This is a genomic window from Aeromonas sp. R7-4, from assembly GCF_040908055.1.
GTDB classification, from domain to species: domain Bacteria; phylum Pseudomonadota; class Gammaproteobacteria; order Enterobacterales; family Aeromonadaceae; genus Aeromonas; species Aeromonas sanarellii.
The window spans coordinates 1-57,671 of sequence record NZ_JBFODA010000027.1 but is presented as its reverse complement, the minus strand read 5'-3'; the positions used below and the strand labels follow the sequence as shown (position 1 = coordinate 57,671).

Here is a 57,671-nt window from a genome sequence, read left to right as displayed (position 1 = left end):
GGCGCACCAGCACTATGCCCACCCCCAGCATGCCGCCGAGCAGGGTGGCCAGCACCACGACCAAGGGGCGCTTTGGCTTGTCGCGAGTCAGAGGCTCATCGGGGGCATCCAGATAAGAGAAGGGACGGAAGCTTATTCCTTCTAAAGAAATTTGTTTCAAACGTGCCATCTGTACCTTTAACTTTGGTAACTCAGGCTTATAGAGTTCAATATCAAGAGATTTGAGCAAAGCGAGTCTTTCATCCAATCCCTTAGTTCCCAGCGAGATTGAGAAACGTTCACGACTGTCGTAGTTTTCTAACGGAGCACTGACTCCTGCTGCCTTAGCAATGCTGTTGGCTAATGCCGTCTCAGAAACATCCTGTTTCAGAGCGCGCTTGGCATCTTCCTGCATCAGTACATATCGGGTAGAGATCCCCTCCAGTTGGAGCACACGCTCTTCACTGAGTCGGTGAACCACCCTCTGTTGCTGTAACTTGATGATGTAATCGATATAACCTTCTAACATTACCAAGGAGCCCTCAGCTGTAGGGGCAGAGAAGCTGATCTCAATACCCGGAACCTCCCCCTTCTTGTCTACAGGTGCGGCTGACACCAATTTGGCCCAGTCACGCAGCCAGCGCCGACGAGCCTTATCATCAAGCCCCAACTCTTCTACCTGCTCGGCAAACAGTGGGCTTGCTTTCAAATATTCCCGACGATTTTCGTAAGCATTAAATTCCTGAATAAACTCTTGGTAAAGAACCTTACCACTAGGGAACCCCTTAAGTCCCAAGGCTTCGGCTTTCATCGCAACCTTGCGCATTGGCAACAAATCTTCCGGCTTGGGAGCTGTGATCACTGCCTTGGTAGACCACTGTTCGGAGGCGAGCAATGCATAACCAACACCAACAACAGCAAACAGCACTGTGATGATAAGAATCAGCAACTTCTGCTGCCATAGTACCAGCACTAGGTCGCGTAGATCGACTTCATCACTGGAGGAAGCTTGCCAGCCTTGTGGCAGGCTGGCACCAGATTTGGGGGTTATCTCTTTATTGGTCATAACAGCTGTCATTTCCTAATCAGTTTGGAGAGTTAATAAAAGGGGCCTGACGATCCTTGTCAGACAAGATCAAGGGGATATGTTCCATAAGCGGCCACACAATAGCCAACTCGGGGTCAGCCCAATGGAGCGTCCGCTCATATTCAGGACTGTAATAATCAGTGCACTTGTAAAGCACTGTCGCCATCTCGCTCAACACATAGAAACCGTGCGCAAAGCCGGGGGGGATCCAGAGCGACATGGGCGAATCGGCATTGAGGTGTAGCCCCACCCATTGACCATAGGTAGGACTGCTCCGACGCAAATCCACCGCCACATCGAAGATGGTGCCAGAAATGACCTGCACCAACTTGCCCTGTGGTCGTTCAATCTGGTAGTGCAGACCTCGCAGTGTACCTTGGCGGGAGCAGCTCAAGTTATCCTGCACGAAATTCACATCACCACGATCACCTCGATTCCGACAACAATGAGCGACAAACTCCTGCTGACGAAATAGCTCCATAAAGCTGCCACGCTCGTCGGCATATTGCCGATGCTTGATTAACACCACATCGGGAATGGCCAGAGAAATAAATTCCATCGAACTGACTCTGTTTATTGACTCATCTGGTTGCCGTATCGCCCTGTCACGCCCAGAAGCTGATGCAGCGTCTCTTCAACCCCCTCACGCCAGTGAGGCAGATCGAGACCGAAAGTACTCCGAAACCTGGCCGTATCGAGGCGTGAGTTCAGTGGTCGCCTGGCTGCGGTGGGATAGGCGTGAGTCGGCACGGCATTGAGTTCCCTTATCTTGAGCTCTCCCCCCCCTTTTCTCGCCTCGGCAAAGATAAAGCGGGCATAGTCGTACCAACTGGTCTCCCCTATCGCCGTCACATGATAGAGCCCGCATGACACCGGATTGGCCAGCGTTTGCTCAATTGCACTCAAAGTAACTCTAGCCAGCATGGCAGCCGAAGTGGGCGCTCCGATCTGATCGCAGACCACGGAGAGAGAAGCCCGCTCCTGCCCCAAGTGCAGCATGGTTTTCACAAAATTGTGTCGATAGGGGCTGTGCAACCAGCTGGTACGCAGGATCAGATGGTGGCAACCGCTGGCCTGAATGGCCTGTTCTCCTTGCCACTTGCTCAATCCATAGACATTAAGAGGATTCGGTCTGTCTTCTTCCCGCCAAGGCCTGTCGCCGCCGCCATCGAAGACATAATCGGTGGAAAAATGGACCAACAGGGCTCCAAGCCGCCTTGAGACTTCAGCCAATGCCGCCAGCGCTTGCGTATTGATTTGATAGGCCAGCGCAGGCTCAGTTTCCGCCTGATCGACCTGGGTATAAGCAGCGGCGTTGATGATCACCCGTGGTCGTAGTCGCTCAACCAAAGCAACCAATCGCTCAGGTTGTAAATAATCACCCTCTGTCCGCAAAGGTACTGACAATGGAACGGATCCTAATTGCTGGCGTATTGCCCATCCGAGCTGACCATTACCTCCCAACAACACCAAGGGTTGCGGTTTGACAATAAAATGGGCACGTAATTCAACGAGACCCATTGATAGTCTTAGGCCTTAGTTTTGCCAGAATACGCCATATATTATTCAGCAACTGGTAATAGAAGAAAAATACCAGAATAAATATCATCAAGCTAATCCATTCAGGCACGCCACCATATTCAAGCATAATGCCCGTAATAGCCAGTAAGGCCGCAATGCCACAGATCACCGCCAGCGCCTGATGGGATGAGAGCCCCGCTCGCAGGCAAATATGATGCAGATGCTCGCGGTCAGGTTTAAAGGGGGAAACACCCTTGCGAATACGCCGCACCATAATACACGTCATATCCATTAGAGGGATGGCAATCAGCCAAAGCGCAGTAACAGGGTTCATTTGTGCCTTTGGTCCTTGGGTTCCTTGCAACAATACCCAGATCACGGTAAAGCCGATCAGCATGCTGCCCGCATCACCCATAAAGACCTTCTTGCGTCCCCCAAAGGGGAAGCCTAGGTTCAGACAGATATAGGGAACTACCACGATCATCATCAACAGACAGAAACGAGCCAACGGTAGTTGCCCATCAGCATAGTGAATATAAGATAGACCGCCGAAGGTAACCATTGTCAATCCCCCTAGTAGCCCATCAATACCGTCTACCATATTAAAGGCATTAATAGCCCCAAGAACAGCAAATACAGTAACGATGTAACCCAGTGGCCCTAAGGTCAGTTCATAGCCTAATAGCAGTTGTCCAAGATTTTTTAGCGAGAGTCCCGCCCCAAAAATCATTGCACAAGAGATCAATATCTGCACAACCAAGCGTATCCGATAATCAACATCATATTTATCGTCGATAGCCCCCATAATGACCAACACCGATGAGCACAACACATAAATATCAGGACTGACTATCAAATTAGGCTTAACCCATAATACTAACATCAGACTCAAATAAATAGAAACTCCCCCCACAAGCGGAACTAGTCCCTGATGATGCTTACGTTCATTTGGACGATCAACCAGATTTATTTTTTTGGCTACTTTTCTTGCAAAAAACAAAATGAAGAAGGCCACTATAAAAAAGCTAATATACTCCATTGAATACACCAATGCATAGTTTAAGAGTAAAAAACATAAATATATACTAATCGCTACCGAACAAATCGCGAGTATATATCTTATCTATTACATCTGATAATTCTGCGACCATGCGATTGGTCAGAATCACATCGCAACTTGCTTTGAATTCTGACAAATCAGTTATTACCTTAGAATGGAAAAATTCTTTCTCGGCAAGTGTAGGTTCATAGATCACGACTTCGATTCCTTTTGCCTTAATCCGCTTCATTACCCCCTGAATAGCTGAGGCACGGAAATTATCGGAGCCCGCTTTCATTACCAGACGGTAAATGCCAACACATTTTGGTTTTTTACGGATAACGGAATCGGCAATAAAATCCTTGCGTGTGGTGTTGGAGTCCACAATGGCGCGGATCAGGTTATTGGGGACATTATTGTAGTTGGCCAGCAATTGCTTGGTGTCTTTCGGCAAGCAATAGCCACCATAACCGAAGGAGGGGTTATTATAGTGACTGCCAATACGCGGATCGAGGCCGATGCCATCAATCACCTGCCGACTGTCCAGCCCGTGCAGTTGTGCATAGGTATCGAGCTCGTTGAAAAATGCCACCCGCATCGCAAGATAGGTATTGGCAAACAGCTTGATCGCCTCTGCTTCTGTGCTGTCAGTGAAAAGCACCGGCACATCTTGCTTGATGGCGCCTTCCAGTAGCAGGTTGGCAAACAGCTGTGCCCGCTCGGACCGCTCACCCACCACAATACGAGACGGGTGCAGGTTGTCGTAAAGGGCACGACCTTCACGCAAAAACTCCGGCGAGAAAATAAGATTGTCACACCCCAACTCTTCACGCAGCCGAGCAGTAAAGCCCACCGGAATCGTCGATTTGATCACCATGACTGCATCAGGATTGATGGCCATCACGTCCTTGACCACAGACTCCACGGTACTGGTATCAAAATAGTTGGTCTCAGTATCGTAATCGGTGGGGGTAGCGATAATGACAAACTCTGCCCCCTGATAAGCCTCGGCTTTATCCAGGGTTGCCCGCAGATTCAGATCGTGACTGGCCAGATAGCTTTCAATCTCTTTATCGACGATGGGGGAGCGGCTCTGATTGATCAGCTCGACCTTGCTGGCAATCACATCGACTGCCACCACCTCATGGTGTTGCGCCAGCAATACCGCATTGGAAAGACCCACATATCCCGTACCACAAATAGCAATTTTCACAACTGACCTCGCTTACTACTGCACTTTATAATACTGCTTGTACCAGTCGACAAAGGCTTGCACACCCTGCTCAACCGACATAGCTGGTCGATACCCGGTTGTTTTGAACAGAGCGTCAGTATCGGCCCAGGTTGCATATACATCACCGTTCTGCATCGGCATCATATTCTTTATCGCTTCTATGTCGAGTGCTTTTTCAAGCGCATCAATAAAATCCATCAATTTTACCGGGCTGCCATTACCGATATTGTAGATACGATAAGGGGCACTGCTGTCTGCGGGTGAACCTTGCTCTGATTGCCAGTCAGGATTGGCAACCGGTACCACATCGGCAATGCGCAAGATACCCTCAACAATATCGTCGATATAGGTAAAGTCACGGCTCAGCTGGCCATTGTTATACACATCGATAGGCTGCCCAGCTAACATGGCCTTGGTGAATTTGAACAGCGCCATGTCTGGGCGTCCCCATGGTCCATAGACGGTGAAAAAGCGCAGACCTGTGGTTGGAATGCCGTACAGATGGGAATAAGTGTGTGCCATCAGCTCATTGGCCTTTTTCGAGGCGGCATAGAGTGAGACTGGATGATCGACGGCATCTTGGGTGGCAAACGGCATTTTGCCGTTCATGCCATACACAGAACTGGAAGAAGCATAAACCAGATGTTTGACACCGTTATGACGACACCCTTCGAGAATGGCAAGGTGACCCACCAGATTGCTGTCTGCATAGGCAAACGGATTCTCAAGGGAGTAACGCACACCGGCCTGCGCAGCCAGATGAATAACCCGTTCAAATTGCTCCTTGGCAAACAATTCGGCCATGCCTGCCCGATCGGCCAGATCAAGTTTGCGAAAATCAAAATTGGCTTCACCCGCCAGCCGGGCGAGACGGCTCTCTTTTAACGAGACTTCGTAATAATCATTAAGATTATCGATACCGATAACAGTATGACCTTGCTGACAAAGATGCTGACTAACAGCACTACCAATAAATCCAGCGGCACCCGTGACTAAATATTTCATGTTACGACTCCGATAACACATGTTGATACTGCTCAAGAACCAAAGACTCACTAAAATGACGTACCATAAAGTTACGACTAGCGAGCCCCATTTCCTGACGTTCTCTAATGTCAAGTTCAACTATTTTTTTCATCGCATCAAACAGTGCAACACTACTACGTGGTGAAATCAAATATCCATTCACCCCATCAATGACAGTTTCACGACAACCAACAGAATCGGTAGTGATCAGTGGCAAACCACAACTACCAGCTTCCAACAATGAGCGCGGTACACCTTCACGATAATAGCTTGGCAAGATAAAGCAATCGGCATTATGCAAAGCGGCCACTACATTATCTGTGGTACCTAAATACTCAATAGTACCATTGTGACACGCTTCATCAAGTTCAACTTTTGGTAACTCTGCTGCTGTACCTCCATATTTACCCAACACTTGAAAGATACAATACGGGTAGATGGCTTTGAGTTGACTGGCTGCGCTAATATATTCCCGAATGCCCTTTTCGAGTAAAAGTCTGGCAGAGAACAAAAATACAAAGGACAGCTGGGTAGAACTTGCAACTTCAAGTGACTTTGCTTGTTGGTAGGTAAAACGATGAACATTAACACCAGAGCCAGGCAGCACACTATTGCGTGTTTTTTTTAACAGACCTTTTTCAATAAAAAGGGCCTGATCATCTTTATTTTGAAAAAAAACATGTTGGGATTGACTTAAACAAACTCGATAAAGTAATTGCATTAAGTTTTGCAGTAAACCAGAACTGGAAAAGGTACGACCGAGCCCAGCAATATTGTTGATCACTTTGCAACCCAGAAGACCTGCAATAAAACCGCCATAGATATTCGGTTTGGCAGTAAAACCTAAATAGTAATCAGGTTTTATTCTATTAATAAGCTTACGATAGGCTAACAGTGTAACAATATCTTTAAATGGCGCAATGGAGCTAGAAGCCATTCTGATATCATGCACTACGAAACCTAATTTACGCAGTTTTTCACTATATTGATCTTTTGGGGCGATAATTTCGACTTGATAATTTTTAGCCAGAAAACGAACAAGTTCAAGACGAAAATTAAATATACTCCAACTGGTGTTGGACGAAATGACTATTTTTTTCAAAATAAACTCTTAAAATATAAAGTTATAAATGTGGCGAGAATTAATTGACGTACAATTCAAGCCATTTGTTAGTAACAGCTTCTATTGAAAACTTTTGTAATACACGTTCACGAGCTAGTTTACCCTGGGACTTAGCGGTTACAGTAGAGAAGGCGAGCCCATTGCATAATCCACGTGACAACGCAGCACTATCTTTAGGCGGAACAAGGATGCCGCATTCTCCCAGCACTTCTTTTACGCCGCCGCAATCCGTGGCCACCACAATACGTTCACAGGCCATGGCTTCGGCAACTACCAAACCAAAACCCTCCCATGCTGATGACAGAACAAATAAATCAGCAGCACACATCCACTCATGTACATTCCGTTGCAGCCCTAAAAAATGCACCCTAGATGCAAGGTCTAATTCTGCTACCAAGGCTTCAATCTTGGCTTGCTGTTCACCGGTACCAATAATGGCCAATTGTGCATGATTTAAATCCATAGGTAACAGACTAAAGGCATTTAACAAGTTGGGGTAATCTTTAGCATCTGTCAAACGACCAACAGCAAAAATTAGTGGAGTATCATCAGCTATTTTTAACTGCTTGCGCTTAGTGATACGACATTTTGAATTGAAAGTGAAACGAGTAGTGTCGATACCATTATGCATAGAGATTATTCGTTCTGCGGGTGCGGCACCACGTTTTACCGATATATCTACTGCATCTTGACTCACATTGGTGCTGATATCGCATAAACGATCAGTCAAACGATAAGCCAGCATTCGCAACCAGCCACCTTCATTAGAACTATGCGCTGTACAAATGAGTTTTTTAATCGGTGCAGTTAAACGTAGCAAACGGGCGAATATATTGGCATGCACCATATGGCTATGTACCACATCGGGCTTAAATTGCTTTATTAACTGCCGAGCTTGCCAATAGGCTTTAATAAATCCAAACGGGGTTTTAGCCATATTAAGCTCTACGACGTCAATCTTGGCAGATAGCGGGCGGTTAACCGTTTCACCAGTCATCGAGATTAAAAATACTTCATGGCCTTTAGCGACAAATTGATCGGATAAATCACACACTTGCCGTTCCGCCCCGCCCATACCAAGTCCGGTGATGATTAATGAAACTTTCATTTTATACCTTAATAACCGCCGAATAAATATTGAACACCCTGTACCGAGAGGCTATTGCTTTCTACAGCGCCCTTAAATATTAAAGAATTAACAAGAACAAATCCAGCTAATAAAAAAATTGCCCTTGCATTACCAAACATGCACATCAAACATATTATCAGAGGAAGAAATGAAGTAATTAATCGGCCTGCGAATGGGCTAAAAAAGTACATACCAACATATACAGAAATGCCAACTAATGCTACTACATAAAAACCATCCTCTGTATGTACTTTTTTTCTTTGCGAAAGTGTCACCAATAGTACAGACACATACAGAATAAAATTACCACCACCACCACCACCACCTACAGTATCCTGATACTCTGTCGCTTGTCTCAATGCAAGGACTTCAGCGAGTGGCATAATCAAAAAACTAACCACAGCGGAAATAAAAATAAAAAAACAGACTCGGTGTATAATATTTTTACTGATGATAGATGAGAATAATTTATCTATGGATAAAAAAGCAAACAAAATAAACGCAGATGAATGGATAAAGCCTAGTAAAAAAACCAGCAATAAAAACCATTTAGACTGCCAAAAATAAAAAATAACCCACATTAATAGTGTTGCAGTAAATGCTTGCCGAAGCACGACTAACAACATATGAAATGACTGCGGCACCAAAACCAAAGCCATAAAACCCAATGCCATTAGCAGTAAATTCCTGCTTCTAATAAAGATGAAAAAACTTACAGTGAACGCAGTAAAAGCTACAAAAAATAGCGGAACCACTTCTGCAGTAAATACAAACGTCAGCGCATTATTTAATAACAAAAACAAAGGCTCATTAGTAAATAAAGCAATGCCATCATAACGCTCCATTATGTTTAGCGAATCTTTAGCGTAAATAATGTAATTGCCTCTATCTCTAAAATATTCATTGGGCAATAATGTTAATAAAAATGCAAATGACGCTGAACAAAAAGCAAAGAAAAACATTTTTAGTATTTTAGAGGAAAAATGTGTTAAATTGATAGCACTCATAATAAATTAGACCATTTATCGATTATCACATCGACTGAAAATTCATTTCTATTTCCTTTAGAGTGTTGAGAAAATGATTTATATGTTACCTCCTCGTTAAAGCAACTTACTGCATTGCTTATTTTATCTGATAGGTCTGCCACATCCCCCGCTTCACACAACCACCCTGTTTCACCGTGTTTAATAATTTCAGCAGGTCCTGTATCACAATTAAAAGAAACAATCGGCAAGCCATAAGCTTGTGCTTCGATCAGTACCAGCGGCAATCCTTCAAAGCGCGAACTCATCACAAAAAAAGCTGCCTGTTGATAGTGGGCAGCGATATTGTTGGTTTTTGGCAACAACTCCGTGCTCGCTTCAATATTTAAATCACGGCGCAGTTGTTCGAGCATGGCTTTATCTTCACCATCACCCACGATGCGCAAGCGCCAATCGGGGTGTAACGGGGCAACCTGCGCCCAGGCTTGCAGCAATAGATCAAAGCCCTTCTGATAAGTTAGGCGACCCACAGCTAAAAATAGTTTTTCTTTTTCTGGATTAATGTTGTTAGGGAGTGCAATAGTGACCGGATTAGGAATAGCGGTAATATGTGCCTTGCAGGTGGTATTGGCAAGCCAGAGCTGTTTATCTCGCTCGGTTAAGGTAATCACATCATCAGCAAACCGTGCAGCCAATTTACGGGCTAACCGGCGGCTGGCCTTACCCAAATCGACGTGATAATTAAAATGCTCCCAGCAGATATGGCGCACGTTTAAGCCCACCACAGCAGGCAAGGCATACAGCGCCAGCATCGACTCGACATCAATTAAAATATCAATTTGGTGTTGCTGCAAATAACGGCGTAATTTTACGATCGCCTGCGGTAAACGCAGCATGCCACGGCCCGCCGTGGTAAACAGTTGACTAATATGAATGCCATCAGCTAATTCAAAAAAAGGCTCATCACCACATTGCAAACTCAACATATGTATTTGATAACCACGGCACTGTAACTCGCTGGCTATCACCGATGAAACGCGTTCGGTACCACCAGCGTTGTTTAGATTACCGATAAAAAAACAAATTCTTTTCATTTATCCCTGCCAGTCAACAAAAGAGCAAACAAGTTTAATCGTGCGTGTTTCGCATTAGCGTAAATTTAAGTCTTACTATGTAACGCATAACGATGCTAGCCAAACGGTATAGCTTTAAGTTCGCAATCATCATGCATAATTTAAAATGCAGGGGAATTTCTGCAGAAAAAACATAAGGGTTCGTATCAGGGAATAGCTGCCAAGTGTCTATTTTTACAGACTGCCACTCACCATAAATTAAGAATGTTTTTTGTTTAATTTTGAACGTAATCAAATCATTGGCAAAACAAATATCTCTATTTGACTTTAACAAGAAATCACTGACATAGCTTACAGTAGATAAAATGTCATTTCTCTTCGAACTACTCATTCCTTTCGTAATAGAGTTAGTATTCTGTTGATTATAGTTATATAAGCACCGTTCAAGATAACTGACTGTATTGGAAGCATAAAAACATTTCATTACATAAATAAAATCTTCCAAATAATTAATACTAACGATAAATGGATGATCAATTTCACCTAGCACTTTACGACTGATTAATTTATTCCATGTATAACCACGCTGCTTATCACACAATTGCTGCTTCAAACATAAACCACCTGATTTTTCAGCAGGCATATGAATATATTCAATGTTGTCTTCATATACCGCCAAATAATCACACACCACTACATCCGCATTATCTTCAATTGCCTTGGTGTACAGCGCTTCAAGCCAGTTGGGTTCGGCCCAGTCGTCGCTATCAAGGTGGATGACATAATCACCCGTCGCTAACTCCATGCCTTGAGCGCGGGTTGCAGCAACCCCCCGATTCTCGCGGCTAATTAAGGTCACCTGCCCTTGCCGCGCGGTGTAACGCGCTATCACTTGCTTGATGATATTCAGGGAGTTATCTTTCGAGCCATCGTCAATAATAATAAATTGCACATCATCAAGGGTTTGTTCCATCAAGCTGATAATGGCGCGCTCGACATATAGTTCGGTATTATACACTGGTACGATTACAGATACTTTTGGCATATTATTTAACACAATCCAAATGATAATTAACTATTTAAAAATGGAGTTCATGTTTATTTACAGAAGAATCCTTTGTGCAAACCTTTACTATACGTAAGATAAACCAATATACACATACTAACAGCTTCTACGGAGGTCACTGAAATCGCCCCCCCAATAGCACCAAACTTTGTAGCCAAGAAGAAACATAATCCAGCGTGTAAGATGCAAGTAAATATTGGCAATAACATATATTCACGACGATAGCCAAAAGGTAATAATAAATAATTAGCCATTGTAACTGACATCAACACAGTAAAAAACTGTGGGGACATTACTTTTAACACGTCAGCAGCCACAATAAATTCCTCACCCAATATAAAAGCTACAAGTTGTGGGGCAAACAGCCAAATCCCGACAATTATTGTTAGTGCGAAAAAACACTTAGCTAGAACAATCTTACGCAATAGCTGATACATCTGCACCTTGTCTACTGTGAACAAGTTATTAACCCTAGGATAAATTGCACTCCCAACAACCAAGAAAAGCCCGATGAGCGCCCCTCTTAATCTGTCAGCACTTCCATATAAACCGACTTCATAGCTATTGCTTACTAATTTTAAAATTACAGGTGTACTCATCGTATAAAGACTGATTGCCACAGTTGAAATAAACAATGGAAACGAGTCTTTTAACTGAACAATTGTGGCTGCAAAGCTAAAATTAATTTTTATAATAATACCAGAACGGTATACCAACACTTGTGATATTGTAGCCGCTAGTATGGCAACAGCCCCTTGTACAAGCATTGCTAAGTTTGCATCATCAGTTGACGTCACCAACCACAAAATCAAGGGAATCGCCATCGCCCTTGAAGTAATATTGGTTAGTGTCAACGCTGATATTTTTTCAATCCCCTGAAAAAACCATATTGGTGTAAATACTGAACCAACTATTGTAAATAAAATAAAAACCACACCATTATAATCAGGATTATTGACATTGAAAAAATAAATCACCAATACTACTGAACCACACAGGATACCAATTAAACACTTAGCCGATATTGTTGCCCAATATATTTCACTGATTGTCTTTTTATTGCCATTTGCCTGAGCTATCCGCTTAGATGCGCTGAGGTTAAAGCCAAAATCCGTTACTAATACAAAATATTGTGACAACGTCAAAATAAAGGCATAGACGCCAAATTGACTAACACCAAGTACACGGGTCAAGTAAGGGAATGTCATCAAGGGGATAAGGTAATTCGCACCTTGCATAAATAACAAAAGCAGAATATTTTTTCTTAAGAGAGACATTGATTTTTAGCACCAACCTATATTAAAAACAGCAATATAATTTTAGCTAGGTCTATATTTTCACATTAAACATCATTCCATTCCGTTAATTAAAAGTATCCATTACGTCAAAATCAGGATATCTAAGCAATAACTATTCCTATTTTGATGATACGCACCACTTTGTAAGTTCCCTAAAAATCTTGATTATCTACATATAACTTTACAGTTTTACACACACCGGATTGGCACCTTTTATTCGTCCGCTAATCCAGCATATGGTTCATCTTAAAAAACATCAAAGTGTTGTTAGCGAGAGTATTAACTTCTTTTTACTCGGCCAGAATCAGAGGATGGCGCCTTTATCCCTTTCACCCACCGCCCCAACTTCCATGCATGTGACAAGCAGAAGGAATAAGCAACAAACAGCAACAGATAAAGTGCAATCATCAGCCATTCAGGCAGTTGGACTTGTTCGGAAAAATACCGAAGAAGACGATGCCCAGATTGGCCACCACGATCAATAGCAGGGCCTCGCGGGAGGTAAAGCAGGCATGAAGCTGAATATGGTGCAGGTGATTGCGATCGGGGCACAAGGGATCGTGCCTTTACAAGAGCCTCCCCACCATTCCCATCAGAGGCAAACCGATTAGCCAGAGCATCTTGTTAAATCGCGCAAAGTTCCCTAATCGATTAGCTATGTGCAACAACGGCATCCCTTTGAGTTCCGTTGATGAAAGAGCTTAATTGACCAAAATCTCGCTCAACATCCGCGCCACCCCCACTTGCCAGCTCGGCAACACCAAATTGAAGGTCTGCTGAAACTTAGTAGTATCCAGGCGTGAATTGTGGGGCCGCCGGGCCAGGGTCGGAAAAGCGCTGGTCGGCACCGCATTGAGTTGGGTGACCGCCAGTTCAACCCCGGCCTCTCTGGCTTTGGCAAACACCAGTTGGGCATAGTCGAACCAGGTCGTGGTTCCCGAGGCAATCAAGTGATAGAGCCCCGCAACTTCTGGCTGGTTCTGCGCCACGCGGATCGCATGGGCGGTGCAATCAGCCAACAACTCGGCCCCCGTCGGGGCGCCGAACTGGTCGTTGATAATCGACATGTCGCTACGCTCTTTGCCAAAACGCAACATGGTCTTGGCAAAGTTGGCGCCCCGGGCGGCGTAGACCCAGCTGGTACGAAAAATCAGATGGCGAGCACACTGAGCGGCGGCGTGCTCCCCCGCCAGCTTGGTTTCACCATAGACATTGAGCGGAGCGGTCAGGTCACTTTCAACCCAGGGGCGCTCTCCACTGCCATCGAAGACGTAATCGGTGGAGTAGTGCACCAGCCAAGCGCCCAATGCTTCCGCTTCTTTGGCAATCGCCGCCACACTGGTGGCATTGAGCAGCTCGGCAAACTCCCGCTCGCTCTCGGCCTTATCGACCGCCGTATGGGCCGCCGCATTGACGATCACATCCGGTCTGACCTGACGCACAGTCTCGGCGACCCCCGCCGGGTTGCTGAAGTCGCCGCAATAATCGGTCGAATCGAAATCGACGGCGGTGATGCGACCCAAGGGGGCAAGCGAACGCTGCAGCTCCCAGCCCACCTGGCCATTTTTGCCAAACAGCAAAATATGCATCAGACGCGCTCCCCATAGTTTTGCGCTATCCAGGATTGATAAGCCCCGCTCTTGACGTTGCTCACCCACTGCTGGTTATCCAGATACCACTGCACGGTTTTACGGATCCCGGATTCAAAGGTCTCTTGCGGCTGCCAGGCCAGCTCGGCGCTCATCTTGCTAGCATCGATGGCATAGCGCCGATCGTGACCAGGGCGATCCGCCACATAGGTGATTTGCTCGCGATAGGAGCCCGCCTTCGGCACCATCTCGTCGAGCAGATCGCAGATGGTGTGCACGACCTCCAGATTCTGTTTTTCGTTATGACCACCGATGTTGTAGGTCTCACCGATAGCGCCTGTGGTGACCACGGTGTAGAGCGCATGGGCGTGATCTTCCACATAGAGCCAATCGCGGATTTGGTCACCCTTGCCATAGACAGGCAGCGGCTTGCCCTCCAAGGCATTGAGGATCACCAGCGGGATCAGCTTCTCGGGGAAGTGGTACGGGCCGTAGTTGTTGGAGCAGTTGGTGACTATGGTTGGCAGGCCGTAGGTACGGCGCCAGGCGCGCACCAGATGGTCGCTCGATGCCTTGGAGGCAGAATAGGGGCTGCTGGGGGCATAGAGCGTGGTTTCGGTAAAAAGCGGCAAAGCCTCATCAGGGGCAGCCTCATCCGGATGAATCAGGTCGCCATACACCTCATCGGTAGAGATATGGTGGAAGCGGAATGCTGCCTTGCGCGGCTCAGGAAGACTATTCCAGTAAGAACGGGCCGCTTCCAGCAGCATATAGGTGCCAACGATATTGGTTTCGATGAAATCGGCAGGGCCGGTGATTGAGCGATCAACGTGGCTCTCGGCCGCCAGGTGCATCACGGCATCGGGCCGGTGCTGGGCAAAGACCCGATCCAGTTCGGTACGGTTGCAGATATCGACCCGCTCAAACGTGTAACGATCGCTGGCGGATACCGCCGTCAAAGATGCGAGATTGCCTGCATAGGTCAGCTTATCGAGGTTGACCACTGCATCTTGGGTATGCCGGATGATATGGCGAACAACGGCAGAACCGATAAAACCGGCACCACCGGTAACAAGAATTTTCATATCAATGGATATTTATACAAAGTCAGTGAATGGCTGAGGCAGGAAGGTCTGGACTTGTATGCCTTGTATCCGAGGTAACATAGTCTGAGAAAACCACGACAACATGGCGCTGGCAACTACGTTGGCTACCGCCCTTGAGTTACAGCTCCCAATATGCTGCTTTTAACCTGATTGTGCGCGCTGTTGGCCATAATACCCTCCAGCTTGTTGTTTTGATTGATGTTTAACAATGTTGTCGCATTACATTGCACATCCAGGCAGTCCGCAGCCTGCATTGCTCACATCTTGGGCAATTGATGCCCCAAACCCGATTTTGGGCCAGATTCTATCTTGTTTGGCGCTGGGATGAATAGTCATAACCGCAGAAAACCTCTCGTAGGGTAGGGATTCAAAATTGCCACTCATTAGACCTTCTGACCCTTCTCGCGCAACATCCATCCCTACGCCACACCGGGAGTTGTTCCCAATCACCGGCATCAAACAATAAAATTGAATATGTTCAGGCGATTACAACTGCATGCCTGCGTTACCCCGATGCTCGGAGCCTAGTTGTGACGACGAGCACTGCTGCAACAGCATAGCGAGTCCCCATACCCACCTGTGCGATCAGAACAGTCGCAAGTAGTCACCAATGGAACCCCGACAGTCCTCATCTGATTCGACAGCATGACTCACAATAAAGCACGAAAGGCATGACTGCCGATGCAAGGACGGGTAGAGGAGACAAAGGCTGGCATGATTCAGTCCCGATACAGGGGGGTCAAGTAGGATCCGCATTGACTCTCCTTCTTGTTGACCCTCTAATTGACAGCCTGGACCCTTATCATCATGCATCTTATGAAAATCCTACTGGTCGAAGACGACAAGCTGCTCAATCACCACCTCTCCACGCTGTTGACCGAGGCCCAGAATCAGGTTCACAGCACGGACAACGCCCAGGTGGCGCTGCACTATGCGACCGACTACCCCATCGACGTGGCCATCATCGATCTCGGCCTGCCGGACATGGACGGCCTGCAGCTCATCAGCCGCCTGCGCGAGCAGCAGATCCCCTTCCCCATCATAGTGTTAACCGCGCGGGGCAACTGGCAGGACAAGGTGGAAGGGCTGGAAGCCGGTGCCGATGACTACCTGGTCAAGCCCTTCCAGAAGGACGAGCTGCTCGCCCGCCTCAATGCCCTGGTGCGCCGCAGCGCCGGTTTCATCTCCCCCAGGGTGAAGGCGGGTGACTACGAGCTGGATCTCTCCCGCAAGGAGCTGACCATCGCCGGCGAAGTCACCGTGCTCACCAGCTTCGAGTATCTGATCCTGGAGTACCTGATGCGCAACGCCCGCCAGGTGGTCTCCAAGCAGCAACTGCTGGACCAGCTCTACGGGGATGGTGAGGGGGATCCCAACACCATAGAGGTGATGGTGAGCCGACTGCGCAAGAAACTGGATCCGGAGGGGCTCATCCAGCCCATTTCCACCATCCGCCGCCAGGGTTACATCTTCAACCTTTCCTGCAGTTGATGCCCCTTGACATGCTGCACCCCATGACACTGATCCGTCGCTCGCTGCACCTCAAGCTGATGCTGAGCGCCATGCTGGTCATCGCGCTCATCATGGCCTTCTCCGTCTATATCCTCTACCTCGGCCACGCCGAGGAGCAGGCCCAGAAAGCCAGCATCCGCATGCAGGAGAACCTCTCCAAGCTGTTCTCCTCCAAGCAGCCGGAGCCCCACGCCATCACGGATCTCGGCGGCCTGACCCCGGATGCCATCGACCCCAATCTCGACACCCTGATCTGCCGCTCCGATGGAGAGTTGAGCTGGTCCAGCCTGCACATGCCCGAGGTGATCACCATCAAGGAGACCATCTGCCGGGATTTGATGAAGTACCTTGGGGGCCAGGATCAGGACTATTTCTTCAAGCTGCACACTATCAAAAATGGCGAGAGCTACTTCATCTACAGCCTGCGCTTCCTGCGCAACCACGGCGACGGCCCCACGACCTACTACGTGGTGATGGTCGATTCCGCCAAGCGCTACCAGGCCCAGACCCGGGACTATCTCTACCGGTGCATTCGCCAGGCATTGCTCGCCTACAGCCTGCTCGGCGCCCTGCTGCTGCTCACCAGCTTCTGGAGCCTCTCTTCCCTGCGCACCATGGCGCGGCAGATAGACGAGATCCGTGCCGGCACGCGGGAGGCGCTCTCCAAGGACTACGAGCGGGAGCTGACGCCGCTGACCGAATCCGTCAACCAGTTGCTGGAAAACGAGCGCCAGCAGACCCAGCGCTATCAGCATGCGCTCAACGATCTCGCCCACAGTTTGAAGACCCGGCTGGCCCTGATCCAGATCACCGCCCAGGAGCTCAAGCTCGGCCACGACATCCATGACAACATCAGCGAACAGATCACCACCATGGACCAGATCATCCAGTACCAGCTGCGCCGCGCCGTCACGGGTCGCAAGCGCCTCGCGAGCAAGGGCACCGAGCCGGTACCGCTCATCGAGAAGCTGCTGGCCAGCCTCGCCAAGGTCTATCGCCACAAGAAGCTGCAGACCGGCTTCCAGTTCGATGACGATGTCTTCTTCCACGGCGAGCAGGGCGATCTGATGGAGTTGATGGGCAACCTGCTCGACAACGCCTGCAAGTTCGCCATCAGCGAGATCCGGGTCCATGTCGGCCACCAGGACAACGGCCTGCTCATCGTGGTGGAGGATGACGGCCCCGGTATCGCCCCCGGCAAGTCGCAGCAGATCTTCCAGCGCGGCGTCAGGGCCGACAGCTCCCCGGGCCAGGGGATAGGGCTCGCCGTCGTCACCGAAATAGTGCACAGCTACGGCGGCAAGATCCGGGTGGATGAGTCTCCCCTCGGCGGCGCCCGCTTCCATATCACTCTCCCCTGACAGATCGGGGCCAGGCCAGTGCCTGGCCCCTGCCGCATTCGGGCATCGCCATCCCGGCGCTCACCTTCTCCCACCATTTCCCCTATGCTGCCGGGCGATGCCTTGCCGAGTGCAATGGTGCTGACAAGCTGCACCCCATCAGAAACCGACGGGCCTCTCCCCTCACCCCCTGCTCGAGCAGAAACGACGGGCATAAAAAAACCGGCCGCGAGGGCCGGTGAAACAGTTCAGGCTTGTCAGGTGACAATTCGCACCCAGCGGATGAAGACAGCTTCCAATTCCCTGTGAAACCCTGTCCTCTTGAGTACGTGAGCCTACTCTACGCCAGGGCCACTGAATCAGGGCTGAACCGCGATGAAATCGTTTCCCTAGCCTGTCAGAGACGGATCCCGAGGGACTGGCGCAGATAGGCGCCCGCACCGAGCAGGCCCGGACCTTCGTGGGTGATGAGGAACACGGGGATGTCCTTGAGGTAGGACTTGAAGCGCCCCTTGTCCTCGAACGCCACCCGGAAACCGGAGGCGATAAAGAACTCCTGGAAGCGCGGTACTATGCCGCCGGCGATGTAGACGCCGCCGAAGGTGCCCATGTTGAGGGCCAGGTTGCCGGCAAAACGCCCCATCAGCACGCAGAAGAGGCTCAGGGTACGGCGACAATCCAGGCATTCCCCCGCCAGCGCCCGCTCCGTGATGTCCTTGGGTTCGAACGCCTCGGGCTCCCGGCCGTCGGACTTCACCAGCCCGCGGTACAGGTTCACCAGACCCGGGCCGGAGAGGAAGCGCTCGGCCGACACATGGCCCAGCTCGCCGCGCATCACCTGCAGCACCGCATCTTCCTCTTCCGTGTTCGCGGCGAAGTCCACGTGCCCGCCCTCACCCGGCAGACTGAGCCACTGTTCGCCGGCCTGCACCAGGTGGGCGACCCCGAGGCCGGTGCCGGCACCATAGATGGCGATGGGCTTGCCGGCCACCGGGGCCGCGCCGCCCAGCTGGATGCGATCAGCCTCTGTCAGCACGGGCACCGCCATGGAGACGGCAGTGAAGTCGTTGATCACCTGCAGGCGCGCCAGGCCCAGATTGGCCTGCATCTCGCTGATGGAAAACTCCCAGCTGTGGTTAGTCATGGCGACCCAGTCGCCGTTGATGGGACAGGCGATGGCGATGCAGGCCTCGCCCACCTTGGCGCCATGTTCTTCCAGATAGAGGCGCACCACGGCCTCCAGGCTGGGGTGAGCCAGCCCTGAATAGGTCTTTGCCTGGGAAATGGCGCCGGTCGCCAGCTCGCAGAGGGCCAACCGGGCATTGGTACCGCCTACGTCGCCCACCAGCGCATGGGTATGCTGCATAACAAACTCCTTCGTTACCGACTCGGGGCGGCCCTTACCGTCCCGACCTTGTTATTTGGCTGCAATACTACTCGAGCCCGCTTCCCGGCGGCGCGTTTTATGAATGCAACTGTGCGCCCGCTCACAGTGTTGTTGCTTTGCAACATTTGTAAGCGTTTTCAAGGGCGGAATGGAAGTTTGTAACTAAAAACACGAAATAATTAGACATGAGTCATACTTTGTATGGACGAGATTAGTTCCGATAAGCTCTTGTCTTGTATAGTCATCGCGGAGATTGGAAACCTGCTTGAGCTGTGAATTTAGTGCACAGACACTGAAGTTAAATTACAAAAATGCCTGGTGGTAATGATGAATACCCTCGATAAAATTACGAACAATTTGGAAAGTTTCAGTAAATCAGAGCGTAAGGTGGCGGAAGTGATCCTGGCATCCCCCCAGACCGCCATTCACTCCAGCATCGCCACCCTGGCCAAGCTGGCGGATGTCAGCGAACCCACCGTCAATCGCTTCTGCCGTCGCCTCGATACCAAGGGCTTTCCCGACTTCAAGCTGCACCTCGCCCAGAGCCTGGCCAACGGCACCCCCTATGTGAACCGCCACGTGGAAGCGGAAGACGGGCCCGACACCTACACCGCCAAGATCTTCGAGTCCACCATGGCCTGTCTCGATGCCGCCAAGAACAGCCTGGACATCTCCGCCATCAACCGCTGCGTCGACATCCTGACCCAGTCCAAGAAGATCAGTTTCTTTGGTCTGGGTGCCTCCTCCGCCGTCGCCCGGGATGCCCAGAACAAGTTCTTCCGCTTCAACATCCCCGTGGTGAGCTTCGACGACATCGTCATGATGCGCATGAGCTGCATCAACAGCAGCGAAGGGGACGTGGTGGTGCTCATCTCCCACACCGGCCGCACCAAGGCGCTGGTGGAAATTGCCGCCCTGGCCCGTGAAAACGATGCCACCGTGATCGGCATGACCGCCAAGGACTCCCCCCTGGCCCGCGAGTGCAACCTGGTGCTCTCCATGGACGTGCCGGAAGACACCGACGTCTACATGCCCATGGCGTCGCGCATCGCCCAGCTCGCCCTGGTGGATGTGCTGGCCACCGGCTTCACCCTGCGCCGTGGCATGAAATTTCGCGAAAACCTGAAAAAAGTCAAAGAAGGTTTGCGCGAATCCCGCTTTGATACCCCGCACTCCTCCTGATCATTCGGGGGTTCGCCCCCGACTGTCTAAGCCACCGGGCTTGGTGTAGTATCGAAATTCAATCACAGAAGGCCACCCAGATGGCCTGCAAGCCGGCGCCATGCCACATGTTTGACGGGGCAGTATTTCAAGTCATATCAACTTCACATTGGAGTCTTTCATGCCAAGACGTACAAAGATTGTAACCACACTCGGTCCGGCGACCGATCGCGACGGCATCCTCGAGGGGATCATCCGCGCCGGTGCCGACATGGTGCGGATGAACTTCTCTCACGGCACTCCTGAAGACCATATCCAGCGCGCCAACCAGGTGCGTGAAATCGCCGCCAAGCTCGGCAGCCACGTGGCCATCATGGGAGACCTGCAAGGTCCCAAGATCCGCGTCTCCACCTTCAAGGATGGCAAGATCTACCTCGCCATCGGTGACAAGTTCATCCTCGACGCCGCCCTCGGCAAGGGAGAAGGCTGCCAGGAGCAGGTCGGCATCGACTACAAGAGCCTGCCAAACGACGTCGTGCCAGGCGATATCCTGCTGCTGGACGATGGCCGGGTACAGTTGAAAGTGGAACAGGTGGAAGGCACCCGCATCCACACCACGGTCACCGTGGCCGGCCCCCTCTCCAACAACAAGGGCATCAACAAGAAGGGGGGCGGCCTCTCCGCCCCGGCCCTGACCGACAAGGACAAGGAAGACATCAAGACCGCCGCCCGCATGAGCGTGGACTACCTGGCGGTCTCCTTCCCCCGCAGCGGCGATGACCTGCGCTACGCCCGCGAGCTGGCCCGCGAAGCCGGCTCCAACGCCAAGATAGTGGCCAAGGTCGAACGCGCCGAGACCGTCGCCAGCGACGAGGCGATGGAGGACATCATCCTCGGCTCCGACGCCGTCATGGTGGCCCGTGGCGATCTCGGCGTCGAAATCGGCGACCCCGAACTGGTGGGTGTGCAGAAGAAGCTCATTCGCCACTCCCGCCGCCTGAATCGCGTGGTCATCACCGCGACCCAGATGATGGAGTCCATGATCAACGCACCGCTCCCGACCCGTGCCGAAGTCATGGACGTGGCCAACGCCGTGCTGGACGGCACCGATGCGGTGATGCTCTCCGCCGAGACTGCCGCCGGCCAGTTCCCCATCGAGACAGTCACCTCCATGGCCAGCGTCTGCGTGGGCGCCGAGAAGCACCCGAGCCTGAACGTCTCCAACCACCGCATGAGCTACACCTTCACCTCGGTGGAAGAGGCGGTGGCCATGTCCACCATGTATGCGGCCAACCACCTGGAAGGGGTCAAGGCGATCGTGGCGCTGACCGAATCGGGCACCACCCCGCTGCTGATGTCCCGCATCAGCTCCGGCCTGCCGATCTTCGCCATGTCCCCCCACAACAAGACCCTGGCCTGGGCCAACCTCTACCGCGGCGTCACCCCTGTGCTGTTCGACGGGGACGAGACCAAGCCGGTCTACGAGGTGTGCCGCGACGCCCTGGACGTGCTCAAGGCCAAGGGGCTGCTGCAAAGCGGCGACATGGTGTTGCTCACCCACGGCGACAAGATGGAGACCGTCGGCAGTACCAATACCTGCAAGGTGATGATGGTCGAGTAATCGCCCAGCCACCGGCAACAAAAACGGCTCCCGCGGGAGCCGTTTTTCATGGTGACCAGGCTGGATCAGCCGCGAAACAGCTCCACCTTGTCCCCATCCTGCAGGCTGCCGGCGCCGCGCACCACCACCCTGTCCCCCTGCTTGAGGGCCCCGCTCACCGCCACCTGCCGGTTGTCGCCAAACAACACTGTGACCGGCACCCGGTTCACCTTGAGATCCGCGCCACTCTGCTCCACCTGGTAGACCACGCTCCCCTCGGTGCCGAGCACCAGAGCATCCCGCGGCAGCAGCATGGTCTGCCGCTCCCCCATCGGCAGCGCTACCCGCACCGGCGAGCCTATGATGAAACGCCCAGGCTCGGGTCTGAGGCGCAGCTCGATGAGGCGGGATTTGGGATCGGCGCTCGCCGCCCGCTGGTAGTAGACGGCGTGGCTGCTGAGCTGCTCCCCCTCCACCCGCAACCGGGTCTGGGCGGCCAGTTGCTGGGCCCAGGCGATGGGCGCCCGCAGCCGGATGTCCGGCTCGTCGGGATTGACCAGCTCCAGCGCCTGCTCCCCTTCATCCACGTGCTCCCCCGGCTGGACGAAGTGCTCGTTCACCACACCATCGAACGGCGCGAAGATGCGGCTTCTGCGCAGCTGCTCCTCGATCTGGCGCACCTGTACCCGGGCCAGTTGCTCGGCCAGTTCCGCCTGCTCCACATCGTAGCGCGCCTTGTCGTACTGGCTTTGGGAGGCGCTCTTCTGCTGGTGCAGCCGCTCCAGACGCTGGAACTCTGCACGGGCGTAGCGCAGGTTGCTCGCCTCCCTGGCTTGCTCCGCCCTCGCCTGCTCCAGCGAGAGGCGCAGGGTCGCGCCGTCCAGGCGCAGCAGCTCGTCCCCCGCCTTCACCCGGCTGCCGAACTCGGCAACCCACTCCACCCGTCCGCTGACCTCGGCGCTGAGCGCCGCCTGCTGACGGCTCGCGACCGTGCCGCTGACCCAGATGCTGGCCCCCGCCTCCCCCTGGGCCACCTCCGCCAGGGTCACCATCTTGCTCTGCGCCTGCGCGGGCAACGCGCCCGCCAGCAGCAGGGCGCCCACTGCCATCCTTGTGAAACCTTGTGTCATCGTGAGCTCCTTGCTCAGGCCCGCTGCCGAATGGCCTGCGGCACGTCGACCCGCTCACCCAGCCGCAGGAAGGCGGGTAGCAGGATCAGGGTAAACAGGGTGCTGCAACTCATGCCGCCGACGATGACGGTGGCCAGCCCCCGGTAGATTTCGCTCCCCTCGCTCGGGCTCAACATCAGCGGCAACATGCCGAAGATGCTGGTGAGGCTGGTCATGGCGATGGGGCGCATCCGGCTTTGCAGGGCATCGGCCACCGCCAGCTGGCGACTCAACCCCTCCCGCTCCGCCGTGCGGGTCTGGTGCACCAGCAGGATGGCGTTGTTGACCACCAGCCCCAGCAGGATGACGAAGCCGATGATTGTGAGCAAGTCCATCGGCAGCGGCACCAGCAACCCGCTCAGTCGCAGCGCCAGCACACCGCCGACGGCGGCGAGGGGCAGGGTAAGCAATACCAGCACGGCATCTTTCAGGGAGGCGAACACCCCCCACAGCAGGATGAGCAGGATCAGCACCGCAAACAGGAAGATGCTGCCGAGGTTGTCCAGCGCCTGCTGCAGGCTGTCGGCATTGCCGGCGACCTGCAGCTCCCCGCCAGCCGGCAGTATGGGTCTGATGGCGGGGAAGCTCTTGCTCTGCAGGGTCTCCAGCACCTGCTCCATGCTCACGCCGTCCGGCGGGGTGATCATGAGTTGGATGCTGCGCCGGCCGTCGGCCCGGAAGATGCTCTCCGGCCCGAGGGCTGGCTCCACCCGCAGCAGTTCGCCGAGGGGGACGATGCGGCCTGACGGGGTCGCAAGCGGCACCGCCTTGAGTTCGTCCGGGTTGGCCGAGCTCTGGCCCATCAGCAAGATGTCCAGCCTGTCCTCCCCATCGAAATACTCGCCGACCCGCAGGCCATCCCCGAAGGTCTGGATGATGGTGGGCAGGGGGGTGCGATCCCAGCCCACCTCGGCCAGACGCCTGTCTTGCGGCACCAGCCTCAGCTCGGGGGCGGTAAAATCGAGCCCGGGCTCGGGCCTGACCTGGGCCCCCGGCAGGTCCTGCTGCACTATGGCCATGCTCTCGCGGGCCGCCTGATAGAGCTCGGGCAGGGTGCCCCCCTGAATGAGCAACGAGATGCCGTTCTCGCTGTCAAAACCGCCAAACAGGGAGCCTTGGCCGCCGAAGGCCCGGGTGTCCGGGATGTTGACGAGCAGCTGGTCCATCAGCAGGCGCTCGAGCACTTTGATCCGGGTCTCGTCCTTTGGCCGCACCCCGATCTGGGCGCCCCCCGGGTAGCGCAGGATGTAGTAGTTCTTGAGGGCGGGCTCCTTCTCCCCCTTCATATAGGGATCCAGCCTGGCGATGAGGGTGTCTATCACCTCTTCGCGCTGGGCCTTGGGATTGACCCCCGGGGTGAAGCTCATCCAGACGTCGATGGCATCGCGCTTCACGTCCGGCAGGTAGTTCATCTTGGGCAGCAGCAGCCAGCTCGCCAGCACGGGCAGGCTCATCATCAGGGTGATGATGGCCCAGCGCCGGCGAGGCGTCGCCGTCCAGCGGATCACGTGACGGGTGGTGCCCTGCCACAGGTTGTCGTAGGGGTCGGTCAGGCGTTCGCGCCCCATCCAGCGCGCCGCCACCGCCGGCAAGACGGTCACCGCCACCACCATGGAGACGGTGACCGCACAGGCGATGGTCAGCGCCAGATCCGCAAACAGCTGCCCCTCCACGTCGTTGAGCAGGAGCACCGGCAGGAAGATGGCGACCGTGGTCAGGGTGGAGGCCACCAGCGCCGTCCACACCCGGCTGGTCCCCTCCAGCGCCGCCTCCGCCTTGCTGATATCCCCCGGCTCGGTGCGGCGGTAGATGCTCTCCAGCACGACGATGGCGGCATCCAGCACCATGCCGACCGCAAAGGCGATGCCGGCCAGGGAGATGACGTTGAGGGTGCGCCCCATCACCTTGAGCAGGCAGAAGGTGAGCATGATGCTGATGGGGATGGCGATCGCTATCATCAGGGTCGCCTTGAGCTGGCGCAGGAAGACCCAGAGGATGGCGCAGGAGAGCAGCACCCCCAGCCCCAGGTTGGCGGTCACCATGCCCACCGCCCGGTTGATGTAGAGGGAGGCGTCGAACGACTGCTCCATGTGCAGGCCGACCGGCTCCAGCACCTCCCGGTTCAGCTCCCCGACCTTGGCCTTGATCCCCTCCAGCGCCGCCAGGGCGTTGGCGCCGCTCTCCTTGAAGATCTGGGCCGCGATGGCCGTGTTGCCGTTCTGGATGCGCAGCACCGGGTTCTCCTCCCGGGCCAGCCGCACCTCGGCCACGTCCCTCAGGTAGATGGGCAGGCCGTCGCGCCAGTCCACCACCTTGTCCCCCAGGGTCTCCACGTCGTAGCGGCCGGCGAAGCGCAGCTTGTACTCCCAGCGGCCGATGTCGAGGGTGCCGGCGGAGACGTCCCAGTCGGTGCTGGCCCGGCTGGCGAGCACAGGGATCTCCACCCCGAGTTCGGCGGCGCGGTAAGGGTCGAAGCGCACCTGGATCTGGCGCTCGTTGATCCCCTCGATGTCGACCGTCGACACCCCGGGGATCCGCTCCAGCTCCGGCTTGACCCGCGCCTCGATCAGCGCCTGATGATCGTCGATCAACCCCTTGGCGCCGGGCAGTTGCTGGATGAAGAAGAAGGTGAGGGTGTCGTTGGTGCTGTAGTTGTTGACGTAGGGGCCGTCGATGTTGTCCGGCAGGCCGGAGACCCGGTTCAGGCGCGAGATGACGTCGAGCTGGGCCCGCTGCATGTCGGTGCCGAGGGCAAATGCCATGTTGATCTCGGTGAAGCCGGGGTAGCTGTTGCTGCCGATGCTTTTCAGCCCCTGCACCCCCTGCATCTCCTGCTCGATGGGGTCGGTGACCTCCGACTCCATCTCCTGGGGCGAGGCGGAGCGCCAGCTCACCGAGATGTTGAGGTGGGGACGATCGATGTCGGGGAACAGCTGGATGGGCAGTCCCCGGATGCTGAGCAGGCCCAGCAGGAAAATAAGCACGACCGAAACCGCCACCCAGATGGGGCGTTCGATCGCCGTTTTGGCGAGGTTCATTCACTCTTCCTGAGTTGTTGTTATCGGCCATTCCGCTGGCCTGGCTTCCTGCCCAAGGGTGAGGGCCATTGCATTAAACTGGAATTAATCGGCATTGTAAATGCCTGGTTAAACAACAAAAAACCGGCCACATGGGCCGGTTTTTCAATCTAGCGTCAGACTCAGGCGGCATGCACCGCCGGGGCCGGTTGAGACAGCCCTTCCAGCTCTCCCGGGGCGAAGTTGTCCACCTGTATCGCTTCGTAGCGCAGGGCATCGGCGGCCAGCAGCTTGTCCGCCTCGTCCTGGCTCAGGATGGATTGGGACAGGGCGGCGGCGACCAGCTCGCTCAATGCCATCTTGCGCGGCAACTTGCCCTCTTTCTGGGCCTGCACCAGCTTCTTCTCGATGGGCTGGACGGCGACCATGGCCTGGAAGGCGCGTTCCATCAGGCCGACCGGATCCGCGTCGTCCTTGCCCACGTAGCAGAGGGCGGTCAGACGGTCGCGGAATTCGCCCGGCTTCATCATGGCCAGACAGATGGCGTGGCAGCGATCGTCTGCCGGCATCTTGTAACCGACACCAAACGGGAACACCACGCGCTTGAGCACGGCACCCGCCACCTTGTTCGGGAAGTTCTGGAAGAAACCCTCGAACGCCTTGCCGATGAGATAGAGGTTGCGCTCCACCGCGTACTGCACGAACGGCAGATCCGAGACCATACGGCCCTGATCCTCGTAGTGCTTGAGGGTGGCGGAGGCCAGATAGAGGTGGCTCAACACGTCACCGAGGCGGGCGGAGATCATCTCCTTGCGCTTGAGATCCCCCCCCAGCATCAGCATGGAGACGTCGGCGCACAGGGCCAGCCCTTTACTCATGCGGGAGAGCTGCTTGTAGTAGCGAGCGGTCTCGCCGCCCACAGGGGAACTATTGAACTGACCCAGGGTCAGCCCCTGGAACAGGGCGCCGAAGAAGTTGCCGGTACCAAATGCAATGTGTTTCATCAGCAGGGCGTCGAATTTCTCGAGGCCACGCTCCACGTCGGTGTCGGCGGCGGCTTCCAGCTCGGCGAACACGTAAGGGTGACAGCGGGTCGCCCCCTGGCCGAAGATCATCAGGTTGCGGGTCAGGATGTTGGCCCCTTCCACCGTGATGGCCACCGGAATGCCCATGTAGGCGTAGCCGGTGTAGTTCTTCGGACCGAGCTGGATGGCGCGACCGGCGTGGATGTCCATGGAGTCGTCCATCACCTGACGGGCCATCTCGGTCATGTGGTACTTGGAAATCGCGGTAACGATGGCCGGTGCCTGCCCCAAGTCCAGGGAGCCCGCTGTCATGCGGCGAGCCCCTTCCAGCTGATAGGTCAGGCCGCCGATGCGAGCCAGCGCCTCCTGCACCCCTTCAAACTTGCCGATGGACATGCCGAACTGCTTGCGCACATAGGAGTAGGCCCCCACGGTGCGGCTCGCCATGTGACCACAGGCGGTGCCAAGGGCCGGCAGAGAGATGCCACGACCGGCGGAGAGGCACTCCACCAGCATGCGCCAGCCGCGACCCGCGTATTCCGGGCCGCCGATGATCCAGTCGAGCGGAATGAACACATCCTTGCCGAAGGTCGGGCCATTCAGGAACGCCAGCCCCATGGGGTAGTGGCGATCGCCGACCCGCACACCCGGGTGGTTGGTCGGGATCAGGGCACAGGTGATGCCGATCTCCTCCTTGTCCCCCAGCAGCTTGTCCGGGTCATACATCTTGAATGCCAGCCCCAGCACGGTGGCGCGCGGCGCGAGCGTGATATAGCGCTTGTTCCAGTTCAGGCGAAGCCCGAGCACTTCCTCCCCCTTGTACATCCCCTTGCAGACGATCCCCTTGTCCGGGATGGCGCCCGCATCGGAGCCCGCTTCCGGACCGGTCAGGGCAAAGCAGGGCACTTCCTTGCCGTTGGCCAGCCCCGGCAGCCAGAAGTCCTTCTGGGCCTGGGTGCCGTAGTGCATCAGCAGCTCGCCCGGGCCCAGGGAGTTCGGCACCATGACGGTGACCGCCACGCTCAGGCTCTTGGTGGCGATGCGGGTGACGATGGTGGAGTTGGCTATCGCCGAGAACTCGCGGCCGCCGTAGGATTTCGGGATGATCAGGGCGAAGAAGCCTTCCTTCTTCAGGTAGTCCCAGACCGGCTCAGGCAGATCCTTGGTCTCGTTGACGATCTTGAAGTCGTCCACCATGGCGAGCAGGGTTTCGACCTGGTTGTCGATGAAGGCCTGCTCCTCGGCGCTCAGGGTCGCCTTGCCGTAGCCGTGCAGCTTCTTCCAGTCGGGGTTGCCGCGAAACAGCTCGCCATCCCACCAGACGGAGCCGGCCTCCATGGCCTCCCGCTCGGTGGCCGACAGGGGCGGTAGTATCTTCTTGAAGATGCCGAATACGGGGCGGGTCACCACCTTTTTACGGATGGCGGGGACACCGAGCACCACGGCTATCGCCAGCACCAGCAGGACAAGCAATGTGATCATACCGAAGTTCCTTCTATTTCACTGTTTCCGTTGATTATTGTTAGGTGTTACACGGCCAGGGAGAGCCTGGTCGACTCCACGGGCGCCCCGACACCGGACGCCAGATAAGGAATGACGTTGCGCACCAGCCCTTCCACATCGAGCTGCTGGCCAAAATCGGCCTGGGCGATGTCACGCAGGGCATCGGCGGAGGCCATGGTGAACACGACGGTGCCCAGGGTGAAGTGCAGGCGCCAGAAGAGATCCGCCGGCGACAAGTCCGGGTTGGCCTTGGAGATGGCCTGGGTGATCCCGTGCAGGGTCGCCCCATAATGGGTGGTGATGAAGCGGCGCAGGTGGCCCTGGCTGTCGATGTAACCGCGCCCCAGCAACTGCATGAAGAGCGCAGGACCGTTTGGGCGCACCGCCACCAGATTCATCAGGGGGTCGACGAAACTTTCGAACACCTGCAGCAGGGTCAGCTGCTCCTGCGCCATCAGGGTCTGCAGGCGCGCATCCAGCTCCGGCATGAAGAGGCTCAGATAACGGTCGAGCACCGCCTGGATAAGCTCCTTCTTGGAGCCGAAGTGATAGTTGACCGAGGCCAGGTTCACATCGGCTTCGCTGGTGATCAGACGCAACGAGGTATCGGCGAATCCCCGCTCGGCAAACAGCACCTCGGCGGCATCGAGAATACGGTTCTTGGTATCGATTTTACTCACTGGACACCTCACTTAAACGAATGTTTAAAAAGTACGTTTCATGCCCAGCCATGTCAAGAGAATGTGAACGAGTGTTGGCGAAATGTTTTTAATCAAAAAAGAGGGAAGAGGACGGGAACTTCGCGGCGAGAGGGGACTCTATATCTATGCCACTGCAATTAAACATTAAGTCTCGCCCAACCTGCGCCATGCTAGTTGGGCATTTTTTTGTCCGCGTGGCGCCAATATCATCAGGGCAAAAAAAACCGTCGCAGGGGCGACGGTGGGGAAACGGGTCAGACCATCCAGTGTCGACCCATCGATGGGTGTTCAGGCTTGCATCGATAGGGTCATCCTCGCAGGCAAACGTCATCAGACTTTGTCAGCTACAGCCTAATTTGTGACAAAGTATGGCAAGCCGTTTCGTGGCCCCTCCCCACCATTTTTGCTATGCTGGCGCCTCATGCCAGAGGGGAGAGAAGATGAAGTACACGGTCGATACCCACACGCACACCGTCGCCAGCACCCACGCCTACAGCACCATTCACGACTACCTGCCCATCGCCAGAGCCAAGGGGATCAAGCTGTTCGCCACCACGGATCACGGCCCCGACATGGCCGATGCCCCGCACTACTGGCACTTCGTCAACCTGCATGTGCTGCCCAGAGTCGTGGACGGCGTCGGCATCCTGCGCGGCATCGAGGCCAACATCAAGAACATCGACGGCGAGATCGACTTCCCCGAGCGCTACGAATCGCGACTCGACATGATCATGGCGGGCTTTCACGAACCGGTGTTTCCCCCCTGCGATCGGGCGACCCACACCCAGGCCATGATCAACGCCATCAAAAGCGGTCGAGTCGACATGATAAGCCACCCCGGCAATCCCGCCTTCCCCATCGACATCCAGGCCGTGGTCAGGGCCGCCGCCGAATACCGGGTAGCGCTGGAGATCAACAACTCCTCCTTCAATCATTCCCGCCCGGGCAGTGAGAGCAATTGCCGCGCCATCGTCGAGGCGGCGCGCGACCTTGGCGCCTACCTCACCTTCGGCTCCGACTCCCACGTGGCCTTCAGCCTCGGCGATTTCGATCACTGCCACCGTCTGGTGACCGAGGCCGACTTCCCCGAGGAGCGGATCCTGGCACGCTCCCCCCGTGCCCTGCTCGCGTTTCTCGAGAGCCGCGGTCGTGCCCATATCCCGGAGTTCGCCGACCTCTGACGGTTTCCCGTAACTCCATGAGCTCACTCATAAAACTGAGTTCAGCTCATTGACTTGCTACCTATTTTTCGGGAATCTAGCGGCACGCCGGTATAGCTCAGTTGGTAGAGCAGCGCATTCGTAATGCGAAGGTCGTAGGTTCGACTCCTATTACCGGCACCAGATAAAACAAAGGGTTAGCTTCACAGTGAAGCTAACCCTTTGTGCTTTTTATCGCCTGGATCTCGCCAGGGCTCCCAGTCTAACCACGCGAGAGCCCTTCCCACTTCCTGTCATGAGCCGCTCTTCGATTCTACCCCTGATACGCCACCCGGGAGATCCGTCAGGGCGTGAGCCACCAGGTGGCTCGCCCCAGCATGGTGACACCTGGCCGGCCTTTTTCTTGCCAGACGCGTCTTACTGCACGGCATAGATCTGGTCGAACACCCCGCCCTCCTTGAAGTGAGTGCGCTGGATGACAGGCCACTCGCCGAAGGTCTTTACCACGTTGAGGAAGGTGGCGTTCGGAAAGCGGTCGGCGAACTCGGCGAGGATCGCCGGGTTGCGCGGGCGCAGGTAGTTGTTGGCTGCGATGCGCTGCCCTTCGTCAGACCACAGGTAGGTCAGATAAGCCTCGGCCTCCTTGCGGGTGCCCTGCTTGTCGACGACCTTGTCCACCACCGCCACCGGCAACTCGGCCACGGCGGTGACGCTCGGGTAGATCACCTCGAAGCTGCCACGACCGAACTCGCGGGCGATCATCTCGGCTTCGTTCTCGAAGGTGATCAGCACATCGCCTATCCGGTTCTGGATGAAGGTGCTGGTGGCGGCGCGGCCACCGGTGTCGAGCACGGGAACCTGCCTGAACAGTTTGCCCACAAACGCCCTGGCCGCCTTCTCGTCGCCACCTTGCTCCAGTACATAGCCCCAGGCCGACAGATAGGTGTAGCGGCCGTTCCCCGAAGTCTTGGGATTGGGCACTATCACCTTCACTCCCTCCTTGAGCAGATCAGGCCAGTCCTTCAGCCCCTTGGGGTTGCCCTTGCGCACGATGAACACTGTGGCCGAGGTGAAGGGCGCACTGTTGTCCGGCAGGCGGGCGGCCCACTCTTTCGGGACCAGGCCGCCATGCTCGGCGAGGGCGTTGATGTCGGTAGCCATGTTCATGGTGATGACATCGGCGGGCAGGCCGTCGATGACGGCGCGCGCCTGCTTGCTCGAGCCGCCGTGGGACATATTGATCTGCAGCGGCTCGCCGCCTTCCGCCTGCCAGTGTTTCTGGAAGGCGGCGTTGTAATCCTTGTAGAAGTCGCGCATCACGTCATAGGAGGCGTTGAGCAGGGTGGCCGCCTGGGCTAACGGGGTCAGGGCCAGGCCTGCGGCGAGCAGGGTGGCGGGCACGAGTCGTTTCATTGCACGTCCTTGGAATGAGAGTCGAGTGACCAACTATAAGAGCCACACATTTATTCTTTGAAAGAATAATTAGTGCGCAGCTTATGCGATAAATGGCATCACCTGGGTACGACTCGCCAAGGACGACGGAGGCGACAGCGATGCGGCCGTCGATGCTCGCAGGTCGATGATGACGGTAGGGTCAGACGCACAATATCGAGAGCGCTGGTGCGGGCTCATTCCCGGACTTGGTGAGCGGCCATCCCGCGCCACCTCTTCCGTCGCCGATGTGCGGTTTGCGGGGCGGCAGCACACATAGAAACGGGGCGAACCAGATGGTTCGCCCCGTGCTTGTCGACACCGACAGTGCCTCCTTTCTCCTGCCCGCGTCAGCCGGCAGGCTTCTCCTCCTCGGGCGCCTGCCAGCCGCCGCCGACCGCCTTGTAGAGGGCGACCTGGTTGCCAAGCTGGGCGAGCCGGGTGCTGATGAGCCCCTGCTTGGCGCTGAACAGGGAGCGCTGGGCATCGAGGCGGGTCAGATAGCTGTCCACCCCCTGCTCGTAGCGCACCTCCGCCAGCCTGAAGTAGGTCTGGTTCGCCTCCACCAGCGCCTGCTGGGCCTGCAGCTGTTGCTGGTAGTCAGCCTGGGCGCCGAGCGCATCCGCGACCTCCTTGAAGGCGGTCTGGATGCTCTTCTCGTAGCTCGCCACCGCCTGCCTGGTGCCCACTTCCGCCACGTCCAGATCCGCAACGCGCTTGCCACCGTCGAAGATGGGCAGGCTTATCTGGGGCATGAAGGTCCAGGTGCCGGTGCCGCCGTCAAACAGGCCGCTCAGCTGGTTGCTGGCGGTGCCCGCCGTCGCGGTGAGCGAGATGGTCGGGAAGAAGGCGGCGCGCGCCGCGCCGATATTGGCGTTGGCCGCCTTCAGGCTGTGCTCCGCCGCCAGGATGTCCGGCCGCTGTTGCAGCAGGCTGGAGGGGGCCCCCACCGGGATGGCGGCCAGTTGCACCTCATCCAGGGTTTTGGGTTGACCCTCCAGCACCGGCACATCCGTGCCAAGCAGCAGGGCCAGGCCGTTTCTGTCCTGTTTCACCAGGCGCTGGTATTGCGCCTGGCTGACCCTGGCGTTCTCGAGCGCCGTGCGCCCCTGGGCCAGCTCCATCTCGGAGGCGGCCCCCAGCCGGTATTTGTGCTGGGTCAGGGCGTAGCTCTCCTGCTCGGTGGCCAGGGTCGCCTGGCTCAGGGCCAGCAGCTCCTGATCCGCCAGCAGGGTGAAGTAGGCGTTCGCCACCGAGGCCACCAGAGCGATCTGGGTGCTGCGCCGGGTCTCGACTTGCGCCAGGTAGTTCTCCAGCGCCTGATCTTTGAGGCTCTGGATCCGGCCAAACAGGTCCAGCTCATAGGCGGTGATGCCGATGTCGGCGCCGTACTGGCTGCTGATGGTGCCCTGCCCCGCGGCGCTGAGATCGTCGGATCCCTGCTGGCGGGTGCCAGAGCCGCTGGCGGCCAGGGTCGGCAACTGGGCCGCCCGCTGGATCCGGTATTGCGCCTCATAGGCCTCGACGTTGAGGGCCGCGAGGCGCAGATCCCGGTTGTTGTCCAGTGCCGTGCCGATCAGCGTCTGCAGGGCCGGGTCCTGGAACTGCTGGCGCCAGGGGGCAACCTCCCCCTTGGTGGCCAGATTGTCCTGCCAGGAGGCCCCTCGGGGCAGCTCGGGGCGCTGGTAGTCGGGGGCCATGGAGCAGGCCCCCAGCAGCAGGGTCACACTCAGGGCGATCAGGGTCTTAGCCATGGTTGATCTCCTTGGCGTGGGTGATGCGCTCCTCGGCGCTCTGGTGCTCGGTGAAGTAGCGCATCACCAGCACGAAGAAGAGCGGCACGAAGAAGATGGCGAGCACGGTGGCGCTGATCATCCCCCCCATCACGCCGGTGCCGATGGCGTTGCGGCTGCTGGCGCCTGCCCCGGTGCTGATCACCAGCGGCAGCACCCCCAGGATGAAGGCGAGCGAGGTCATCAGGATGGGGCGCAGACGCTGGCGCGAGGCCTCCACCACCGCATCCCCGAGCTTCATCCCCTTGTCGTGCAGCTCCTTGGCGAACTCGACGATGAGGATGGCGTTCTTGGCCGACAGCCCGATCGTGGTGAGCAGGCCCACCTGGAAGTAGACGTCGTTCTCCAGGCCGCGCAGGGTGGCGGCCAGGATGGCCCCCAACACCCCGAGCGGCACCACCAGCATGACGGAGAACGGAATGCTCCAGCTCTCGTAGAGGGCCGCCAGACAGAGGAAGACCACCAGCAGCGAGATGGCGTAGAGCGCCGGCGCCTGGGAGCCAGCCTGACGCTCCTGGAAGGAGAGGCCGGTCCACTCGATGCCGATGCCTTCCGGCAGCTGCTTCACCATCTGCTCGATGGCCGCCATGGCGTCGCCCGTACTCTTGCCCGGGGCCGCCTCACCGACGATCTCCATGGCGGAGACGCCGTTGTAGCGCTCGAGACGGGGCGAACCATAGCTCCACTCGGTGCTGGCAAAGGCGGAGAAGGGCACCATCTGGCCCGCGCTGTTGCGCACGTACCACAGCTTCAGATCTTCCGGGTTCATGCGGAACGGTGCATCCGCCTGCAGGTAGACCTTCTTGACCCGGCCTCTGTCGACGAAGTCGTTCACGTAGGAGGAGCCCCAGGCCGCCGACAGGGTGTTGTTGATGTCGGCGATGGAGAGCCCCTGGGCCAGCGCCTTCTCATAGTCGATCTTGATGTCGAGCTGGGGGGTGTCCTCCATCCCGTTCGGGCGCACCCGCACCAGGTTGGGATCCTGCGCCGCCATGCCGAGCAACTGGTTGCGGGCCGCCATCAGTTTCTCGTGACCCAGACCACCGCGGTCCTGCAGGAAGAAGTCGAAGCCGGTGGCCGTGCCGAGCTCCGGGATGGGGGGCAGGTTGAAGGCGAACACCTGGGCTTCCTTGATGCTGAACAGGAACCCCATGGCGCGGCCTATGATGGCGTTGGCGCTGCGCTCTTCCCCTTGCCGCTCGCTCCAGTCCTTGAGCTTGATGAAGGCCATGCCGCTGTTCTGGCCGCTACCGGCGAAGCTGAAGCCCGCCACCGTCAGCACTGAGTCCACGTTCTCCTTCTCGTTCTCGAGGAAGTAGTCGCGCATCTCGGCCAGCACCACCTCGGTACGCTCCTTGGTAGCCCCCACCGGCAGCTGCACCATGGACATGATGACCCCCTGATCCTCTTCCGGCAGGAAGGAGGTGGGCAGGCGCATGAAGAGCACCGCCAGCACCGCCAGCATGGCGACGTAGATGATGCCGTAGCGGGCCCCCTGCTTGATCACCTTGCGCACGCCGTTCTGGTAGCGATTGGCGTTGGTATCGAAGAAGCGGTTGAACCAGCCGAAGAAGCCGCGCTGGGCACCGAACTCGCCGTGTTTCATGGGCTTGAGCAGGGTGGCACAGAGCGCCGGGGTCAGGATCAGGGCCACCAGCACCGAGAGCACCATGGCCGAGACTATGGTGAGGGAGAACTGGCGATAGATGGCGCCGGTGGAGCCGCCGAAGAAGGCCATGGGCACGAACACGGCGGACAGCACCAGGGCGATCCCCACCAGGGCGCCGGTGATCTGGGTCATGGACTTGCGGGTCGCCTCCAGCGGGGAGAGCCCCTCCTCGCTCATCAGACGCTCCACGTTCTCCACCACCACGATGGCGTCATCCACCAGCAGGCCGATGGCGAGCACCAGGCCGAACATGGTCAGGGTGTTGATGGAGAAGCCGAAGGCCGCCATGACGCCGAAGGTCCCGAGCAGCACCACGGGCACGGCGATGGTCGGGATCAGGGTCGCCCGGAAGTTCTGCAGGAACAGATACATGACGCAGAACACCAGGAAGATGGCCTCGATCAGCGTCTGCACCACCTCCTCGATGGAGATCTTCACGAACGGCGTGGTGTCGTAGGGATAGACGATCTCCATGTTGGCCGGGAAGTAGGCCGACAGTTCGCCCAGCTTGGCGCGCACGTGCTCGGCGGTGTCCAGGGCGTTGGCGCCGGTGGCGAGCTTGATGGCGACCGCCGCGGTGGCCTGACCGTTGTAGAGCGCGGTGGCGTCATAGCTTTCGCCGGCCAGCTCGACCCGGGCCACGTCCCTGAGCAGCACCTTGGAGCCGTCCTGGTTCACCCGCAGCAGGATGTTGTTGAACTCCTCCACGGTGGAGAGCCGGGTCTGGCCCATGATGGTGGCGGTAAATTGCTGATCGCTCACCGCAGGGGTGCCTCCCAGCTTGCCGAAGGCGACCTGGGCGTTCTGGGCCTTGATGGCGGTCTGGATGTCGGCCGGGGTCATCTGCACCCGATTGAGCTTGTGGGGATCCAGCCAGACGCGCATGGAGTACTGGCTGCCGAACAATGTGATGTCACCCACCCCGTCCAGCCGGCTCAGGGGCTCCTTGATGTTGGCCACCACGTAGTCGGCGAGATCGTCGTTGGTCATGCTGCCATCGGTGGAGATGAAGGCGGCCACCATGAGGAAGCTGCTGGAGGTCTTCTGGACGCGCACCCCCTGCTGCTGCACCTCCTGGGGCAGCAGCGACATGGCCTGCTGCAGCTTGTTCTGCACCTGCACCTGGGCGATGTCGGGATCGGTACCCGGCTTGAAGGTGAGGGTCACGCTGACATTGCCGGACGAATCGGACTGCGCCGACATGTAGAGCAGGTGATCCAGCCCGGTCATGTTCTGCTCGATGATCTGGGTGACCGAGTCTTCCACCGTCTTGGCGGAGGCCCCCGGGTAGCTGGCGGAGATGCCCACCGCCGGCGGTGCTATGGTCGGGTACTGGGCCACCGGCAGGCTGATGATGGCCATGGCCCCGGCCAGCATGATCACCAGGGCGATCACCCAGGCGAAAATGGGTCTATCTATGAAAAATCGTGCCATGAGGCGACTACTCCATCCTACTGCTTGGTTGCCGGGGTCTGCTGAGCCTGTACTGTGTTGCTGGCGCGTTCAGTGGGCGCCACCGCAGCCCCGGGTTTGACTTTCTGCAGGCCGGCGACGATCACCTTCTCGCCGGCATCGAGGCCGGATTCCACCACCCAGCTGTCGCCGGACATGCGACCGACCTGCACCTCGCGCAGCGCCACCTTGTTGTCCGCCGTCACCACCATGACGGTGGCCCCGCCCTTGGGCGTGCGGGTCACCGCGGTCTGCGGCACCAGCAGGCCTTCGGGGCGCTCGCCCTCCTGCAGGGTGGCGCGCATGAACATGCCGGGCAGCAGCAGCTGATCCGGGTTCGGCACTATCACCCTCAGGGTCACCATGCCGGTGGTCTCGTCCACGGTCACGTCGGAGAACTGGAGCGAGCCTTTCTGGCCGTACTGGCTGCCATCTTCCAGCTGGAAGCTGACGCTGGCACCGTCCTGCTCGCCCTGGGTCAGCTTGCCCGCGGCGACCTGGCGCTTGAGGCGCAGCAGGTCGGCGGTGGACTGGCGCACGTCCACATACATGGGATCGAGCTGGGAGATGGTGGTGAGGCTGGCGGCCTGCTGGGCGGTCACCAGGGCCCCCTCGGTCACCGCCGACTTGCCGATGCGGCCGCTGATGGGGGCCGTGATGCGGGTATAGGCCAGGTTGATGTTGGCACTCTGCAGGGCCGCCTTGGCGGCGCCGATCTCGGCCACCTGCTGTTTCCAGGTGGCATCGGCGTCGTCATACTCCTGACGGCTGATGGCCTTCACCTTCACCAGCTCGGCGTAACGCTGGGCCTTGAGGCGAGCGCTGCGCTCGTTGGCCTCGGCCTTGGCCAGGTTCGCCTTGGCACTGGCGACGGCGGCCTGATAGACGGCGGGATCGATCTGATACAGCAGCTGGCCGGCCTTGACGTCGCTGCCCTCGGTGAACAGGCGCTTGAGGATGATGCCGTTCACCTGGGGACGCACCTCGGCCACCCGCAGGGGGGCGGTGCGACCGGTGAGCTCGGACATAAGCTGCAGCGGGGCGGTATGAAGGGTGACCACGTCCACGGCGGCGGGAGGCATCTCCATGGCCTGCTGGGCTTCTCCCTTGTCACCACAGCCTGCCAGCAGGCCACTTGCCAGCAAGGCAAGGCCGACCGAACGTGCGAGAATATGTTTATGCATGAAGTCTCTGAGCCTCTGTTTCAACAAAATAAAAAACGACAAAACCACAGGGTTTATAAGGTGCCTGTTGGTAAAATGGCGAAGATGAGGCAATATACATACATTCACGAATGTATGTAAGAAACTTTTTTCACTGATCGACAGGAACCGAGCCCATGGCCAGACGCACCAAAGAAGAGGCACAACAGACCCGCTGCCACATCATGAGCACGGCGCTGGATCTCTTCTGCCAGCAAGGGCTGGCGAGGACCAGCCTGACCGACATCGCCAAGGCTGCGGATCTCACACGGGGCGCCATCTACTGGCACTTCAAGAATAAAGAAGAGCTGTTCGTCACCCTGTGGGAGGAGCTGTGCGCCCCCCTCTCCCACCAGCTCGACGCCTGCGTCGACGAAGCGGAACCGGACCCCCTCGGCAAGCTGCGGATCTTCCTCAAGGAGGTGATGGTCAAGATCGGCACAGAGCCCGCCCACCAGCAGATGTTCACCATCATCTTCAGCCTGGAGGCCCTGGAAGGGGAGGCCAGTGCCCTGCGGGATCACATGCGCCAGCAGTCCATCAACTTCTTCCGGGATCTGGAGATCACCCTGGCCAATGCGGTGCGCCACGGCCAGCTGCCCCAGGGGCTGGATCTGCGGCGCGCCACCACCCTGCTGCACTGCACCCTGGACGGCTACATCATCAACTGGCTGCACTTCCCCGATCGCATCGACCTGATCCGGGAGTCGGACACCCTGCTCGACACCCTGTTCGGTCTGATCGCCAGCGCCCCCCTCCCGCTGCGCCGGCAAGCCTGATGGCCCGGGCGCAGATACCCTTTCATCGGGGCTGAACAGTCGGGGGCGAATTTGCTAGAGTAGCCGCCCACCGCAGAGATGAGCCCATGATAGCGCCCCACACCCCAGCCCCGAGCCCAGATACCCGTCCCGCCCTCGTGGCCGGAGCCCATGCCCCCTTCCTCGCCCTGCTGCCCGCACGAGGCCACCTGCTGGAGGCCGGCTGCGGCGCGGGTGAGGATCTGCGCCTCTTCCGGGAGCGGGGGCTGATGGTGACCGCCTTCGATGCGAGCCGGGCGCAGGCGGCGGCCGCCTCGCGCCTTTGCGGCCAGCCGGTGCGGGTCTGCCGTTTCGAGCAGATGCGAAGCGTCGTCCCCTATGACGGCATCTGGGCCAGCGCCTCCCTGCCCTGCCTGCCCGGGGAGGAGATAGCTCCGGTACTCCGGCACCTCGCCGCCCTCCTCAAGAGCGGCGGGCCTCTCTACTGCTCCTTCCCCCATGCCGATGGCGAGTCGCCGGCCAGCAGGTCGCCCCAGGCGTATCCCCTGCTGACCCGCCTCGACGAGGCCGGGCTGCTTCGCCTCGTCGCCCCCCTGCCCTTGACGCTGCACCGCCACTGGTGCAGCGAGGATGGGGCGAACGGCCGCTGGCTGCACGCATTGCTGCTGAGGGGCTGATCGCCGCAAAGAGAGGATGAGGGGCCGCAGGTAGCCCGCTCTGTTCCCCGCGGCTCGGGCGCTGACGCAGCGAAGACAGGATGAAGGGGCGTTGGGTGCATGCATTGCTTCCTGCGGCCCTGGCACTGCGTCCAGAGGCCGCCACAATTCAGTTCAAAACGCGATAAAAACCCTCAACATCAAAATTTAACACCGAATTAACCAGCACAAGACAGACAAGATGCGGAGTTTGTGTTAAAAAGCGCCATCAAAATCATTATTTAATCACAACACAGACACCAACACCTGGATTCCCCCATGAAACTCGTCCTTAACCTGATCGCCGGCATCCTCGCCGGTCTGCTGCTCGGTCTCTATGCCCCGGAATGGGTCGCTCGGGTGCTGTTCACGGCCAAGACGGTGATAGGCCAGCTCATCACCTTCACCATTCCGCTCATCATCCTCTTCTTCATCATGAGCGGCATCGCCAGCCTGCCGAAGAACTCCGGCAAGCTGCTGGGCAAGACGGTGGGACTCTCCTACTGCTCCACCATACTGGCGGGCCTGTTCGCCTTCACCGTGGCGAGCCACCTGATCCCGCGCCTGACCACGGCCGCCGAGCCCACGGCGCAAGCCGCCATCAAGCTCGCCTCCTACATCAATCTCGAGATCCCGCCCCTGTTCGGGGTGATGTCGGCCCTGGCCGCCGCCTTCGTGTTCGGCATCGGCATCAGCGCCACCCAGGCCACCGACCTGCGCCGGGTCGCCGATCAGGGTCGTGACATCATCGACCGCCTGCTGGCTCGCGTGATCATTCCCCTGCTGCCCTTCTACATCGCCGGCGTCTTCGTCGAGATGACGGTGGAAGGCACCGTCTTCGCCACCCTCAAGACCTTCGGCGTGGTGCTGGTGATGGCCATACTGATGCACTGGATCTGGCTCTGCGTGCTCTTCGTCGGCACCGGACTGGCCCTGGGGCGCTCCCCCGCCATGCTCATCAAGAACATGCTGCCCGCCTACTTCACCGCGCTCGGCACCATGTCCAGCGCCGCCACCATCCCGGTGGCCCTGCAGGCCAGCAAGCGCAACGGGGTGAGCGAGGGCATCGCCAACTTCACCGTGCCCCTGTGCGCCACCATCCACCTGTGCGGCTCCACCATCACGCTGGTGACCTGCGCCACCGCCGTCATGTTCCTCTCCGAACACCTGGCCATTCCGGGCTATGACACCATGCTGCCCTTCATCATGATGCTGGGCGTCATCATGATCGCCGCTCCCGGTGCCCCGGGGGGCGGCGTCATGTCCGCGCTCGGCCTGCTCACCTCCATGCTCGGCTTCGGCGAGGCCTCCATCGCCCTGATGATCGCCCTCTACCTGGCCCAGGACAGCTTCGGCACCGCCTGCAACGTCACCGGTGACGGCGTCATCGCCCTCTGGGCCGACCGCTTCGCCCAACGCGACCAAGGCGCCCCGCTCCCCGAGCAGGATGCCGCCTGATCACTCAGGCCAATAAAAAACGGGAGCCGATGGCTCCCGTTTTTGTTGGCCTAGTGCCGGCTTGTCAGCCCCGGCGGCGGATCACCCCTTCCTGCATGGTGCTGGCCACCAGCACACCGTCGCGGGTGAAGAACTGGCCGCGCACCAGGCCCCGGCCGCCGCTGGCGCTCGGGCTGTCCACCACGTAGAGCAGCCAGTCGTCCAGCCTGAACTCCCGGTGGAACCACATGGAGTGATCGATGGTGGCCACCTGCATGTCCGGCTCCCAGTACGACACCCCGTGGGGCTGCAGGGCGGCGAACAGGAAGTGGAAGTCGGAGGCATAGGCCAGCAGGTAGTTGTGGACCCGCTGATCGTCCGGCACAGGGCCGTTGGCCTTGAACCAGGTGTAGCGCAGGGGCTCGTGCACGTCCGGGCGGATGGGGTCCACCAGGGTCACCGGGCGGATCTCGATGGGCTTCTCGCACAGGATCTTGTCCCGCAGGGCCGCCGGGATCAGCTGCTCGTAGGGGCGCACCAGCTCCAGCTCGCTCTTGAGCTGCTCGGGAGGCGTGATGCCTTCGGGCATCTGCGCCTGGTGCTCGAAGCCTTCGGCCTCCACCTGGAAGGAGGCGTTGAGGTAGAAGATAGGCTTGCCGCCCTGGATCGCCTTGACCCGGCGGGTGGAGACGGTCTGGCCGTCGCGGATGTTCTCCACGTCGTAGACGATGGGCTTGTTGGCATCGCCTGGGCGCAGGAAGTAGGAGTGGAAGCTGTGCACCTGGCGATCGACGGCGACCGTCTGCTTGGCGGCTGACAAGGCCTGCCCCATCACCTGTCCGCCAAACACGGATCGCAATCCGAGATCCTGGCTCTGGCCCCGAAACAGGCCCTCCTCGATCTTCTCCAGCGCCAGCAGTGCCAGCAGCTCATCCAGTACCTTGCTCATTGGTTTCTCCTGTATCAGTGCGGGAAAGGCTAACAAGCCCGTCCCGGCAGGGCAACCATCCTGATCCACATCCCACAGCAGCAACCCCCTCCCGGCCTCCCCCTCTCTGAGGGGGAGGAGAATCGCCGGCAACAAAAAGCCCACACCATAAGGTGCGGGCTTGGGTTGTTCCGGGCCGACAGGGCGGCGGCGACGGCTTACTTGCTGCCGGTGCCGGAGTTGCGGGTGGAGGAGGTCGGCTTGCGACGGGCTGTGGTGCTGCGCGCGCGCGGCTCCTTGCCCTGCATCTCCTTGTGGCGCTTGACGGCGCGACGGATCTGGGCGGCCTGCTTGTGGCGACCGGCCTTGCCGTCCTGCTGCAGATCCACCTTGGATTCGGTCTCGTTCGGCAGATTCACCAGGCCGCGCAGGTAGTTCACCTCGGGGAGCTTCAGCTCCTGCCAGCCACCGCGGGGGATGCCGCGATCCAGGGTGACGTCGCCGTAGCGGATGCGCATCAGGCGGCTCACCTGCACTTCCTGGGATTCCCACAGGCGGCGCACTTCCCGGTTGCGGCCCTCGGTCAGGGTGACGTTGAACCACTGGTTCAGACCCTCGCCACCGGCGGGCTTGATCTTGTTGAACTTGGCCATGCCGTCTTCCAGCTGCACGCCCTTGCGCAGGCGCTGCAGCATGGCTTCGGTGATCTCGCCAAAGACGCGCACCGCGTATTCCCGCTCCACTTCGTGGCTCGGGTGCATCAGCCGGTTCGCCAGCTCGCCGTCGGTGGTGAACAGCAAGAGACCGGAGGTGTTGACGTCGAGGCGGCCGACCGCAATCCAGCGGGCGCCATCCATCTTGGGCAGACGATCAAACACGGTGGGACGTCCTTCCGGATCGTGGCGGGTGCACATCTCCCCTTCGGGCTTGTGGTAGGCCAGCACGCGGCAGATCACTTCCTCTGCGGCGCGGGTCTTGACCTGGTGGCCATCCACCCGGATCACGGCGTTCACTTCGACGCGATCCCCCAGCGTGGCGACCTTGCCATCCACGCTGACCCGACCTGCGGTGATCAGGGCCTCCATCTCACGACGGGAGCCTTGACCCGCGCGGGCCAATACTTTTTGCAGTTTTTCACTCATCGGGTTTACCTGATTGTTGATCGCTGCCCGCCGACATCGCGGACAACCTTGGCTTTTGTGGGAAGGCCCCATTGGCCTCCCCACCATCTTCATGCTCAGGACGGCCAACCAGAGGCTGACCGTCACCGCCCTCGCCCGGCATGAGCGACAAGGGGGTCTGCAGTTCAGGATCCAGCTCGGGAAGCTGTTCCAGACTCCGCAGATTGAAATAGTCCAGAAATTCCCGGGTGGTGGCGAGCAGCTCGGGGCGACCCGCCACCTCCTTGTGGCCTATGCTGCGCACCCAGCCACGTTCTTTCAGGGTGTTGACGATCTGGCTCGACACCGCCACCCCGCGGATGGCCTCTATCTCGGCCCGGGTGATGGGCTGACGATAGGCAATCAGGGTCAGGGTTTCCAGCACGGCGCGGGAATAACGGGGCGCCCGCTCGCTCCACAGGCGAGACAACTCCTCGGCATACTCCTGACGGGCCTGGAAGCGCCAGCCGGAGGCCACCTCCTTGAGCTCGACCCCCCGCGTCTCGTAGTCTTTCCTGAGCTCCGCCAGCAGCAGCTGGACGTAGCGGCCGGTGACCGGGTAATCCGAGAGCACCCCGGCCTTGAGCTCGTTCACCGTGAGGGGACGGCCCGCCACGAAGAGTGCCGCCTCGATCAGGGTCTTCAGCCGTTCAGCAGGCAGCGCCACGACAGGCCTCCCGGGCTGTGCCCATGGCCGTGAGCGGCCGCTCAGTGCACTTGCTCATGCGCCGCCTCCTCCTGGCTTGCCAGGGCAAAATGGATGGGGCCCAGGGGCTCCGCCTGCAGGATCCAGATCAATTGTTCCTTGCACAGCTCCAGCAGGGCCAGGAAGGTCACCAGCACCCCCATGCGTCCCTCCTCGGCCCGCAGCACCTGCTCCAGGCGCAGGGTCTGGCCCAGGGAGAGCATGGCGAGGATCTCCGCCATCCGCACCCGGGTCGGGATCTGCTCGCGGCGGATCTGGTGATGTTCAAAATGAGTCGCGCGTTTTACCACACTTTGCATGTAAAGGGCGAGCTCAACCAGTGAAACATCGGGGGCCAGCGGCTTCAGGGCGCCGAAATCCGGCGGCAAGGCCGAGGCGACGAAGATCTCCCGCTCCACCCTCGGCAGGGCATTGACCCGCTCCGCCCCCAGCTTGTAGCGCTCGTACTCCTGCAGGCGACGAATGAGGGTGACTCTCGGGTCTTCCCCCTCCTCCTCATCCTCCAGCTCCGGGGCCTTGGGCAGCAGCAGGCGGGATTTGATCTCCGCCAGCCAGGCCGCCATCAGCAGGTATTCCGCCGCCAGCTCGAGGTTGAGCCCCTGCATCAGATCCACGTACTCCATGTACTGAGCGGTGATCTGCAGGATGGGCAGGTTGAGGATGTCGAGCTGCTGGCGCCGGATGAGGTAGAGCAAGAGATCCAGCGGCCCCTCGAAGGTGTCGAGAAACACCTCCAGCGCATCGGGAGGGATGAACAAGTCCTGGGGCAGCTCATGGTAGGGCTGCCCCAGCACGGTGGCGATGGGCGGGGGAAGGGAAGCCTCCCCCGTCGTGCCCGCGGGGGTTGTCAGCGCGGGCACGGGGTCGGCAAGATCACTCAAACGGCGTCGGATCCCCGGCACCGCGGCGACGCAGCACGGGCTCATCGTCGGAGAAGTCCACCACAGTGGTGGGCTGCTCGCCCAGATACCCGCCGTTGACCACCAGATCCAGCTGCTTGCCGAGCTTGTCGGCAATCTCCTCGGGGTCGAACTCCGCCATCTCGGAGCCCGGCAGGATCAGGGTGGTGGAGAGCAGCGGCTCACCGAGGGCCTCGAGCAAGGCCAGCGCGATGTTGTTGGCCGGGACCCGGATGCCGATGGTCTTCTTCTTCTCGTTCATGAGGCGACGCGGCACCTCCTTGGTGGCCTTGAAGATGAAGGTGTAGGGTCCGGGGGTGTTGTTCTTGACCAGCCGGAAGGCGGTGTTGTCCACCTTGGCATAGGTGGAGATCTCCGAGAGATCCCGGCACACCAGGGTGAAGTCGTGGTTCGGCTCGATGCGACGGATGCGGCAGATGCGCTCCAGGGCATCCTTGTTGCCCATCTGGCAGCCCAGGGCGTAGCCGGAGTCGGTGGGATAGACGATGACGCCGCCGTTTTGCAGGATCTGCACCGCCTGGCTGATGAGGCGAACCTGGGGATTGTCGGGATGTACGTAAAAATGCTGACTCATATGCTCTTCTCGCGATAGGGGGCACGCTCGTTGCCCGCTTCATGGTCAAGGGCCCCTTGGCCCATGACACTACCTTAACCTGTTTGACGCAGACTCGCCTGCATCAAAGATGCCGGCCCGGGGGGTCAGCGGCTGGCCAGCAGGCCCGCATGCTCCTCGGGGGTGAGCCCGAAATGACCGGGGTGACCCAGCCACAGCGGCATCCCCTCCTTGGGGAGCCAGAGGTGGCGGCCAAGCTCGGTCCAGTTGGAGGGGAAGTGAAAATCGGACCCCACCGAAATATAGAGATCGTGCTCCCTGGCCCACTGGCCGAGATTCGCCCGCTCCTGTGGGCTCTGCTGGGGCAGGGAGACCTCCATGGCATCCCCCCCGACGGCCTTGAAGGCCACCAGCAGCCGCTTGATCCACTTGGCGGTGAGATTGTAGCGGCTCGGGTGGGCCAGCACCGCCAGCCCGCCTGCGGCGTGGATGGCCTCGATGGCCTCCCCCATCCCGGGCCACTCGGCGGGCACATAGCCCTTGTTGCCCCGGCTCAGGTACTTCTTGAACACCTTCTGCATATTGTCGGCCACCCCGCGCGCCACCAACACCCGGGCAAAGTGGGCCCGGGTCACGGCGGCGTCACCGGCAAGCTGCTTGGCCTCTTCATAGGTACCCGGGATGAGGCACTTCTCCAGACGACGCCCGATCTCCTCGGCGCGCGCCTCCCGGCGAGCCCGCTGCCCTGCCAGAAAGGCGAGCAACTGGGGATTTTTCTCGTCCACCCCGAGGGCCACGATGTGGATCTCGTGATGCTCCCACCCGGTGGAGATCTCCACCCCGCTCACCAGGCGCAGTGGCAGCTGGTCAGCCGAGATGGTCTGGCGCACCTCCTCAAGCCCGTCGAGGGTATCATGGTCAGTGACCGCTAACACCTCCACCCCTTTTTCGGCGGCGCGGCGCACCAGGTCGGCGGGGCTCAGCACCCCGTCCGAGGCGGTGGTGTGGCAATGAAGATCGAATCTCATCGGCGTGTTTCGCTCTTGTTTGGGACCTGCCTGGAAAAGGCCGGCAAAAAAGCGACTTGACTTGGCCGCGGCTTTATCGTTTTCTGTAGGCACTTCATTGCAAACATCTTTTTACAGGACTCAATCTCATGCAAGCGACTTCCATCCTGACCATCTGGTGGTGGCACACTCCCTGACATGCGGGCGTGTGGTCGTTGCTGTACCTGTAATCTGACAGCAAGTTAAGAACCCAAAGAAAAAGCCCGCTGACCCCAGCGGGCTTTTTTATTATCCGGCAAATGGACCTGTGATGAAACCGACAATTCAGAGAAGCACACTGACATGGCGATGGCGAACTCGCTGACGTGACCCGAACCCGACCCATTTTCAAGAGAGACAGCGCCATGACCATCGGTGACACACAACACATGCAAGGGAAGGCATTATGACAGGCAACAAGACCCGTTTGCCCCTGGGCGAATTCGATACCATCCGGCTCAATGCCCCCTATGTGACAGACCCCCTGGCACTCTATACCCGACTCTGCCAGGACAGACCCAACAACCTGCTGCTCGAATCGGTGGAGATCGACTCCAAGGCCGGCACCCAGAGCCTGCTGCTGGTGGACGCCTGCCTGCGCATCGAGTGCCGCGGCCGCACCGTGCAGGTGCGCCCCCTCGGCGACAACGGCGCCGCCCTGCTGAGCCTGCTGGAGCAGCGCCTGCCCGCCGTCATCACCCAGACCCGGGTGGCGGACGAGCTGCACCTCGACTTCCCGGCGTCCGATCGGGAGCTTGACGAAGACAGCCGCCTCAAGGGCAGCAGCGTGCTGGACGTGCTGCGCACCCTGCAGCGGGAGCTGCAATGCCCGCAGGGCAAAGAGGCCCTCTTCATGGCGGGCAGCTTCGCCTACGACCTCATCGCCTCCTTTGAAGACTTGCCCGAGGTGCCAGAGGGGAGCAACGACTGCCCTGACTACTGCTTCTATGTGGCCGAGACCCTGATCACCATCGATCACATCAAGCAGAGCACCCAGTTGCTGGCCTGCCTGTTCGGCGGCGACGAGGATGAGCAGCTGGACGCGCGCTACGCCCGCCTGACCGCTCGCCTCGAATCCTTCAAACAGGCCTGTCAGCAGCCGCTGCCTGCGCCACAGGGCACGGCGCCGCTGACCGGCGCCCTGGCCGTCGACAAGGGGGACAAGCAGTTCTGTGCCGAGGTCGAGAAGCTCAAGGGTTTCATCCGCCGTGGTGACATCTTCCAGGTGGTGCCGTCCCGCAGCTTCTCCCTCCCCTGCCCGGATCCCGTCGCCGCCTATCGCCGCCTCAAGCAGACCAACCCCAGCCCCTACATGTTCTACGTGCAGGACGAGGGCTTCACCCTGTTTGGCGCCTCCCCCGAGAGCGCGGTCAAGTTCTGCGCCAACAGCCGCCAGGTGGAGATGTACCCCATCGCCGGCACCCGCCGCCGCGGCCTCAACCCGGACGGCAGCATCAACCTGGATCTGGACGGCCGCATCGAGCTGGAGCTGCGCCAGGACGAGAAAGAGGTGGCCGAGCACCTGATGCTGGTGGATCTGGGCCGCAACGACATCGCCCGCATCTCCGCCCCCGGTACCCGCTACGTCAAGGATCTGCTGAAAGTGGATCGCTACAGCCACGTCATGCACCTGGTCTCCCGGGTGGTGGGCACCCTTCGCGCCGACCTTGACGCCCTGCACGCCTACCAGGCCTGCATGAACATGGGCACCCTGACCGGTGCCCCCAAGCTGCGCGCCAGCGAGCTCATCCGCATGGTGGAAGGCAAGCGTCGCGGCAGCTACGGCGGCGCCGTGGGTTACCTGAACGGCGCAGGGGAAATGGACACCTGCATCGTCATCCGCTCCGCCTTCGTGAAAGAGGGGGTCGCCCATGTCCAGGCCGGCGCCGGGGTGGTCTATGACTCCAAACCCCAGGCCGAGGCAGACGAGACCCGCGCCAAGGCGGCGGCCGTGCTGGCCGCCATCGCTGCCAGCCATGGCACCTCCCTGCAGGCCCTCAGCGCCCAGCAGGAACAACACAAGGACGTGAGCCATGACTAACATCTTCCTGCTCGACAACTTCGATTCATTTACCTACAACCTCGTCGACCAGTTCCGCACCCTGGGCTACCCGGTGCGCATCTACCGCAACAGCCTGCTGGCGAGCCGCATCATGCAGGAGATCGACGCCTGCGAAGGGGACGCCGTGCTGGTGCTCTCCCCGGGGCCGGGCGCCCCCCATGAGGCGGGCTGCCTCATCGATCTCATCAAGCTGGCCCGGGGCCGGGTGCCCATCCTCGGCATCTGCCTCGGTCATCAGGCCCTGTGCGAAGCCTACGGCGGCACCGTCGGGGCGGCGGGGGAAATCGTCCACGGCAAGCGCTCGCTGATTGAGCACAACGGTCATGGCGCCTTCGCGGGGCTGCCGAGCCCCTTGCCGGTGGCCCGCTACCACTCTCTGGTGGCCACCTATGTGCCACAAGAGTTGCAGGTGATTGCCCACTATCAGGGCATGCCCATGGCCATCGAGCAGCGTGACGAGCGGGTGCTGGGCTTCCAGTTCCACCCGGAATCCATCATGACCAGCGAAGGGGCCCGCCTGCTCACCCAGGCCCTCGCCCATGTCACCCGTCCAGAAAGCCACGTGCGGTAAGGAAGAGACCATGCATCAACATCTCAACACCCTCTATCAGGGTCAGTCTCTCACCCGCGACGCCGCCCGCGACGCCTTCGGCCAGGTGGTTCGTGGTGAAGTGGATCCCATCGTGCTCGCGAGCCTTTTGACCGCCCTCAAGATCAAGGGGGAGACCCCGGAGGAGATCGCCGGCGCCGCCGAGGCGCTGTTGGCCGAGGCCCGTCCCTTCCCGCGCCCGGACTATGCCTTCTGCGACATCGTCGGCACCGGAGGGGACGGCCTCAACACCATCAACGTCTCCACCACCTCGGCCCTGGTGGCCGCCGCCTGCGGCCTGAAAGTGGCCAAGCACGGCAACCGCTCGGTCTCGAGCAAGTCGGGCTCCAGCGATCTGCTGGACAAGATGGGGATCAAGCTCGACATGAGCCCGGCCCAGGCCCGCCACTGCCTGGACGAGCTCGGCGTCTGCTTCCTGTTCGCCCCCCAATACCACGCCGGGGTGCGCCACGCCATGCCGGTGCGCCAGGCCCTCAAGACCCGCACCCTGTTCAACGTGCTGGGGCCGCTTATCAACCCCGCCCGCCCCAGCTTCCAGCTGATGGGGGTCTATGCCCCCGAGCTGGTGCGCCCCATCGCCGAAACCCTGCTGGCACTGGGGCTGAAAACCGGTATGGTGGTACACGGCGCCGGGCTCGATGAAGTGGCCATTCACGGCCCGACCCAGGTGGCGGAGATCCGCGACGGCGAAATTCGCGAGTACTTGCTCACCCCGGCGGACTTTGGCCTCGAGACCTACCCGGTCAGCGCCATCCAGGGCGGTGAGCCCGAAGAGAACCGCACCATCACCGCCGCCATTCTGGAAGGGCGTGGCAGCCCGGCCCACAACGCCGCCATTGCCGCCAACGTGGCGCCGCTCCTGGTGATGGCGGGCAAGGCCCCGGACTTCAAGCAGGCAGCCGCCCGGGTGCTGGCGGTGCTGGCGAGCGGCCAGGCGGCGGAACTTGCAGCACGGCTCGCCACCCTGAGCCACCAGGAGGCATGATGTCAGCCACCACAGCGTGTCCCAAGGGCACTCACCCAGAACGCCCGACGGGCAACAGCCAGCTTCGCAAGGATAACGAGATGTCAGACGTCATTGCTCCCCACGCCTTTCTGAACATGGCGTCCATCAGCCAGACCATCCTCGGCAAAATCGTGGCGGCCAAGCAGGAGTGGGTCGCCGCCCGCAAGGAGAGCCAGCCCCTGGAGAGCTTCCAGAGTGAACTGGTGCCCAGCGATCGGGACTTCGAGGGGGATCTGCGCAAAGGCTCTACCCGCTTTATTCTGGAGTGCAAGAAGGCCTCCCCCTCCAAGGGCTTGATCCGCGATGACTTCAGCCCGGAGGCCATCGCCGACATCTACGGCAACTACGCCACCGCCATCTCGGTGCTGACGGACGAGAAGTTCTTCCAGGGGGATTTCGCCTTTTTGCCGCGCGTACGGGGCCGTGTCCAGCAGCCGGTGCTCTGCAAGGACTTCATGATTGACCCCTATCAGGTCTATCTGGCCCGCCACTATCAGGCGGACGCCATCCTCTTGATGCTCTCGGTGCTCACCGACGAGGGGTATAAGGCCCTGTTTGCGGTCGCCAAGGAGCTGGGCCTCGGGGTGCTGACCGAGGTGAGCAACGAGGAGGAGCTGACCCGCGCCATCGCCCTGGGAGCCCCTGTGATTGGCATCAACAACCGGGATCTGCGGGATTTGAGCGTCGATCTCGCCCGCACCCAGCAACTGGCGGCCAGGATCCCGGGGGATCGGGTGGTGATCAGCGAATCCGGCATCAACCACCGCGCCCAGGTGGCGGATCTGCGCCACCACGCCAAGGGCTTCCTGGTGGGCTCCTCCCTGATGGCGGAACCGGATCTGGAGGCCGCGGTGCGCAAGCTCGTGCTCGGCCAGAACAAGGTGTGCGGCCTGACCCGCCCCGAGGACGCCGCCGCCGCCCATCAGGCGGGGGCCGTGTTCGGCGGCCTCATCTTCGTGGCGAAAAGCCCGCGCTACGTGGACATTCCCGCCGCCCGCGCCGTGATGGCGGGTGCGCCGCTCTCTTACGTCGGGGTGTTTCGCAATGCCCAGCCCGCCACCATCGCCAAGACGGTGGATGCGCTGGGGCTCGCCGCCGTGCAACTGCACGGGGATGAAGACGCCGCCTATATCGAGACCCTGCGCCCCCTGCTGCCGGCGGGCTGCCAGATCTGGAAGGCCGTCGGAGTCACAAGCGGCGAGCCGCTGCCTGCCCTCGACTACCCAGCGGATCGCCTGCTGCTCGATACCAAAGTCGGCAGCCAGAGCGGCGGCACCGGTCAGGCGTTCGACTGGGCCCTGCTGGCCGGTCTCGACAAGAGCAGACTGATGCTGGCGGGGGGCCTCAACCCCGACAACGCCCTCGAGGCCGCCCAGGTGGGCTGTTTGGGCCTTGATTTCAACTCCGGGGTGGAGAGCGCCCCGGGCCAGAAGGATGCGCACAAGCTGGCGGCCGCCTTCGCCGCCCTGCGCCAACTGTAAGCGCACCGCGCCGCCACTGAATTGCTGTGTCGTATTTGATGTTCCGTTTTCGACTCAAGGTATAAGGAAGAAGCCATGACCCTGCTCAACCCGTTTTTTAGTGAATTTCGCCGATGACATGTATGTGCCCCAGACATACATCCCAGAGCATCACTGTGCATCCCTGATTTAACAGCAGAAACAAGGAATTTAATCATGACCCTGCTCAACCCGTTTTTTGGTGAATTTGGCGGCATGTATGTGCCCCAGATCCTCATCCCCGCCCTGCTCCAGCTGGAGAAGGCTTTTGTCGATGCCAAGGATGATCCGGCTTTCGTCGCCGAGTTTCAGTCCCTGCTCACCGAGTACGCCGGGCGCCCGACCCCGCTCACCCTCACCCGCAATTTGACCAAGGGCACCAAGACCCGCCTCTACCTGAAACGCGAAGATCTGCTGCACGGCGGCGCCCACAAGACCAACCAGGTGCTGGGCCAGGCCCTGCTGGCCAAGCGCATGGGCAAGCACGAGATCATCGCCGAGACCGGCGCCGGTCAGCATGGCGTTGCTACTGCGCTGGCCTGCGCCCTGCTCGGCCTCAAGTGCCGGGTCTACATGGGGGACAAGGACTGCGAACGCCAGAAGCCCAACGTCTTCCGCATGAAGCTGATGGGGGCCACCGTGATCCCGGTACACTCCGGCTCCGCCACGCTGAAGGATGCCTGCAACGAGGCGCTGCGCGACTGGGCAGCCAACTATGAAACCGCCCACTACCTGCTCGGCACTGCCGCCGGCCCCCACCCCTTCCCCACTATCGTGCGGGAGTTCCAGAAGATGATCGGGGAAGAGGCCAAGGCCCAGTGCTTCGAGAAGGAGGAGCGCCTGCCCGATGCGGTGATCGCCTGCGTCGGCGGCGGGTCGAACGCCATCGGCATGTTCGCGGACTTTATCGACAACCCTGAAGTACGCCTGATCGGCGTCGAACCAGGCGGTCACGGCATCGAGAGCGGCGAGCACGGCGCACCGCTCGGCCACGGCAGCAAGGGGGTCTTCTTCGGCATGCACTCCTACCTGATGCAGGACAGCCAGGGCCAGATCCAGGAGTCCTACTCCGTCTCGGCGGGGCTGGACTTCCCCTCCGTCGGCCCCCAGCACGCCCACCTGGCCGCCATCGGCCGCGCCGAGTACCCCTCGGTGACCGACAAGGAGGCGCTGGACGCCTTCCAGGAGCTGGCCAAATCCGAAGGCATCATCCCGGCGCTGGAGTCCTCCCACGCCCTGGCCCACGCCCTCAAGATGGCCCGCAGTGAACCGGAAAAAGAGCAGGTGCTCATCGTCAACCTCTCCGGCCGTGGCGACAAAGACATCTTCACCGTTGCCGACATCTTTGAAAAAGAAGGAACCTTGTCATGAACCGTTACGCACAACTCTTCTCCCGTCTGGACAAGGCCAATCAGGGCGCCTTCGTGCCCTTCGTGATGCTGGGTGACCCCACCCCCGAATTGTCGCTGGCCATCGTCGATGCGCTGGTCGCAGGGGGCGCCGACGCCCTCGAACTCGGTATTCCCTTCTCCGATCCGGTGGCGGACGGCCCCACCATTCAGGGTGCCGCCCTGCGTGCCTTTGCCAGCCACACCACTCCGGACGACTGCTTCGGCCTGCTCGCCCGCATCCGCGCCAAGTACCCGGAGCTGCCCATTGGCCTCCTGGTCTACGCGAACCTGGTCTATGTGCGCCACATCGGCGGCTTCTACGAGAAGTGCCAGCAGGCGGGGGTGGACTCCGTGCTGGTCGCCGACGTGCCGGTGCAGATGTGCGAGCCCTACAAGGCGGCCGCCGACAAGTTCGGCATCGACAGCATCTTTATCGCTCCCCCCAACGGTGACACCGAGACGCTCAAGGCCGTGGCGGAGCTGGGCTCCGGTTACACCTATCTGGTGAGCCGCGCCGGTGTCACCGGTGCCGAGACCAAGGCCGGCATGCCGGTGGAGGGGCTGATCAACACCCTGCGCGAGTTCAACGCCCCCCCCGCCCTGCTCGGCTTTGGCATCAGCGAACCGGCCCAGGTGCGTGACGCCATCAAGGCTGGCGCTGCCGGCGCCATCTCCGGCTCCGCCGTGGTGAAGATCATCGAGACCCACCACCAGAACCCGGAGCATATGCTCACCCGTCTGAAGGAGTTTGTGGAAGGGATGAAGGCCGCGACCAATCGATAAGGGGTGGCATGGGTCACATGCCATTGACCGTGAATGGTCCGGCTGCGTATCCGCCTTACGCATAGCGGCCATCGTTGCATCGCCGCATCAAAGGGAGCCTGACCGGCTCCCTTTCTCTTTGTCCCCTCTCCCTCTGGGAGAGGGTTAGGGTGAGGGGAGTCAGGGTTCCCCGAAGGTTAACGATGTGATGGGAGGCCGTAGGTTCGAATAGCGCATCGTATTCGGACGTTCGCGATCCGGGCGGAGTTACTCCGAACGCCAGAGCCAGCGGTGAGGCGTTTGATGCGGCTACGCCGCATGGGACACGAGGGCTCTGCCCTCGACAGGGTTTCGCCCGCCCTTCGGGCCTGGGCGAGTGACTTTGGAAAGACCCAAAGTCACCAAAAGTCTTCTCCCCCGCTTATTCGCCCGACTGACGTCGGGTACCTTCGGCTCACCCTCTTGTCCAACGGCACGCACCGATGGGCCGTCCATGGCCCAGCGCCGCTCGCTCGGCATCCTGCCTCGCGGCCTGGACAAGAGGGCTCGCCTCAGCGAATAAGAAGGGGATCAAGACAAGACAATGCCAACCCTCGGCTACCGAACAAGCATCCTCTTCCCTTGGGAGAGGGTTGGGGTGAGGGGAATGCCCATCCCCTTTGCCAACCAACAGCCCACTTAAAAGCAGCAGCTAATCACTAATTGGTTGAACCAGCTCCGGTTTCTATCAAACTCCTCTTTCCATGTCTCAATCCGGCCCCTTAAGATAGCAAACTGTAGTGGTCAACTAAATCCGGACACTTGGTTAGGCCGATCTTCGGCTTTGGCGGGCGGCATCCCGTCATTGTGTTGATGTGGACGCCGCCAGTTGTAGTAATCCATTAGGTAATAACTGATATCCCGCTTTGCTTCCCGCTGGCTCATGTATCCCGTTGCCGGGAGCCACTCTGACTTCAGGCTTCTGAACAACCGCTCCATCGGGGAGTTATCCCAGCAGTTGCCACGACGACTCATGCTCTGGGTCATGCGATAGCGCCACAGTCGTTGCCGAAATGCCCGGCTGACGTATTGGCTGCCCTGGTCGGAGTGAAACAGCACGCCTGATGGACACCCCCTCTGCCGATAGGCCATCTCCAGCGCTTTGATTGCCAATTCTGCATCAGGCTTGTCAGACATTGCCCAGCCCACGACCCGTCGGGTATGCAGGTCGAGCACTGCGGCCAGGTAATGCCAACGACCACCGGCCCAGATATAGGTGATATCACCACACCACACCTGATTGGGTTGTGGGACATCAAATTCGCGGGCCAGCAGATTAGGAATGTCCGGTCGCTCAGACCGTGCAACCTTATAACGGTGTGCGCCCGGCTGCTTGGATGCCAGCCCGGCTTCCTTCATCAGGTTACGTACTTTTAATCGACCAATCTGATACCCCCAGCTCCCGCATCATCGACATCAAGGCGCGGCTGCCTGCCGAGCCCCGGCTCTCTTTGAACAACCGGCGCAACTCACTGCGCTGTTGCATGCGCTCACGGTTAATCACTCGCCTGCGAGCCAGATAATCGTAAAAACAGGACGTGGGAACATCGAAAGCGCAGCAGACCAGTGTGATGGGGGCTTGCTCCCTTAATCGGTCTATCAGCGCGTACGTGTGAACTCGTCCGCCATCAAGAGAGCAGTAGCCTTTTTTAGTATGTCCTTTTCGCGCTCGAGCTGGTTGATACGGGCTTCCAGCTCCTGGATTTTCTGTTGCTCCGGAGTCAGCGCTTTGCTGATAGGAGTGGTGCCAGTTCGTTCGGATTGCAGTTGCTGAACCCAGCGGCGAAGTACGGTTTCACCAACATCCAGTGAACGGCTGGCTTCTGGGACAGAATATCCCTGGTTGAGCACCAAGGATGCGGCTTCGAGTTTGAATTCAGCAGTAAATGAGCGACGTACTCTTGTCATTGAACACCTCAGGTCAAGGTGGCGACTGTACCACCTAAAATGGTGTCCGGGATGATTAGACCACTACATCGAGAAACAGACGGATGATAAGGATTCCTTTAAGGCAGTCAGTGAACAGCTTGAATCTCTTCAAGATCTAGTTCGCAAGATACGAATCACTCATACCAGCACTACGCCCGTTCGCGTTGCTGTTAGCGACTCGGGAACGCTATTGACCGAATCGAGAGCTCTTCTAAACGCGGGCCACCCTCTCGCAGCGCTTCTCCAAGGTGGTGTGGCTTTCGAGCACGCGTTGCGTGCTTTTGCCCGGCACTTTAAAGGTGATGAAACCGCTCGAGCCCCTCTGCATGAGCTAATAAAGCGTATTGCTCCGCAGGAAATGGCGGGTGAACTGCACGCACTTCGAATGCTGAGAAATCGTCTGACGCACATTTCAGAGTCAGAGCTGTCAGATCTTCCGGACGCTGAAAGGGTGCTAGCTGGGTACGAGTGGGCTGTAGAAACGCTTACGAATCTAGTGAGGAGCGACAGTGCTGCCTAACCAAGCGTTTAACTGGACAATTTACAGCGGGGCATTTTCTTCGTAAATTGTGCGCCCCGCTGTAAACCACTGCGCCCGCAAGCGGGCTCCATTTTGCCAGTAAACTAGGCGTTATATTCCAAGGAGAGCGTGTGACAATAGAGGATAAAAAATACACATCAATAATAAGCATTGTTACGGCTATAGGAGCTTTTTCAGTTGCGGGAATTTCAATCTATTGCGGTTATGATTTATTTCGGCTAGGTGTTGAAACTAAAGTAGCAATATCTGCCAGTTCAGCTTCTGAAAGTATTGAATTATATGCTATCACACCGGGTATTTCTTTCTTAGTCTTCGGCGTTTACATATCAAGAAAGGCGCTCAATACCCTAATTGGTAGTAAAGGGATAATTGACCATTTTTTTGAATGGTTAAACAAATCAAAAATATAACAAGCCGCGTCATCGCGTCATTCGTGGCCTGCGTCCCCTGCGACGCTCACAAGTTCGCGCGTATACGTTGGGCGTTAGCTGTACAAGGAGTATTGAATGAAATGGTGGGAAAAAACCGTTGAGTATTACTTTATTAGGAAATTCATTCCTGATGAGATGATCCTATCTCCCCTAGATGGAGAGCAAGAAAAAGCTGGAGACACATTTCTCTCTAGTAATGAAAAGTGGGTCATTTTAGAGTTTAAAAAAGACTTCAAATCTTTGTCTTCTGAAAAGAAAAAATATAAGGACTATGATTTGGCAGTGACTGAACTATCCCCAAGTGATAGCCATCACTTCTTAATTTATGGCCAAATTACAAATGGAAAATTTGGCCTCGGAGGTAAAACGTATTTTTCAAATAGTCCTGTATCGAAAATCAGTGATATATTCAACGCAGGTAAAGAAAAGGAAGAGTTTATCTCCTACCTTGAAAGACTTATTGCGCATAAGTCAAAAGTTGATGAATCAAGTGGCGGCTCCATCGGTAGTTATTCTTTCGTTGCCGGTATCAGCAAAGACAAGAAAATTACAAGCTGTATGAATCTATATGAGTTTGGTTTGGATCATGGCTTAAAGCTAGAGCCAAAACCTGAGATAAAGAGACAAGTAAAGCACGAGCACAGTGGTCCATCTATGGGCAGGTAGCACAGCTAACAAGCGCAGTCACTGGGACAAAGCTGCAGCTGCGCTCCAACTTTGCCCGTGTGTACAGATCTAGTTATCACCTGACACCGGCCTCAAACCGGTGTCTTGTTTACGCTACTTTAGTGCGCACTTTCTTCGGTATCAATTTCAGACC

The 57,671-nt window shown here is 58.2% G+C and carries 46 protein-coding genes, 1 tRNA gene and 1 pseudogene (1 of these 48 running past the window's edge); 17 read left to right on the top strand and 31 right to left on the bottom strand.

Annotated elements, in window-relative coordinates; all coding sequences use genetic code 11:
- The 15 genes from AB5Y72_RS06780 to rfbB form a co-directional block, all read right to left on the bottom strand.
- Window positions 1-1,045, bottom strand: the 5' portion of a protein-coding gene (locus AB5Y72_RS06780; RefSeq protein WP_319849567.1) for a Wzz/FepE/Etk N-terminal domain-containing protein. The gene continues 35 nt to the left of window position 1, outside the view; only the first 1,045 of its 1,080 coding nucleotides appear in the window; its start codon is at window positions 1,043-1,045; the stop codon falls past the left edge of the window.
- Between the two features lie 19 nt (window positions 1,046-1,064).
- A complete protein-coding gene (rfbC, locus tag AB5Y72_RS06775; RefSeq protein ID WP_368198763.1) occupies window positions 1,065-1,625 on the bottom strand; it encodes a dTDP-4-dehydrorhamnose 3,5-epimerase in 561 nt (186 codons plus the stop codon).
- 14 nt (window positions 1,626-1,639) lie between these two features.
- Window positions 1,640-2,587 carry a dTDP-4-dehydrorhamnose reductase gene (gene rfbD, locus AB5Y72_RS06770; protein WP_368198762.1) on the bottom strand — a complete coding sequence of 316 codons (948 nt, stop codon included), beginning with the start codon at window positions 2,585-2,587 and terminating at the stop codon, window positions 1,640-1,642.
- Window positions 2,574-3,626: a UDP-N-acetylglucosamine--undecaprenyl-phosphate N-acetylglucosaminephosphotransferase gene (gene wecA, locus AB5Y72_RS06765; protein ID WP_368198761.1), complete on the bottom strand. Its 1,053-nt coding sequence runs from the start codon at window positions 3,624-3,626 to the stop codon at window positions 2,574-2,576. The genes rfbD (AB5Y72_RS06770) and wecA overlap by 14 nt, the downstream gene beginning before the upstream one ends.
- A gap of 46 nt (window positions 3,627-3,672) precedes the next feature.
- Window positions 3,673-4,839, bottom strand: a complete 1,167-nt coding sequence (locus AB5Y72_RS06760; RefSeq protein ID WP_368198760.1) for a nucleotide sugar dehydrogenase — start codon at window positions 4,837-4,839, stop codon at window positions 3,673-3,675.
- Window positions 4,840-4,854: 15 nt separating this feature from the next.
- The gene (locus AB5Y72_RS06755) at window positions 4,855-5,865 is read right to left on the bottom strand and encodes an NAD-dependent epimerase (RefSeq protein ID WP_368198759.1); all 1,011 of its coding nucleotides are present in this window, start codon (window positions 5,863-5,865) and stop codon (window positions 4,855-4,857) included.
- A 1-nt stretch (window position 5,866) separates the two neighbouring features.
- Window positions 5,867-6,988, bottom strand: a complete 1,122-nt coding sequence (locus AB5Y72_RS06750) for a glycosyltransferase family 4 protein (protein ID WP_368198758.1) — start codon at window positions 6,986-6,988, stop codon at window positions 5,867-5,869.
- A gap of 40 nt (window positions 6,989-7,028) precedes the next feature.
- On the bottom strand, window positions 7,029-8,117 hold the full coding sequence (locus tag AB5Y72_RS06745; RefSeq protein WP_368198757.1) for a glycosyltransferase: 1,089 nt from the start codon (window positions 8,115-8,117) through the stop codon (window positions 7,029-7,031).
- Window positions 8,118-8,125: 8 nt separating this feature from the next.
- On the bottom strand, window positions 8,126-9,145 hold the full coding sequence (locus AB5Y72_RS06740) for an EpsG family protein (protein ID WP_368198756.1): 1,020 nt from the start codon (window positions 9,143-9,145) through the stop codon (window positions 8,126-8,128).
- Window positions 9,142-10,218, bottom strand: coding sequence for a glycosyltransferase family 4 protein (locus tag AB5Y72_RS06735; RefSeq protein ID WP_368198755.1), 1,077 nt, complete (start codon window positions 10,216-10,218; stop codon window positions 9,142-9,144). Before AB5Y72_RS06735 ends, AB5Y72_RS06740 begins: the two co-directional genes overlap by 4 nt.
- Before the next feature lie 34 nt (window positions 10,219-10,252).
- Window positions 10,253-11,242, bottom strand: coding sequence for a glycosyltransferase family 2 protein (locus AB5Y72_RS06730; RefSeq protein WP_368198754.1), 990 nt, complete (start codon window positions 11,240-11,242; stop codon window positions 10,253-10,255).
- A gap of 53 nt (window positions 11,243-11,295) precedes the next feature.
- Window positions 11,296-12,540, bottom strand: a complete 1,245-nt coding sequence (locus AB5Y72_RS06725) for a flippase (RefSeq protein WP_368198753.1) — start codon at window positions 12,538-12,540, stop codon at window positions 11,296-11,298.
- Window positions 12,541-12,968: 428 nt separating this feature from the next.
- Window positions 12,969-13,115 carry a hypothetical protein gene (locus AB5Y72_RS06720; protein WP_368198752.1) on the bottom strand — a complete coding sequence of 49 codons (147 nt, stop codon included), beginning with the start codon at window positions 13,113-13,115 and terminating at the stop codon, window positions 12,969-12,971.
- Between the two features lie 147 nt (window positions 13,116-13,262).
- Window positions 13,263-14,150, bottom strand: a complete 888-nt coding sequence (gene rfbD / locus AB5Y72_RS06715; protein WP_368198751.1) for a dTDP-4-dehydrorhamnose reductase — start codon at window positions 14,148-14,150, stop codon at window positions 13,263-13,265.
- On the bottom strand, window positions 14,150-15,235 hold the full coding sequence (rfbB, locus tag AB5Y72_RS06710; protein ID WP_368198750.1) for a dTDP-glucose 4,6-dehydratase: 1,086 nt from the start codon (window positions 15,233-15,235) through the stop codon (window positions 14,150-14,152). Before rfbB ends, rfbD (AB5Y72_RS06715) begins: the two co-directional genes overlap by 1 nt.
- Before the next feature lie 837 nt (window positions 15,236-16,072).
- On the opposite strand from rfbB, the gene AB5Y72_RS06705 reads away from it, so the two are divergent.
- Window positions 16,073-16,747: a response regulator gene (locus AB5Y72_RS06705; RefSeq protein ID WP_010675337.1), complete on the top strand. Its 675-nt coding sequence runs from the start codon at window positions 16,073-16,075 to the stop codon at window positions 16,745-16,747.
- A complete protein-coding gene (locus tag AB5Y72_RS06700) occupies window positions 16,747-18,129 on the top strand; it encodes an ATP-binding protein (protein WP_368198749.1) in 1,383 nt (460 codons plus the stop codon). The genes AB5Y72_RS06705 and AB5Y72_RS06700 overlap by 1 nt, the downstream gene beginning before the upstream one ends.
- Window positions 18,130-18,505: 376 nt before the next feature.
- On the opposite strand, the gene glk is transcribed toward AB5Y72_RS06700, so the two are convergent.
- A complete protein-coding gene (gene glk, locus AB5Y72_RS06695; protein ID WP_042076736.1) occupies window positions 18,506-19,474 on the bottom strand; it encodes a glucokinase in 969 nt (322 codons plus the stop codon).
- Between the two features lie 348 nt (window positions 19,475-19,822).
- Here glk and AB5Y72_RS06690 point away from each other — a divergent pair, with 348 nt between their 5' ends.
- Both AB5Y72_RS06690 and pyk read left to right on the top strand, forming a co-directional pair.
- Window positions 19,823-20,677 (top strand): MurR/RpiR family transcriptional regulator, encoded by an 855-nt coding sequence (locus tag AB5Y72_RS06690; RefSeq protein ID WP_029314760.1) that lies wholly within the window; start codon window positions 19,823-19,825, stop codon window positions 20,675-20,677.
- Between the two features lie 160 nt (window positions 20,678-20,837).
- Window positions 20,838-22,277, top strand: coding sequence for a pyruvate kinase (gene pyk, locus AB5Y72_RS06685; RefSeq protein ID WP_368198748.1), 1,440 nt, complete (start codon window positions 20,838-20,840; stop codon window positions 22,275-22,277).
- Between the two features lie 65 nt (window positions 22,278-22,342).
- On the opposite strand, the gene AB5Y72_RS06680 is transcribed toward pyk, so the two are convergent.
- The 4 genes from AB5Y72_RS06680 to AB5Y72_RS06665 form a co-directional block, all read right to left on the bottom strand.
- On the bottom strand, window positions 22,343-23,386 hold the full coding sequence (locus AB5Y72_RS06680; RefSeq protein ID WP_042076740.1) for an efflux RND transporter periplasmic adaptor subunit: 1,044 nt from the start codon (window positions 23,384-23,386) through the stop codon (window positions 22,343-22,345).
- A gap of 14 nt (window positions 23,387-23,400) precedes the next feature.
- Window positions 23,401-26,463 (bottom strand): efflux RND transporter permease subunit, encoded by a 3,063-nt coding sequence (locus tag AB5Y72_RS06675; protein ID WP_368198747.1) that lies wholly within the window; start codon window positions 26,461-26,463, stop codon window positions 23,401-23,403.
- A gap of 161 nt (window positions 26,464-26,624) precedes the next feature.
- On the bottom strand, window positions 26,625-28,949 hold the full coding sequence (locus AB5Y72_RS06670; RefSeq protein ID WP_216990622.1) for an acyl-CoA dehydrogenase: 2,325 nt from the start codon (window positions 28,947-28,949) through the stop codon (window positions 26,625-26,627).
- A gap of 47 nt (window positions 28,950-28,996) precedes the next feature.
- Window positions 28,997-29,650, bottom strand: coding sequence for a TetR/AcrR family transcriptional regulator (locus AB5Y72_RS06665; RefSeq protein WP_216990623.1), 654 nt, complete (start codon window positions 29,648-29,650; stop codon window positions 28,997-28,999).
- Between the two features lie 461 nt (window positions 29,651-30,111).
- Here AB5Y72_RS06665 and AB5Y72_RS06660 point away from each other — a divergent pair, with 461 nt between their 5' ends.
- Both AB5Y72_RS06660 and AB5Y72_RS06655 read left to right on the top strand, forming a co-directional pair.
- Window positions 30,112-30,852, top strand: coding sequence for a phosphatase (locus tag AB5Y72_RS06660; RefSeq protein ID WP_216990624.1), 741 nt, complete (start codon window positions 30,112-30,114; stop codon window positions 30,850-30,852).
- An 86-nt stretch (window positions 30,853-30,938) separates the two neighbouring features.
- Window positions 30,939-31,014: transfer RNA gene (locus AB5Y72_RS06655), tRNA-Thr, on the top strand.
- Window positions 31,015-31,248: 234 nt separating this feature from the next.
- Here AB5Y72_RS06655 and AB5Y72_RS06650 read toward each other — a convergent pair.
- The 4 genes from AB5Y72_RS06650 to AB5Y72_RS06635 form a co-directional block, all read right to left on the bottom strand.
- Complete coding sequence (locus tag AB5Y72_RS06650) at window positions 31,249-32,244, bottom strand: sulfate ABC transporter substrate-binding protein (protein ID WP_325783656.1); 996 nt, start codon at window positions 32,242-32,244, stop codon at window positions 31,249-31,251.
- A 368-nt stretch (window positions 32,245-32,612) separates the two neighbouring features.
- On the bottom strand, window positions 32,613-34,016 hold the full coding sequence (locus tag AB5Y72_RS06645) for an efflux transporter outer membrane subunit (RefSeq protein WP_325783655.1): 1,404 nt from the start codon (window positions 34,014-34,016) through the stop codon (window positions 32,613-32,615).
- A complete protein-coding gene (locus AB5Y72_RS06640) occupies window positions 34,009-37,158 on the bottom strand; it encodes an efflux RND transporter permease subunit (RefSeq protein WP_325783654.1) in 3,150 nt (1,049 codons plus the stop codon). Before AB5Y72_RS06640 ends, AB5Y72_RS06645 begins: the two co-directional genes overlap by 8 nt.
- Before the next feature lie 17 nt (window positions 37,159-37,175).
- A complete protein-coding gene (locus AB5Y72_RS06635; protein WP_042074658.1) occupies window positions 37,176-38,360 on the bottom strand; it encodes an efflux RND transporter periplasmic adaptor subunit in 1,185 nt (394 codons plus the stop codon).
- A 155-nt stretch (window positions 38,361-38,515) separates the two neighbouring features.
- On the opposite strand from AB5Y72_RS06635, the gene AB5Y72_RS06630 reads away from it, so the two are divergent.
- The 3 genes from AB5Y72_RS06630 (at window position 38,516) to AB5Y72_RS06620 (ending at window position 41,289) form a co-directional block, all read left to right on the top strand.
- Window positions 38,516-39,157, top strand: a complete 642-nt coding sequence (locus AB5Y72_RS06630) for a TetR family transcriptional regulator (protein WP_209794927.1) — start codon at window positions 38,516-38,518, stop codon at window positions 39,155-39,157.
- A gap of 86 nt (window positions 39,158-39,243) precedes the next feature.
- Window positions 39,244-39,813, top strand: coding sequence for a methyltransferase domain-containing protein (locus AB5Y72_RS06625; RefSeq protein ID WP_325783653.1), 570 nt, complete (start codon window positions 39,244-39,246; stop codon window positions 39,811-39,813).
- Between the two features lie 297 nt (window positions 39,814-40,110).
- Complete coding sequence (locus AB5Y72_RS06620; protein ID WP_042074654.1) at window positions 40,111-41,289, top strand: dicarboxylate/amino acid:cation symporter; 1,179 nt, start codon at window positions 40,111-40,113, stop codon at window positions 41,287-41,289.
- A 64-nt stretch (window positions 41,290-41,353) separates the two neighbouring features.
- Here the strand turns inward: AB5Y72_RS06620 and tesB are convergent, their stop codons facing one another.
- From tesB to AB5Y72_RS06590, 6 genes are all read right to left on the bottom strand, one after another.
- Window positions 41,354-42,217, bottom strand: a complete 864-nt coding sequence (gene tesB, locus AB5Y72_RS06615; protein ID WP_042074652.1) for an acyl-CoA thioesterase II — start codon at window positions 42,215-42,217, stop codon at window positions 41,354-41,356.
- A gap of 197 nt (window positions 42,218-42,414) precedes the next feature.
- Window positions 42,415-43,338, bottom strand: coding sequence for a 23S rRNA pseudouridine(2605) synthase RluB (rluB, locus tag AB5Y72_RS06610; protein WP_042074648.1), 924 nt, complete (start codon window positions 43,336-43,338; stop codon window positions 42,415-42,417).
- Window positions 43,331-44,023 carry an SMC-Scp complex subunit ScpB gene (gene scpB, locus AB5Y72_RS06605; protein WP_325783652.1) on the bottom strand — a complete coding sequence of 231 codons (693 nt, stop codon included), beginning with the start codon at window positions 44,021-44,023 and terminating at the stop codon, window positions 43,331-43,333. Before scpB ends, rluB begins: the two co-directional genes overlap by 8 nt.
- A 41-nt stretch (window positions 44,024-44,064) precedes the next feature.
- Window positions 44,065-44,988 carry a ScpA family protein gene (locus AB5Y72_RS06600; protein ID WP_368198746.1) on the bottom strand — a complete coding sequence of 308 codons (924 nt, stop codon included), beginning with the start codon at window positions 44,986-44,988 and terminating at the stop codon, window positions 44,065-44,067.
- Window positions 44,936-45,556, bottom strand: coding sequence for an L-threonylcarbamoyladenylate synthase (locus AB5Y72_RS06595; protein WP_010673702.1), 621 nt, complete (start codon window positions 45,554-45,556; stop codon window positions 44,936-44,938). Before AB5Y72_RS06595 ends, AB5Y72_RS06600 begins: the two co-directional genes overlap by 53 nt.
- Before the next feature lie 125 nt (window positions 45,557-45,681).
- A complete protein-coding gene (locus AB5Y72_RS06590) occupies window positions 45,682-46,563 on the bottom strand; it encodes a PHP domain-containing protein (protein ID WP_039039192.1) in 882 nt (293 codons plus the stop codon).
- A gap of 424 nt (window positions 46,564-46,987) precedes the next feature.
- Between AB5Y72_RS06590 and AB5Y72_RS06585 the strand changes: the two genes are divergently transcribed.
- The 6 genes from AB5Y72_RS06585 (at window position 46,988) to trpA (ending at window position 53,932) form a co-directional block, all read left to right on the top strand.
- Window positions 46,988-48,622 (top strand): anthranilate synthase component 1, encoded by a 1,635-nt coding sequence (locus AB5Y72_RS06585; RefSeq protein ID WP_325783650.1) that lies wholly within the window; start codon window positions 46,988-46,990, stop codon window positions 48,620-48,622.
- Window positions 48,615-49,214 carry an aminodeoxychorismate/anthranilate synthase component II gene (locus tag AB5Y72_RS06580; protein ID WP_257713697.1) on the top strand — a complete coding sequence of 200 codons (600 nt, stop codon included), beginning with the start codon at window positions 48,615-48,617 and terminating at the stop codon, window positions 49,212-49,214. Before AB5Y72_RS06585 ends, AB5Y72_RS06580 begins: the two co-directional genes overlap by 8 nt.
- A 10-nt stretch (window positions 49,215-49,224) precedes the next feature.
- Entirely contained in the window at window positions 49,225-50,238 is a 1,014-nt protein-coding gene (trpD, locus tag AB5Y72_RS06575) for an anthranilate phosphoribosyltransferase (RefSeq protein WP_042074633.1), read from the top strand.
- Complete coding sequence (trpCF, locus tag AB5Y72_RS06570; protein WP_325783649.1) at window positions 50,238-51,740, top strand: bifunctional indole-3-glycerol-phosphate synthase TrpC/phosphoribosylanthranilate isomerase TrpF; 1,503 nt, start codon at window positions 50,238-50,240, stop codon at window positions 51,738-51,740. The genes trpD and trpCF overlap by 1 nt, the downstream gene beginning before the upstream one ends.
- A 195-nt stretch (window positions 51,741-51,935) precedes the next feature.
- Window positions 51,936-53,129 (top strand): tryptophan synthase subunit beta, encoded by a 1,194-nt coding sequence (gene trpB / locus AB5Y72_RS06565; RefSeq protein WP_368198745.1) that lies wholly within the window; start codon window positions 51,936-51,938, stop codon window positions 53,127-53,129.
- On the top strand, window positions 53,126-53,932 hold the full coding sequence (trpA, locus tag AB5Y72_RS06560) for a tryptophan synthase subunit alpha (RefSeq protein WP_325783648.1): 807 nt from the start codon (window positions 53,126-53,128) through the stop codon (window positions 53,930-53,932). Before trpB ends, trpA begins: the two co-directional genes overlap by 4 nt.
- A 762-nt stretch (window positions 53,933-54,694) precedes the next feature.
- Here trpA and AB5Y72_RS06555 read toward each other — a convergent pair.
- Window positions 54,695-55,858 (bottom strand): annotated as a pseudogene (locus AB5Y72_RS06555) (IS3 family transposase).
- Between the two features lie 672 nt (window positions 55,859-56,530).
- Here AB5Y72_RS06555 and AB5Y72_RS06550 point away from each other — a divergent pair.
- Both AB5Y72_RS06550 and AB5Y72_RS06545 read left to right on the top strand, forming a co-directional pair.
- A complete protein-coding gene (locus AB5Y72_RS06550; protein ID WP_253626263.1) occupies window positions 56,531-56,830 on the top strand; it encodes a hypothetical protein in 300 nt (99 codons plus the stop codon).
- A gap of 96 nt (window positions 56,831-56,926) precedes the next feature.
- Window positions 56,927-57,517, top strand: a complete 591-nt coding sequence (locus tag AB5Y72_RS06545) for a hypothetical protein (RefSeq protein ID WP_325783647.1) — start codon at window positions 56,927-56,929, stop codon at window positions 57,515-57,517.
- Window positions 57,518-57,671: the final 154 nt, after the last annotated feature.

Bases quoted from the DNA above. Each gene is read 5' to 3' on its own strand.
- AB5Y72_RS06725 (WP_368198753.1), bottom strand. From the start codon at position 12,540: ATGTCTCTCTTAAGAAAAAATATTCTGCTTTTGTTATTTATGCAAGGT.
- AB5Y72_RS06675 (WP_368198747.1), bottom strand. From the start codon at position 26,463: ATGAACCTCGCCAAAACGGCGATCGAACGCCCCATCTGGGTGGCGGTT.
- AB5Y72_RS06705 (WP_010675337.1), top strand. From the start codon at position 16,073: ATGAAAATCCTACTGGTCGAAGACGACAAGCTGCTCAATCACCACCTC.
- AB5Y72_RS06635 (WP_042074658.1), bottom strand. From the start codon at position 38,360: ATGCATAAACATATTCTCGCACGTTCGGTCGGCCTTGCCTTGCTGGCA.
- AB5Y72_RS06660 (WP_216990624.1), top strand. From the start codon at position 30,112: ATGAAGTACACGGTCGATACCCACACGCACACCGTCGCCAGCACCCAC.
- rfbD (WP_368198762.1), bottom strand. From the start codon at position 2,587: ATGGGTCTCGTTGAATTACGTGCCCATTTTATTGTCAAACCGCAACCC.
- AB5Y72_RS06590 (WP_039039192.1), bottom strand. From the start codon at position 46,563: ATGAGATTCGATCTTCATTGCCACACCACCGCCTCGGACGGGGTGCTG.
- AB5Y72_RS06640 (WP_325783654.1), bottom strand. From the start codon at position 37,158: ATGGCACGATTTTTCATAGATAGACCCATTTTCGCCTGGGTGATCGCC.
- glk (WP_042076736.1), bottom strand. From the start codon at position 19,474: ATGCAGCATACCCATGCGCTGGTGGGCGACGTAGGCGGTACCAATGCC.
- AB5Y72_RS06545 (WP_325783647.1), top strand. From the start codon at position 56,927: ATGAAATGGTGGGAAAAAACCGTTGAGTATTACTTTATTAGGAAATTC.
- trpA (WP_325783648.1), top strand. From the start codon at position 53,126: ATGAACCGTTACGCACAACTCTTCTCCCGTCTGGACAAGGCCAATCAG.
- AB5Y72_RS06690 (WP_029314760.1), top strand. From the start codon at position 19,823: ATGAATACCCTCGATAAAATTACGAACAATTTGGAAAGTTTCAGTAAA.
- rfbD (WP_368198751.1), bottom strand. From the start codon at position 14,150: ATGCATATTTTGCTGTTTGGCAAAAATGGCCAGGTGGGCTGGGAGCTG.
- AB5Y72_RS06670 (WP_216990622.1), bottom strand. From the start codon at position 28,949: ATGATCACATTGCTTGTCCTGCTGGTGCTGGCGATAGCCGTGGTGCTC.
- AB5Y72_RS06755 (WP_368198759.1), bottom strand. From the start codon at position 5,865: ATGAAATATTTAGTCACGGGTGCCGCTGGATTTATTGGTAGTGCTGTT.
- AB5Y72_RS06680 (WP_042076740.1), bottom strand. From the start codon at position 23,386: ATGACACAAGGTTTCACAAGGATGGCAGTGGGCGCCCTGCTGCTGGCG.
- AB5Y72_RS06740 (WP_368198756.1), bottom strand. From the start codon at position 9,145: ATGAGTGCTATCAATTTAACACATTTTTCCTCTAAAATACTAAAAATG.
- trpD (WP_042074633.1), top strand. From the start codon at position 49,225: ATGCATCAACATCTCAACACCCTCTATCAGGGTCAGTCTCTCACCCGC.
- AB5Y72_RS06650 (WP_325783656.1), bottom strand. From the start codon at position 32,244: ATGAAACGACTCGTGCCCGCCACCCTGCTCGCCGCAGGCCTGGCCCTG.
- AB5Y72_RS06730 (WP_368198754.1), bottom strand. From the start codon at position 11,242: ATGCCAAAAGTATCTGTAATCGTACCAGTGTATAATACCGAACTATAT.
- AB5Y72_RS06620 (WP_042074654.1), top strand. From the start codon at position 40,111: ATGAAACTCGTCCTTAACCTGATCGCCGGCATCCTCGCCGGTCTGCTG.
- AB5Y72_RS06735 (WP_368198755.1), bottom strand. From the start codon at position 10,218: ATGAAAAGAATTTGTTTTTTTATCGGTAATCTAAACAACGCTGGTGGT.
- AB5Y72_RS06600 (WP_368198746.1), bottom strand. From the start codon at position 44,988: ATGAGCCCGTGCTGCGTCGCCGCGGTGCCGGGGATCCGACGCCGTTTG.
- AB5Y72_RS06630 (WP_209794927.1), top strand. From the start codon at position 38,516: ATGGCCAGACGCACCAAAGAAGAGGCACAACAGACCCGCTGCCACATC.
- rfbB (WP_368198750.1), bottom strand. From the start codon at position 15,235: ATGAAAATTCTTGTTACCGGTGGTGCCGGTTTTATCGGTTCTGCCGTT.
- rluB (WP_042074648.1), bottom strand. From the start codon at position 43,338: ATGAGTGAAAAACTGCAAAAAGTATTGGCCCGCGCGGGTCAAGGCTCC.
- rfbC (WP_368198763.1), bottom strand. From the start codon at position 1,625: ATGGAATTTATTTCTCTGGCCATTCCCGATGTGGTGTTAATCAAGCAT.
- trpCF (WP_325783649.1), top strand. From the start codon at position 50,238: ATGTCAGCCACCACAGCGTGTCCCAAGGGCACTCACCCAGAACGCCCG.
- pyk (WP_368198748.1), top strand. From the start codon at position 20,838: ATGCCAAGACGTACAAAGATTGTAACCACACTCGGTCCGGCGACCGAT.
- AB5Y72_RS06625 (WP_325783653.1), top strand. From the start codon at position 39,244: ATGATAGCGCCCCACACCCCAGCCCCGAGCCCAGATACCCGTCCCGCC.
- AB5Y72_RS06580 (WP_257713697.1), top strand. From the start codon at position 48,615: ATGACTAACATCTTCCTGCTCGACAACTTCGATTCATTTACCTACAAC.
- AB5Y72_RS06645 (WP_325783655.1), bottom strand. From the start codon at position 34,016: ATGGCTAAGACCCTGATCGCCCTGAGTGTGACCCTGCTGCTGGGGGCC.
- trpB (WP_368198745.1), top strand. From the start codon at position 51,936: ATGACCCTGCTCAACCCGTTTTTTGGTGAATTTGGCGGCATGTATGTG.
- AB5Y72_RS06745 (WP_368198757.1), bottom strand. From the start codon at position 8,117: ATGAAAGTTTCATTAATCATCACCGGACTTGGTATGGGCGGGGCGGAA.
- AB5Y72_RS06700 (WP_368198749.1), top strand. From the start codon at position 16,747: ATGCCCCTTGACATGCTGCACCCCATGACACTGATCCGTCGCTCGCTG.
- AB5Y72_RS06585 (WP_325783650.1), top strand. From the start codon at position 46,988: ATGACAGGCAACAAGACCCGTTTGCCCCTGGGCGAATTCGATACCATC.
- tesB (WP_042074652.1), bottom strand. From the start codon at position 42,217: ATGAGCAAGGTACTGGATGAGCTGCTGGCACTGCTGGCGCTGGAGAAG.
- AB5Y72_RS06595 (WP_010673702.1), bottom strand. From the start codon at position 45,556: ATGAGTCAGCATTTTTACGTACATCCCGACAATCCCCAGGTTCGCCTC.
- wecA (WP_368198761.1), bottom strand. From the start codon at position 3,626: ATGGAGTATATTAGCTTTTTTATAGTGGCCTTCTTCATTTTGTTTTTT.